54 protein-coding genes (2 of these 54 cut by a window edge) are annotated in these 57,671 nt (G+C 37.5%); 47 read left to right on the top strand and 7 right to left on the bottom strand.

What is annotated here, in order from left to right:
• From OSO01_RS15790 to OSO01_RS15680, 24 genes are all read left to right on the top strand, one after another.
• Positions 1-430 carry the 3' portion of a BtpA/SgcQ family protein gene (locus OSO01_RS15790; RefSeq protein ID WP_147211426.1) on the top strand. 425 nt of this gene lie to the left of the window's left edge, so only the last 430 of its 855 coding nucleotides appear in the window; the start codon falls outside the window, past its left edge; it ends in the stop codon at positions 428-430.
• Between the two features lie 2 nt (positions 431-432).
• The gene (locus tag OSO01_RS15785; RefSeq protein ID WP_186813683.1) at positions 433-1,380 is read left to right on the top strand and encodes a ribokinase; all 948 of its coding nucleotides are present in this window, start codon (positions 433-435) and stop codon (positions 1,378-1,380) included.
• A 2-nt stretch (positions 1,381-1,382) separates the two neighbouring features.
• Positions 1,383-2,333 carry a substrate-binding domain-containing protein gene (locus OSO01_RS15780; RefSeq protein WP_246145186.1) on the top strand — a complete coding sequence of 317 codons (951 nt, stop codon included), beginning with the start codon at positions 1,383-1,385 and terminating at the stop codon, positions 2,331-2,333.
• 24 nt (positions 2,334-2,357) lie between these two features.
• Positions 2,358-3,113 (top strand): ATP-binding cassette domain-containing protein, encoded by a 756-nt coding sequence (locus OSO01_RS15775; protein ID WP_222595743.1) that lies wholly within the window; start codon positions 2,358-2,360, stop codon positions 3,111-3,113.
• Entirely contained in the window at positions 3,110-4,102 is a 993-nt protein-coding gene (locus tag OSO01_RS15770; RefSeq protein ID WP_147211424.1) for an ABC transporter permease, read from the top strand. The genes OSO01_RS15775 and OSO01_RS15770 overlap by 4 nt, the downstream gene beginning before the upstream one ends.
• A gap of 22 nt (positions 4,103-4,124) precedes the next feature.
• Positions 4,125-5,147 carry a phosphotriesterase family protein gene (locus OSO01_RS15765; RefSeq protein WP_186813682.1) on the top strand — a complete coding sequence of 341 codons (1,023 nt, stop codon included), beginning with the start codon at positions 4,125-4,127 and terminating at the stop codon, positions 5,145-5,147.
• Positions 5,148-5,604: 457 nt separating this feature from the next.
• Positions 5,605-6,585: a fructose PTS transporter subunit IIB gene (locus tag OSO01_RS15760; protein WP_222595742.1), complete on the top strand. Its 981-nt coding sequence runs from the start codon at positions 5,605-5,607 to the stop codon at positions 6,583-6,585.
• Positions 6,586-6,708: 123 nt separating this feature from the next.
• Positions 6,709-7,071, top strand: a complete 363-nt coding sequence (locus OSO01_RS23575; protein WP_222595741.1) for a hypothetical protein — start codon at positions 6,709-6,711, stop codon at positions 7,069-7,071.
• 3 nt (positions 7,072-7,074) lie between these two features.
• Positions 7,075-7,539, top strand: a complete 465-nt coding sequence (locus OSO01_RS15755) for a PTS sugar transporter subunit IIA (protein ID WP_147211437.1) — start codon at positions 7,075-7,077, stop codon at positions 7,537-7,539.
• A gap of 24 nt (positions 7,540-7,563) precedes the next feature.
• The gene (locus OSO01_RS15750) at positions 7,564-10,206 is read left to right on the top strand and encodes a glycoside hydrolase family 38 N-terminal domain-containing protein (RefSeq protein WP_147211422.1); all 2,643 of its coding nucleotides are present in this window, start codon (positions 7,564-7,566) and stop codon (positions 10,204-10,206) included.
• Between the two features lie 51 nt (positions 10,207-10,257).
• Entirely contained in the window at positions 10,258-11,079 is an 822-nt protein-coding gene (locus tag OSO01_RS15745; protein WP_147211421.1) for a MurR/RpiR family transcriptional regulator, read from the top strand.
• A gap of 119 nt (positions 11,080-11,198) precedes the next feature.
• A complete protein-coding gene (gene gmuD / locus OSO01_RS15740) occupies positions 11,199-12,587 on the top strand; it encodes a 6-phospho-beta-glucosidase GmuD (RefSeq protein WP_371863306.1) in 1,389 nt (462 codons plus the stop codon).
• Positions 12,588-12,646: 59 nt separating this feature from the next.
• Positions 12,647-13,540, top strand: coding sequence for an ROK family protein (locus OSO01_RS15735; protein ID WP_147211419.1), 894 nt, complete (start codon positions 12,647-12,649; stop codon positions 13,538-13,540).
• A gap of 494 nt (positions 13,541-14,034) precedes the next feature.
• Positions 14,035-15,729 (top strand): methyl-accepting chemotaxis protein, encoded by a 1,695-nt coding sequence (locus tag OSO01_RS15730; protein WP_147211418.1) that lies wholly within the window; start codon positions 14,035-14,037, stop codon positions 15,727-15,729.
• Between the two features lie 679 nt (positions 15,730-16,408).
• Complete coding sequence (locus OSO01_RS15725; RefSeq protein ID WP_147211417.1) at positions 16,409-17,560, top strand: MFS transporter; 1,152 nt, start codon at positions 16,409-16,411, stop codon at positions 17,558-17,560.
• 174 nt (positions 17,561-17,734) lie between these two features.
• Positions 17,735-18,172, top strand: a complete 438-nt coding sequence (locus tag OSO01_RS15720) for a MarR family winged helix-turn-helix transcriptional regulator (RefSeq protein WP_147211416.1) — start codon at positions 17,735-17,737, stop codon at positions 18,170-18,172.
• A 1-nt stretch (position 18,173) separates the two neighbouring features.
• Positions 18,174-19,727, top strand: coding sequence for an ABC transporter substrate-binding protein (locus OSO01_RS15715; RefSeq protein WP_077602700.1), 1,554 nt, complete (start codon positions 18,174-18,176; stop codon positions 19,725-19,727).
• 89 nt (positions 19,728-19,816) lie between these two features.
• Positions 19,817-20,734 (top strand): ABC transporter permease, encoded by a 918-nt coding sequence (locus tag OSO01_RS15710; protein WP_077602699.1) that lies wholly within the window; start codon positions 19,817-19,819, stop codon positions 20,732-20,734.
• 12 nt (positions 20,735-20,746) lie between these two features.
• Entirely contained in the window at positions 20,747-21,655 is a 909-nt protein-coding gene (locus OSO01_RS15705; RefSeq protein WP_077602698.1) for an ABC transporter permease, read from the top strand.
• Between the two features lie 18 nt (positions 21,656-21,673).
• Positions 21,674-22,660, top strand: a complete 987-nt coding sequence (locus OSO01_RS15700; protein WP_147211415.1) for an ABC transporter ATP-binding protein — start codon at positions 21,674-21,676, stop codon at positions 22,658-22,660.
• Positions 22,661-23,668 (top strand): ABC transporter ATP-binding protein, encoded by a 1,008-nt coding sequence (locus OSO01_RS15695; protein WP_077602696.1) that lies wholly within the window; start codon positions 22,661-22,663, stop codon positions 23,666-23,668. It abuts the gene before it with no gap.
• On the top strand, positions 23,649-24,827 hold the full coding sequence (locus tag OSO01_RS15690; protein ID WP_147211414.1) for a M24 family metallopeptidase: 1,179 nt from the start codon (positions 23,649-23,651) through the stop codon (positions 24,825-24,827). Before OSO01_RS15695 ends, OSO01_RS15690 begins: the two co-directional genes overlap by 20 nt.
• Before the next feature lie 45 nt (positions 24,828-24,872).
• Positions 24,873-26,057 carry a M20 family metallopeptidase gene (locus tag OSO01_RS15685; RefSeq protein WP_147211413.1) on the top strand — a complete coding sequence of 395 codons (1,185 nt, stop codon included), beginning with the start codon at positions 24,873-24,875 and terminating at the stop codon, positions 26,055-26,057.
• A 224-nt stretch (positions 26,058-26,281) separates the two neighbouring features.
• Positions 26,282-27,061, top strand: coding sequence for a MurR/RpiR family transcriptional regulator (locus tag OSO01_RS15680; RefSeq protein WP_147211412.1), 780 nt, complete (start codon positions 26,282-26,284; stop codon positions 27,059-27,061).
• An 89-nt stretch (positions 27,062-27,150) separates the two neighbouring features.
• On the opposite strand, the gene OSO01_RS15675 is transcribed toward OSO01_RS15680, so the two are convergent.
• Positions 27,151-28,407: a Zn-dependent hydrolase gene (locus OSO01_RS15675; RefSeq protein WP_147211411.1), complete on the bottom strand. Its 1,257-nt coding sequence runs from the start codon at positions 28,405-28,407 to the stop codon at positions 27,151-27,153.
• A 601-nt stretch (positions 28,408-29,008) separates the two neighbouring features.
• Here OSO01_RS15675 and OSO01_RS15670 point away from each other — a divergent pair.
• The 16 genes from OSO01_RS15670 to OSO01_RS15600 all read left to right on the top strand — a co-directional run bounded on the left by OSO01_RS15670 (position 29,009) and on the right by OSO01_RS15600 (position 45,230).
• Positions 29,009-30,604: a PTS transporter subunit EIIC gene (locus OSO01_RS15670; protein WP_147211410.1), complete on the top strand. Its 1,596-nt coding sequence runs from the start codon at positions 29,009-29,011 to the stop codon at positions 30,602-30,604.
• Between the two features lie 70 nt (positions 30,605-30,674).
• Positions 30,675-31,412 carry a glucosamine-6-phosphate deaminase gene (locus OSO01_RS15665; protein ID WP_147211409.1) on the top strand — a complete coding sequence of 246 codons (738 nt, stop codon included), beginning with the start codon at positions 30,675-30,677 and terminating at the stop codon, positions 31,410-31,412.
• Between the two features lie 227 nt (positions 31,413-31,639).
• Complete coding sequence (locus tag OSO01_RS15660) at positions 31,640-31,957, top strand: PTS sugar transporter subunit IIB (RefSeq protein ID WP_147211408.1); 318 nt, start codon at positions 31,640-31,642, stop codon at positions 31,955-31,957.
• A 2-nt stretch (positions 31,958-31,959) separates the two neighbouring features.
• A complete protein-coding gene (locus OSO01_RS15655) occupies positions 31,960-32,286 on the top strand; it encodes a PTS lactose/cellobiose transporter subunit IIA (RefSeq protein ID WP_147211407.1) in 327 nt (108 codons plus the stop codon).
• A gap of 5 nt (positions 32,287-32,291) precedes the next feature.
• Positions 32,292-33,539: a PTS sugar transporter subunit IIC gene (locus OSO01_RS15650; protein ID WP_147211406.1), complete on the top strand. Its 1,248-nt coding sequence runs from the start codon at positions 32,292-32,294 to the stop codon at positions 33,537-33,539.
• Positions 33,536-34,996, top strand: a complete 1,461-nt coding sequence (locus OSO01_RS15645; RefSeq protein ID WP_147211405.1) for a glycoside hydrolase family 1 protein — start codon at positions 33,536-33,538, stop codon at positions 34,994-34,996. Before OSO01_RS15650 ends, OSO01_RS15645 begins: the two co-directional genes overlap by 4 nt.
• A 59-nt stretch (positions 34,997-35,055) precedes the next feature.
• Positions 35,056-36,987, top strand: a complete 1,932-nt coding sequence (locus OSO01_RS15640) for a BglG family transcription antiterminator (RefSeq protein ID WP_186813681.1) — start codon at positions 35,056-35,058, stop codon at positions 36,985-36,987.
• 34 nt (positions 36,988-37,021) lie between these two features.
• Positions 37,022-37,180, top strand: a complete 159-nt coding sequence (locus tag OSO01_RS23425) for a hypothetical protein (RefSeq protein WP_186813680.1) — start codon at positions 37,022-37,024, stop codon at positions 37,178-37,180.
• A 244-nt stretch (positions 37,181-37,424) separates the two neighbouring features.
• Positions 37,425-38,900, top strand: a complete 1,476-nt coding sequence (locus tag OSO01_RS15635) for a BglG family transcription antiterminator (protein WP_147211403.1) — start codon at positions 37,425-37,427, stop codon at positions 38,898-38,900.
• Positions 38,900-39,391 carry a PTS sugar transporter subunit IIA gene (locus OSO01_RS15630; RefSeq protein WP_147211402.1) on the top strand — a complete coding sequence of 164 codons (492 nt, stop codon included), beginning with the start codon at positions 38,900-38,902 and terminating at the stop codon, positions 39,389-39,391. The genes OSO01_RS15635 and OSO01_RS15630 overlap by 1 nt, the downstream gene beginning before the upstream one ends.
• A 2-nt stretch (positions 39,392-39,393) precedes the next feature.
• Complete coding sequence (locus OSO01_RS15625) at positions 39,394-40,293, top strand: ketose-bisphosphate aldolase (RefSeq protein WP_147211401.1); 900 nt, start codon at positions 39,394-39,396, stop codon at positions 40,291-40,293.
• Positions 40,290-40,604 (top strand): PTS fructose transporter subunit IIB, encoded by a 315-nt coding sequence (locus tag OSO01_RS15620; RefSeq protein ID WP_147211400.1) that lies wholly within the window; start codon positions 40,290-40,292, stop codon positions 40,602-40,604. The genes OSO01_RS15625 and OSO01_RS15620 overlap by 4 nt, the downstream gene beginning before the upstream one ends.
• 47 nt (positions 40,605-40,651) lie before the next feature.
• Positions 40,652-41,749 carry a PTS fructose transporter subunit IIC gene (locus OSO01_RS15615; protein WP_147211399.1) on the top strand — a complete coding sequence of 366 codons (1,098 nt, stop codon included), beginning with the start codon at positions 40,652-40,654 and terminating at the stop codon, positions 41,747-41,749.
• A gap of 20 nt (positions 41,750-41,769) precedes the next feature.
• Complete coding sequence (locus OSO01_RS15610) at positions 41,770-42,282, top strand: D-lyxose/D-mannose family sugar isomerase (protein WP_186813684.1); 513 nt, start codon at positions 41,770-41,772, stop codon at positions 42,280-42,282.
• Positions 42,283-42,510: 228 nt separating this feature from the next.
• On the top strand, positions 42,511-44,031 hold the full coding sequence (gene xylB, locus OSO01_RS15605) for a xylulokinase (protein WP_147211436.1): 1,521 nt from the start codon (positions 42,511-42,513) through the stop codon (positions 44,029-44,031).
• Between the two features lie 182 nt (positions 44,032-44,213).
• Complete coding sequence (locus OSO01_RS15600; RefSeq protein ID WP_147211397.1) at positions 44,214-45,230, top strand: oxidoreductase; 1,017 nt, start codon at positions 44,214-44,216, stop codon at positions 45,228-45,230.
• 236 nt (positions 45,231-45,466) lie between these two features.
• Here the strand turns inward: OSO01_RS15600 and OSO01_RS15595 are convergent, their stop codons facing one another.
• From OSO01_RS15595 to OSO01_RS15570, 6 genes are all read right to left on the bottom strand, one after another.
• The gene (locus tag OSO01_RS15595; protein ID WP_147211396.1) at positions 45,467-46,291 is read right to left on the bottom strand and encodes a PTS system mannose/fructose/sorbose family transporter subunit IID; all 825 of its coding nucleotides are present in this window, start codon (positions 46,289-46,291) and stop codon (positions 45,467-45,469) included.
• Positions 46,291-47,094 carry a PTS mannose/fructose/sorbose/N-acetylgalactosamine transporter subunit IIC gene (locus OSO01_RS15590; protein ID WP_222595740.1) on the bottom strand — a complete coding sequence of 268 codons (804 nt, stop codon included), beginning with the start codon at positions 47,092-47,094 and terminating at the stop codon, positions 46,291-46,293. The genes OSO01_RS15595 and OSO01_RS15590 overlap by 1 nt, the downstream gene beginning before the upstream one ends.
• Before the next feature lie 2 nt (positions 47,095-47,096).
• Positions 47,097-47,567 (bottom strand): PTS sugar transporter subunit IIB, encoded by a 471-nt coding sequence (locus OSO01_RS15585; protein WP_147211395.1) that lies wholly within the window; start codon positions 47,565-47,567, stop codon positions 47,097-47,099.
• A complete protein-coding gene (locus OSO01_RS15580; RefSeq protein WP_147211394.1) occupies positions 47,548-47,982 on the bottom strand; it encodes a PTS sugar transporter subunit IIA in 435 nt (144 codons plus the stop codon). The genes OSO01_RS15585 and OSO01_RS15580 overlap by 20 nt, the downstream gene beginning before the upstream one ends.
• A complete protein-coding gene (locus tag OSO01_RS15575) occupies positions 47,979-49,064 on the bottom strand; it encodes a tyrosine-protein phosphatase (RefSeq protein WP_147211393.1) in 1,086 nt (361 codons plus the stop codon). The genes OSO01_RS15580 and OSO01_RS15575 overlap by 4 nt, the downstream gene beginning before the upstream one ends.
• Before the next feature lie 444 nt (positions 49,065-49,508).
• Positions 49,509-50,309, bottom strand: a complete 801-nt coding sequence (locus OSO01_RS15570; protein ID WP_147211392.1) for a MurR/RpiR family transcriptional regulator — start codon at positions 50,307-50,309, stop codon at positions 49,509-49,511.
• 176 nt (positions 50,310-50,485) lie between these two features.
• Here OSO01_RS15570 and OSO01_RS15565 point away from each other — a divergent pair, with 176 nt between their 5' ends.
• From OSO01_RS15565 to OSO01_RS15535, 7 genes are all read left to right on the top strand, one after another.
• Positions 50,486-51,367 (top strand): LysR family transcriptional regulator, encoded by an 882-nt coding sequence (locus OSO01_RS15565; RefSeq protein WP_186813679.1) that lies wholly within the window; start codon positions 50,486-50,488, stop codon positions 51,365-51,367.
• Positions 51,368-51,472: 105 nt separating this feature from the next.
• Positions 51,473-51,841, top strand: a complete 369-nt coding sequence (locus tag OSO01_RS15560; RefSeq protein ID WP_147211390.1) for a CidA/LrgA family protein — start codon at positions 51,473-51,475, stop codon at positions 51,839-51,841.
• Between the two features lie 5 nt (positions 51,842-51,846).
• Complete coding sequence (locus OSO01_RS15555; RefSeq protein ID WP_307725849.1) at positions 51,847-52,512, top strand: LrgB family protein; 666 nt, start codon at positions 51,847-51,849, stop codon at positions 52,510-52,512.
• A 347-nt stretch (positions 52,513-52,859) separates the two neighbouring features.
• The gene (locus OSO01_RS15550; RefSeq protein WP_147211388.1) at positions 52,860-53,843 is read left to right on the top strand and encodes a LacI family DNA-binding transcriptional regulator; all 984 of its coding nucleotides are present in this window, start codon (positions 52,860-52,862) and stop codon (positions 53,841-53,843) included.
• A gap of 251 nt (positions 53,844-54,094) precedes the next feature.
• Complete coding sequence (locus tag OSO01_RS15545; protein WP_186813678.1) at positions 54,095-54,940, top strand: sugar phosphate isomerase/epimerase family protein; 846 nt, start codon at positions 54,095-54,097, stop codon at positions 54,938-54,940.
• Between the two features lie 27 nt (positions 54,941-54,967).
• On the top strand, positions 54,968-56,068 hold the full coding sequence (locus OSO01_RS15540) for a Gfo/Idh/MocA family protein (RefSeq protein ID WP_147211434.1): 1,101 nt from the start codon (positions 54,968-54,970) through the stop codon (positions 56,066-56,068).
• 347 nt (positions 56,069-56,415) lie between these two features.
• Positions 56,416-57,671, top strand: partial view of a glycoside-pentoside-hexuronide (GPH):cation symporter gene (locus tag OSO01_RS15535; RefSeq protein WP_147211386.1) — the 5' portion only. Its footprint extends 127 nt past the window's final position; the window shows 1,256 of its 1,383 coding nt (coding positions 1-1,256); its start codon is at positions 56,416-56,418; the stop codon falls past the right edge of the window.

Here is a 57,671-nt window from a genome sequence, read left to right as displayed (position 1 = left end):
CTTTGTTGAGGGGGCTTCAGCTGAAGCGATGAGATACCGCTCTCAAATAAAAGGAGAGAACATTAAAATATTTACCGATGTCCATGTAAAGCATGGAAGTCATTCCATCGTAGCCGATCGATCCATACAGGATCAGACGCATGACAATATATTCTTTGATGCTGATGTGTTGATTGCTACTGGTACGAGGACAGGCAATGCTGCAGATCTTAATGAACTTACCAGCATTAAAAATAATAGCACTTTACCTGTAATTGTAGGTTCTGGAATGAGTGAAGAAAATGCTGAAGAAATTTTACGTGTTGCAGATGGATGTATTATAGGTAGCTCCATTAAAGAAAATGGAGAATGGTGGAAAAATGTAAGTGAAGAAAGAACAAAAAAATTTATGAATATTGTTCATAGAGTAAGGGATAGAAAGGAAAATTAACTTTGAATATTTCCTCTGCTAATCAAGAATTACTAGTTTGCGGCACGATAAATATGGATTTGTTTGCGTATGTGGATAGGATGCCCAGCATAGGTGAGACATTAGCTTCACGTTTTACGATGAGTACTGCAGGTGGAAAAGCTTTAAATCAAGCAGTTGCTGCTTCAAGATTACATGCTAATACCAGATTTATAGGTAAGATAGGTAAGGATTTTTTTGGAACAAACATAAAAGAAACTCTGATGAGAGAAAATATTAACCTATGTGATTTAATCGTAGACCCCCGATTGGAAACGGGTACGTCATTTATTATTGTTAATGGTTCTGGTGACAATACAATCATTACAAATTTAAATGCAAACCAATCGATCTCAACGGATGAAATTGACAACGTTTTATCTGATTTGAAGTATGTGGAGATAGCATCATTACAATTAGAAATGCCTATTAAAACGCGAGAGGAGATCATTAAAAAGTTACACGATGCACGTATTAAAACAATATTGAACGCAGCTCCTGTAGTTGAAATGTCCAATCAGAGTCTGTCAATGATTGATGTCCTGATAGTAAACGAAGTAGAAGCTGGACAGATGCTGGGAAAAAATATGAAAACAATAGAGAACGTTACGAAGCACATCAGGGATTTAAAAAGAAGAGATAATCAAAAAATTATCGTAACGCTGGGCTCGCAAGGATGTATTTTTGCAGATGGTGAACAAGTAGATCATATTTCAGCACCACAAGTAGAAGTTATAAATACAACAGGTGCTGGTGACTGTTTTTGTGGGAGCTTTGCAGCAAGATGGATGGATCATTCTTTTTCCGAGGCTGTGGAATATGCTGTTTATGCATCAGCGTTGTCAGTAACCAAACATGGTGCGGTCGAATCTATGCCGTATTTAGAAGAAGTAAATACCTTTTTTAACAATAAAGAAGCTAAGGAGGGTTAATTATGTATAAAAAGTGGTTTATAACAATCTTTGTTGGCCTTATGTTGATTTTGGCAGCTTGTGCAGAAGAAGGACAAGGTGAAGCAGAAACAGCTGTAGAAGGAGATGGAGATTTTGTAGTCGGGATGTCCGTCATTAACCAGGAAGCATTATTCTTTACCGAAATGGTAAAAGGTGCAGAAGAGAAAGCGGAAGAATTAGGCATTACTCTAAATGTCCATAATGCAAACAATGATCAGGTAGAACAAAATAACACGGTAGAGAACTATATAGCCGAGGGAGTAGACGCCTTAGTTATCAATGCATATGATCCAGGCTCTTTAAATCCTGTTATTGAGAAGGCGAAAGAAGAAGGAATTATTATCATTTCCGTTGATACGATTATTGAAAGCGATGCGGTCGATGTGCAAATCGGTGTAGATAATGCGGAAGAGAGCGTAAATTTAGCAGCGTATTTTAATGATTATTGGGGAGATGAAGAAGTTAATTTGGGTGTGATAACTGCACTAAATGCACCTATTCAAGTCAACCGTCAGGATAGTTTTATAGATTCCATTGAAAATGCAGAGATAGTTGATATTTTGGACGGAGAAAATGTTCAGGAAAAGGCACTAACTGCAGCTGAAAACTTATTTATCTCTAATACAAATTTAGATGCTGTATATATTACAGGAGAACCTGGCTATATTGGAGCTGTTTCTGCGATAAAATCACAAGGTGTACAGGATGATGTTAAACTTTTTGGATGGGATTTAAGCCCGCAAGTGGTTCAGGGAATTGATGAAGGTTTTGTAGAAGCTGTCATTCAACAGCATCCGGATGAATATGGGTCAGAGGCTGTGAATGCTGCCTATGAAATTTTCCAGGGAAATGAAGTAAATTCACCGCTGGATGTGCCAGCTACCATTGTTACAGAAGATAATATTGATGAATTTCGTGATTTGTTTGAGTAAATGCATAAGAAGGTGGGGATTTCATTGTCATCAAATTACAGAATTGAAATGAAAAATATACAGAAATCATTCGGAGAAATAAAGTCATTACAAGGTGTTGATCTTAAATTAAAAGAAGGGGAAGTGCTTGGATTAGTTGGAGATAATGGTGCGGGTAAGTCTACATTAATGAAGACGTTGAGCGGGGTTGTTGTTCCAGACGCAGGGGAATTTTTATTTGAAGGCAAACAAGTTAAAATAGATAGTCCTAAAACAGCAAAAGAACTGAATATAGAGACTGTTTTTCAGGATTTATCTCTTTGCGATACTTTAGATGTTGCCAGTAATATGTTCCTTGGAAGGGAACCAGTAAAGTCAATGGGGATGCTGATTGATAAAGAGAAGCTACATGAAAAATCCAGAGAAGCATTGAACCGTTTGGGGATTAATATTTCTTCAACGAAATTAAATGTACAAAATATGTCTGGTGGTCAAAGGCAGGCTGTTGCAATTGCAAGAGCAATGCTATTTAATCCTAAAGTACTGATTATGGATGAACCTACGGCTGCGTTAGGCGTCAAAGAGGTTAATATGGTGTTAGAACTTATTAATACAGTTAAAAAACAGGGTGTGAGTGTTATTCTTATCACGCACAGATTACAGGATTTATTTGAAGTTTGTGATCGAATTACCGTACTTTATGAAGGAAAATGTATTGATGATCGTCCGATAGATGAGTTCACACTGGAAACACTAATCAAATCCATCATGGGTGTACCAGAAGGAGTTCATGCTTTATGAATTTAGAACAAATTTCACAGGATAGAATTGTAAAAGAAAGTAAATTAAGGGCCTTTATTAGACAGAATATGTCTACAGTAAGTATTTTTGGTATTTTACTAGCAATCAGTATATTTTTTTCCATTATGACTAACTCATTTTTAACTGTTAATAATAGTTTAAACATCATTGTTCAGGTGGCACCGAATATTATTGTGGCAGTAGTAATGACGTTCGTTATAACTACTGGCGGTATTGATTTATCAGTAGGATCTGTGCTGGCTTTAGCAAGTGCCTTGACGGCCGTTTTGCTGTCTAATGGATTTGGCAGTTTGGCAACGTTAATAGTAGTATTAATAGCTGGCATAGCAGTTGGGTTTATTAATGGGTTTGCTATAGCTCAATTTAAAATACCGCCGCTTATAGTGACGCTGGCCAGTATGATTTATATTAGAGGATTAGCCTTATTGATAACTGGCGGTTATTCCATTGCTATCTTAAGTGAGCATTCTATCTCCCAATTAGGTCAGGGACGAGTGTTAGGTGTTCCAATTGCAGTCGTCTTTGCAGCTATTTTTGTAGCTTTAGGGATTCTGTTATTAAGAAGTACTAAATATGGAAATTACGTAACAGGTATTGGAATTAATGAAGAAGCGATAAGAAGAACAGGCGTAAATACAGTCAAAGTTAAAATAATGACTTATATGCTGAGTGGTGGGGCTGCGGCATTAGCCGGTATGATTATTGCTACACGGTTAGGTTCAGGCTCATCAAATATTGGAAATATGTTTGAACTAGATATTATAGCAGCGGTTGTTTTAGGAGGAACTGCGCTATTTGGAGGTGCAGGAACAGTAGTCGGCAGTGTAATAGGCGTCGCTTTAATTGGTGTAATCAAAAACGGATTAACCTTAATGCATGTGTCTCCATACATTATTCAGATTACGGAAGGGCTGGTTCTATTAATAGCTGTCATATTAAATGTCAGAGTATTCGGCAAAAAGAAATAAAACATGTACAGGAGGGTTTTATTTGGGACTTGTAGAAACTGTGAATGGTTCAAAAAATATAAATGAATTAGGCATTACTTTAATGCATGAACATCTTTTTACAGATCGTTCACGCTTATGGAAAGATCCTATTGGACCAGAAAAGCAATTTGCCAACAAACCTGTAAGCATGGACATCCTGGGAGAATTAAGGCTAAGACCATATAGTAATTATGATAATTGTATTATGATTGATAAGGATTTAGCTGTTCGGGAGGTTCAGTATTTTTATAATGCTGGAGGATCTGCCATAGTTGATGTAACTCCTGTTGGCATTGGAAGAGATCCCATTGCTTTAAAGGAAGTTTCAAGAAGGACAAATGTCCATATCATTATGGGCTCCGGCTATTACTTACATGATACAATCCCGGAATATGTTGAACACTGCTCCATAGAAGAAATTAAAGAATCTATTGTTAAAGATTTGACGGTAGGTGTTGGGCATACAGACATAAAAGCAGGAATTATTGGTGAAATTGGTGTTGGACCGGATATGACGGATTTAGAAATAAAGAGTTTAAGGGGAGCTGCCCGAGCTCAAAAGGAAACAGGAAAGCCTCTGACTATTCATACACCGGGATGGGAAAGGCATTGTCATAGAATATTAGATATAGTGGAAGAAGAAGGCGGCAATCTTGAACAAACGATATTAGATCATATGAATCCCAGTATGAATGAATTGGATTATCAGTTTAGTTTAGCTGAGAGAGGCTGCTATCTGGAATATGACATGATAGGTATTGAAGTGATGTTTCCTGAAGGTCAATCTCCTTCCGATGAAGATAATGCAAATGCAATTGTAAGACTCTTAGATAAAGGGCTGTTAGATCAGCTTTTGGTTTCTCAGGATATTTTTCTTAAAATGTTTTTAAAAGAATATGGAGGATATGGTTACTCCCATATCATTGAAAACTTTGTACCGAGGTTGAAAAGTAAAGGAGTTTCTGAAGCAGAAATACAGACTCTTTTGATTTCAAATCCACAAAGGGCATTGCGTAGTATATAAAAGCAGGGCATCCAGTAAAGGTAATTCTTTGGCTGGGTGCTCTGTTTTTGCATTATAGAGGTAACCCTTTTTTTACGATATTCAAGTATAGAGGCAGCTGAAAGATAGGAAATTTAAAAATAAATTAATTTGAATTATTAGTACGTCGCTATTTGTTCAGGTTTAAATGGTGTTTTTATAGGTCTTTATAATCTTTTATATATATTTTAATGAAATTACTTTCACTAAAACATATAAAAAAGATACTTAACACAGTATTCCTTGTAAGTATATACATAGTTTTGATATAGGAATATAATAAAAAACAGATTCATAAATTGTTATTTTCTTTTTGTAACCGAAATCATTTTACTATAGAAGAAATAGGTGATGTAAGAATAAATAACTGTATGAAATTAGCTATTAATAGAAGCAACCTACTTAACAATAAAAGAAGGAAAGAAAGGCGGGTTTTCAAATGTCCCAAAAGAAGATTGTTGGAGTAACAGCTTGTTCAGCTGGTATAGCACATACGTATATGGCTGCAGAATCACTTGAAAAAGCTGGAACTGAAAAAGGGTACCAAATAAAGATAGAAACGCAAGGGTCAATAGGAGTGGAAAATGCTCTGACTGATCAAGAGATTGAAGAAGCGGATGTTGTTATATTAGCTGTAGAAATAAATATTGATATGTCCCGTTTTAATGGAAAAAGAGTCATGCGGGTCAGGGCATCTGAAGCGATCAAGAATCCTGAAGGACTAATTGAAAACGCTTTGAATGAAGCAACAATATATGGAGAAAAAGGAGCAAAGGCTGGCTCTGTGAAAATGGGTAAAACGGAAGAAGGCGGTTTTTTCCAGCATATTATGGCTGGGATCTCATATATGATTCCTATGGTTATAGCTTCAGGTCTAATTTTAGCTATAGCGAATGTTTATGCATTTCAGCGTGATGAAGCAGGAAGAATCATCGAATGGGGATTTGATACATCGACAGTTATGGGAGAATTGATGTCCAATTTATTTGATGTTGGACAAGTTGGTTTCTTATTAATGATACCGCTTTTTGCTGGTTTTGTTGCCAATTCCATAGCAGGTAAGCCTGCCATTGCAGCAGCAATGATTGGAACTTATATTGCTAATGATGCAGAAATGCTTGGAGCTGAGGCTGGCGGCGGCTTTTTAGGTGCCATACTTGTCGCTTTTGCTACGGGTTATCTGGTTAAATTGCTTAAAAAGATTCCATATCCTAAACTGATTCAGCCAATTGTTCCCATTATGCTGATTCCATTGGTAAGTACGCTTCTCATATCTTTATTTGTTTTGTACGTGGTCGGAAACCCTATGGCATCCATGATGAACTTCATGTATGACGGGCTGACAACCTTAAACGAAAATTATGCAGCAGCTCCTGTTATCGTGGGTGTTATTATAGGAGCAATGATTGGGATTGATTAAGGCGGTCCATTTAATAAAACAGCACTTGTATTTGGTACAGCAGTTTTTACGGATACTGTAGCGAAATACGGCATTGAAGGGGCGAATTTCGTTCCGCAGACAGCAACACAAGCAGCGATTTCTGTGGCACCGCTCGGAATATGGTTAGCATCTATCCTATTTAAGAAAAAGTTTTCGCCGACAGAAAAGGTCTCTGCACACAGTGCGTTTGGGATGGGGATTGTCGGCGTAACGGAAGGAGCAATTCCTTTTGCAGCACAAGACCCTGTTCGAATGATATCCGCTTTTGTTGCAGGCTCAGCAGTTGCTGGCGGACTTGCTGCTGGATTGGGTATCAAGTTTTATGGGGGGATTGGTTCTCCAATAGGGACGTTTATCGGTTATATCGAACAGCCCATTCCTTTTGTAACTTGGATATTTAGCGTTATGATGGGAGTACTTGTTACAGCGTTAATAATCGGTTTTACTAAAAAAAAGGTGGAATAAATGATGATGAATGATATTTTTGATGTGAATAATATTGAATTTAATTCTAATACAAAAACAAAAGATGAAGCACTGCAATTTATTGCTTCATTTGCAGAAAATGCAGGGATTGTTAAATCTGCTAAAGCATACTATAAGGGCTTGAAAAAGCGGGAAAAAGAAGTGACTACGGGATTTAAAGATGGAATAGCTATTCCGCATAGTAAGCATAAGACGGTCTTAAAACCAGCGTTGATGCTTGTGAAATATGATCATCCGATTGAATGGGAATCAATGGACGATAAACCGGTTCATATTACCTTTGCATTGGCAATTCCTGAAGGTAAAAATCAAGAGCATTTAAAAGTACTGAGTACGATTTCCAGGGCTTTAATTGATGAAGACTTTACTAACTCCATTTTAGCTGCTTCATCAAAAGAAGACATGTATCAATTGGTTCAGGGAAAATTAAGTGATTTAAACGATTAGGTATAGAGTAGGCAGGGTGTTAAAATGACAAACAAAATTCATGTAATAGCACATACACATTGGGATTATGAGTGGTACTTTACAAGTAACGAGTCATTCATACAACTATGTTATCATGTGGACGAAGTGATTAAGGCATTGGAAGAGAATATTTTAGATTATTATATGCTTGATGGACAGATGAGCATTGTAGAGGATTATTTAGAAGTAAACCCGGAAAAAAAAGACAGATTAATGTCTCTTATTCAAAAAGGAAAATTAAAGGTAGGGCCTTGGTATACACAATCAGATCAAATGATTATTCGCGGAGAATCTTTAGTCCGTAATCTTCAACTGGGCATCGAACTGGGTGATTCACTCGGAGGAGCAGATAGATTGGGATATATACCTGATGCATTCGGTCAATCTATTGATATGCCTAAGATTTTTTCTCAAATGGGAATAGATAAATCTGTTTTTTGGAGAGGATTATCATCAGATAAGATGGAGCAAAGAGAATTCTTTTGGGAGTCTGAGGACGGAAGCCGTGTTGTTGCTTATAACATAAAGGATGGCTATTTTGTCGGTGTTCAATTGATTGAATCCGATGATAGTGAATCTTTAATCAATCAAATTAAGAAGGATACAGCATCATCCCATATTGCTCTTCCTGTAGGGGGGGACCAGAGGTATGTTGATATTAATTTGAAAGAAAGAATAGCCGGCTATAACCAGAACTTGACGAAGGATCAATTAGTTGAAAGTAATTATGATAATTTATTTAGTGAAATAAAAAGTGAAGAACAGGAGTTACCCACCATTCAGGGAGAATTTTTAAATGCAGAAGTATCAAAAATTCATCGTTCTATCTATTCATCAAGGTTTGATCATAAATATTTAAATGATAAAGTTGAACGCCGGTTAATTTATCAAGTAGAGCCTCTAATGGCCATAGCTGATCGAATAGGAATCCCTTATAAAAAAGAACTGGTTGATAAGATTTGGAAGCTGAATTTAAGAAATCACGCCCATGATAGTGCTGGAAGCTGTAATAGTGATAAGACGAATCAAGCTATTTTACAACGACTTATTGATGCTGATCAATTATCCTATTCCGTTGTCGACTATCTGACACGTAAGATTAGTGAATCCAGGGATGAAATCAAAGAAAATCAGATTACTGTATTTAATACATTGCCGGTACGCAGGAATCAGATGATAAAGCTGAAGGTATCGTTGGCGCATGCTGATTTTGCCATTTATCATAAAGGGAAGAAAATAGCTTATGAAATAATCAGCGTTGAGAAGCATTCAAATGATCCGGTTCGTAAAAAGGAAAATCCGTCTCCTGAATCTTATTATTTTGAATCAGAGATAGTACTTCCTATAGAACTTAATGCAATGGGTTATGAAGTATTAGATATTGTAGAAGGTGAAAAAGGAGCCGACAGCACACAATCAGTGGATGAAAATCCTTTCAATCATATTGAAAATGAATATTACAGAATTAATTGTGTTGATGGGCAACTGAATTTATATAACAAAGTGTCTGATACATTGTACGAAAATTTCTTGTTCATAGAAGATTCTGGCGATGATGGAGATAACTACGATTATTCACCCCCAGAAAAGGACAGAATTATTTGCCTTGATTTTTCTGAGGGTCATGTTCAATATGTTAAGGGTGAGCTAGAAAGTTCGTTAAAAATATCAGGTCTCTTTACTATTCCTGTAAATCAGGATGAACGGAATCAGGAAGAATATAATGGAGAAGTTCCGTATGAATGCTGTATCACTTTAAGAAGGGGAGCAGAGGGTGTTGATTTTCAGCTGGACATGGAGAATAAAGCCTTTGATCACCGTATGCGGCTAGTTGTTAATGGAGATGTGAAAGCAGATCAAAGTATCGCGGACACCCCATTTGGAACTATTTCCCGTCCTGTTATCGATCCAAATTTAGAATCCTGGCAAGAAAGTGGATGGAAGGAAGAGCCGACTGGTATTTACCCGATGCTGAATTACGTTAATTTGCATGATGGTCAAAAAAGTATCAATGCTTTTTCCAAAGGTATCAAAGAGTATGAGATAATAGGGTCCAGTTCAAAAGGTATTGCTCTTACATTATTCAGGGCTGTCGGATATCTTGGGAAACCAGATTTGCTTAGACGTCCCGGGGTTGCTTCGGGCAATCAATTTAAATATATAGAAACGCCAGATAGTCAGCTGCAAAAAAAGCTCAAATTCAAATTCTCTTTTATGGTTGGAGATACTTTTTCAGAAGCTGCCGCATTCACATATTATCAAAATTACGCTGTTTCTGTGCCTTACTATCAACACCAATCATTAAATCAATTTACAACAACTTTAAAATATTTTGTGATGCAGCCACTACCAGAGACTGTTCCAAACAGTATATCTTTGTTTGATGCAGCTAAGGTGAAGGATGTTGTCTTCAGCTCATTCCATAAATCGAGAGATGGAAAAGGATTTGTTATTCGTTATTTCAATCCTGCTGACAAAAAGATTGATGATGGCGGAGAAGTGATGTGTCTTAAAGCAATTCAATTTTGGGGATTTACCAATATGGCAGAAACATTGAATGAGAATGAGACTTATCAAAGTGAAACGATACAGCTAGGTGCTTTTAAACCGAAAGAAATTAAAACAATTTATATCCAATTTTCATAAAGCAAGGTCTTCTTTATTTTATCAAATATTAAAAATGATAGGTGATGTCAATTGTTAAATAGTGATATATTCTTAATCATTGAAAGTTCTAAATTAAAATTTACCGAAGTTGATCAACAAATCGCTGATTATTTTTTGAATGGGAATCCGCCGCTCAAACAATCAGAATTAGCCAAAAAAATAAATGTATCAACGGCCTCCATTACAAGGTTTTGTAAAAAAACAGGATTTGGTAATTACAAGGAATTTATATATTGTTATCGAAAAACATTACAAGAGCATTCTAATGATAAAAATAATATCACAAGCAATTTATTAATTCGTTATAACGAATTAATTACCGAAATTGATAAAACAATTGATATAGAAGAAATAAAATCAGTATGCAGATTAATTCAACTCCATAAAATTATTCATATATATGGGTTGGGATTAAGTGCTATTGCAGGGGAAGACTTTAAATTTCGATTTACAAGAATCGGGAAATATGTAGAGGTTGTTCAAGACTATGATTCGATAGAAATGATTTCATCTCTATTAGATCAAGATAATCTAGTTATATATTTATCATTACGAGGGGAAAACCAGTATGTTATCCGTTCATTAAAGCGGCTAAAACAAAAAGGGGCAACCATTATTGTAATAACCTCAAACCGGTCGAGCGTCATGGATGAGCTTGCAGATGTTACATTATTAACATCTCAAATTAAAAATACAAATGAAGTTGGACAGGTTTCTGGCCAGCTTCCTCTATTAATTATTATTGATATGATTTATTCACAATATATTAGCATGTATAGAGAAAATGTAAGTAAATGGATTGGAACAGAATATGCTTATTTGCATGGTCATAAATCTAGTGAGCATAAATGAGGCATTTTATTAGTAGGGCAAAATACGGAGCTGGCTTTAGCAGCAGTGTCTCTGTTTTGTAATTATGTCTAATTTAGCCATTGGATATTAAATGCAATGAATTTATGAATAAAGAGGTGATGACAATGTCAACGTATTATACATTTCCAGATAATTTTAAGTGGGGCGCTGCAGCTTCTGCTACACAAACGGAAGGGGCTTCACAGCAAGATGGAAAAGCAAAAAACATTTGGGATTATTGGTTTGAAATAGAACCAGAACGTTTTCATGAAGGTGTCGGTCCTATGATAACGTCCGATTTTTATCGTCAGTTTAAGGATGATATTAAACGTATGAAAGCTGTTCATTTTAATTCATTCCGCACGTCTATTTCCTGGTCACGTTTGTTGCCAGACGGAATCAATGTTAATGAAAAAGCAGTTGATTTTTATAATAATGTTTTTGATGAGCTTCTGAAAAATGATATTGAACCAATAATTAATCTTTTTCATTTTGACATGCCCTTACATCTGCAGGAAAAAGGTGGGTGGGAAAGCTTAGAAGTCGTCGAGGCATTTAATCATTACGCAAAGACAGCTTTTGAGCTTTTCGGTGAAAAAATTAAACGATGGACCACCTTTAACGAGCCTATTGTCCCTGTCGAGATGGGATATTTAAATCATTACCATTATCCGTGTGTCGTAGATATGAAACGGGCTGCAGTAGTTGCTTATCATTCTATGCTGGCAAGTGCCAAGGCAATTAAAAGTTATCGGCAGTTGAACTTAGAAGGTGAGATTGGGATTATTTTAAATTTAACGCCATCTTATCCACGGAGTGACTCTGAAGAGGATGTGAAAGCGGCAAGGATTGCAGATTTATTCTTTAATAGAAGTTTCTTAGATCCGTCTGTTCTAGGTAAATATCCTGAAGAGTTAATAGAATTATTGAGAGACTACGATTTGCTTCCTGTAGTAAATGAAGGTGACTTAGATTTAATGGAAAATAATACAGTTGATTTTTTAGGTGTTAATTATTATCAGCCTAGGCGGATTAAAGAAAAAGGAGCGCCAATTGATTCTAACAATCTATTACCAGAAAGCTTTTTTGATTCATATATTTGGCCAGAGCGTCGTATGAATCCATATCGAGGCTGGGAAATTTATGAAAAAGGAATCTATGACATAGCTATTAATATCAAAGATAATTACGGCAACATACCATGGTATGTTGCGGAGAATGGCATGGGCGTTGAGCATGAAGAGCGTTTTCTGGATAAGGCAGGTATGATTCAGGATGATTATCGAATTGAATTTTATGAAGAGCATTTAAAATGGCTGCATAAAGGAATTACTGAGGGATCAAATTGTTTTGGCTACCATATTTGGACGTTTATGGATAACTGGTCATGGTTAAACGCTTATAAAAATAGATATGGTCTATATCGTGTTGATCTTGATACACAGGAGCGTTCTTTAAAAAAGAGCGGTCAATGGTTCAGTCAGGTTGCTGAGCACAACGGATTTTAAGTGTCATTCCGGTAAACGGAAGTTGATGAATCGATATTAATTACAGAGGTGTAGCTGGTATGACGAATATTCTTTCGTTTGATTTTGGAGGAACACATATAAAGTATGGTGTGGTTGATACAGATGGAAAGATACGAACTAAAGAAAAAAAACGGACTCCCAAAACGCTTGAAAGTTTAATATTGTTAATAAAAAATCAACTAAAGCAGTATTCACACGAAGGCATAAAGGGAATCGCCATCAGCTCTCCCGGTTCTGTTTCAGATGAAGGAATTATTTATGGCTTCAGTGCTATTCCGTATATACACGGGCCAAATATTAAAAAACATATTGAAGCTGAAACAGGATTGACGGTTCATATCGAAAATGATGCCAACTGTGCTGCTCTTGCTGAGGTATGGAAAGGCGCGGCAACGGGAAAGGAAGAAGTGGCTGTAGTCGTGATAGGCACAGGAATTGGGGGGGCACTCATTAAAAATGGCGTCATTCATAAAGGCGATCATTTACATGGCGGAGAATTCGGCTATATGATTCTTGATTCAAATAACCTAGGCAGCGGAATGAATACATTTAGCGAAACGGCTTCTACATTTTCTATTAGAAAGCGTGTTGCTCAACAAAAACAAATAGATATATCGTCCATAACTGGAGAACAAATCTTTTTAAAGGCAGAACAAGGTGATGAAGTATGTAAACAAGCCATTTCCGAATTCTTTCATATGCTTGCGATTGGTTTATATAATATTCAATATATCTATGATCCGGAATTGATTTTAATTGGTGGAGGAATTAGTACCAGGGAAGATTTAATCCAACAGTTAAATAAAGAATTAGAATGGATTGAGCGTAAAATTGATGCTGCTACATTGATTCCGGAAATTGACCGATGCTATTTTAATGCGGATGCAAACCTGATAGGTGCGGTGTATCATTACTTACAGAAAACAAGCTGAGAAATTTATTAAGCAAGTATGTACTTGATAAAAGGTCTATGTGAAGTATGGAAAAAATCTGAATCTGAATTGATTCAGATTTTTCTGTCTCTCATACTTAAAAAAGTCAGTGTTTATGAGGAGTTTTATGCTTATAAACAATTATTATTGTTTTATCAAAGTATGAAACTCCCGTAATTATCTTATTTCTTAAGAATTTCTACTTGTACTTTTATCCCAAATTTTATCAATATATTCCTTTAAAAATCCCCATAAAAAGCCGATATAAAGAAAAGGCACTATCACCTCTCTTGGTTAACGTACAATCATAGCCCCTACGCTATGAACGTATAAAAACCATCCATCTTCGTACGAGACATGTTATTAACTTCTGACTCAGCAATTTTAAAAATAAAATTGCCCTTACCCAATCAGAAAACAGATAGAATCTCCTGTGTACAGCTTGAAGATAACAGCGTAGTGTTCCATTTTTTATATAAAGAAGGAGAAAACAAATGAGGAATATATTCAATTTCAAAAGCATCAAGAGCAAGATTATAGCTGCATTTTCAGTGGTTATTTTATTAGTGTTTCTACTAGGTATATATAATTACACAGCAATTAAGCAGATCAATCAGGACACAACAAATATAATTGAAAACGATCTTCAGCAATTAATCGCAAATAAGGGCATGGAAACAACAATGGCCAACCGGATATCGACTGCCCGCGGATATATATTAAGCGGAGAAACAAATTTGAAGGAGCGTTTTAACGAATATACGGAACAGGGAATGCAATTTGAAGAATTGGCAAGAAGTGTTGGTGTTACGGAGGAATTCGACGATTTAGTTGACAAAACTGTTGCGTGGCGGACAGCAATTGCTGATGATGTATTTGAGGTATATGAGAACGGCAATCAGATGGAAGCCGTAGAAAACCTCAATGAATTGACCCCGATAGTCCGTGAAATTATGAATGGGTTTGAGGAACTGGCAGCGCATTCGGAGGAAGAAATTAACCAGCATGGCGAAAGGATTATTGATAATGGAGAACAAACATTGGCCATTGTTGTTATTGCTTCGACCTTGATTCTAATTCTTAGCATTGCATCAGCACTTATTACGGCAGGAGTCATTACAAAGCCAATCAAAACAGTGATGCAGCGCATGAAGCTTATTGCAGGCGGAGATTTGAGCCAAGAAAACTTACAAACTAATGCCAGAGATGAAATTGGACAGCTGGTTGATGCTGCCAATGAAATGGCAAACAATACTCGTGATTTGCTCACACAAATAAATAGTGTGTCTGAAACAGTTACGAATCAAAGTGAAGAATTAACACAGGCGGCAAATGAAGTAAAAGCTGGATCTGATCAGGTAGCTATCACCATGCAGGAATTGGCAACAGGTTCTGAAACGCAGGCAACCAGCGCCAGTGACTTAGCATCAATCATGGGGACATTCACGGCTAAGGTACAGGAAGTAAATGATAATGGCGAACGTGTTCAGGAGTACTCGAATGAAGTGCTGGATATGACAAATAAGGGCAGTGATGCAATGATAGCTACCACCGAGCAAATGTCTAAAATTGACCGGATTGTTCAAGGAACTGTTGCTAAGGTGGAAGGGCTGGATGAACAGTCTCAACAAATATCAAACCTCGTTTCTATGATTAAAGATATCGCAGACCAGACGAATCTGCTTGCATTAAATGCAGCAATTGAAGCGGCAAGAGCAGGTGAGCATGGGAAGGGCTTCGCTGTTGTAGCGGATGAAGTAAGAAAGCTAGCGGAACAAGTAGCTGTTTCAGTTAAGGACATTACAGGTATCGTCATGAATATTCAGAGCGAAACAAGTGCTGTCGTAGAATCATTAAAAGACGGTTATACAGAAGTGGAACTGGGAACAGATCAAATCAGGACTACAGGAAAAACCTTTCATGAGATTAATGAATCTATATCAAAAATGGCAGAAAATATTAATATGGTATCTGGTAATCTAGCTGATATTGCAGCAAATACCAAGGAAATGAATGAATCGATTGCAGAAATAGCTTCCATTTCAGAAGAAGCAGCTGCAGGGGTGGAGCAAACTTCTGCTTCGACCCAGCAGACAAGTGGTGCAATGGATGAGGTAGCAGGGAGTTCGGAGCAGTTATCGAAGCTTGCTGAAGAATTGAATGGATTGGTAAGGCGGTTCAAGCTTTAGGGAATGAGCTTGTAAGGAATGAAGTGATGCTTATAGAGCTGATAAGCATTGCTTCATAAAAAGAATTACGAGTGGAGATAGGAGAAGCTTTCACGGTTCCTTTATTTTTAAATATGGTTATCCAGTTAGGATATCAGTTCTGTTTTTGATAATAGGACAACAATGCCAATAATGAACTCTGAGGCGTTTGCTTTTTTTAGCGTTATGCACTAAAATAAACAATATTAATCTTTGAGAAAGGAGGCAAAAAGTAATGGGAAATGTTTTCAGAAGTATAGCAGAAGAAGTAAAGTTATTCTTACAATTAGGAGATTTACATGCGACGGGATTAGTCTGTCCTTTTTTAGTAAAATTCATATGGAAAACAGTTTCCGGGAACTTTTTGTCTCTTTATTACGTTTATAGAAGACAATATAATTGTTAGTGCGTTCTGATTAAAACTAAACAATTACTAGATGCCGGTTGTCGTCGGCATCTTTTTTATTTTAAAGGCGAAAAAAATTGAGTTAAGTATGTATACAAGGAAGCTTATTCGAAGAAAGACATGAAAAGTTAGATAGAAAGATGTCGTTAGAAAGGGTGAGGTCAGTGTTTAAAAAACTTAGGAAATATAGAAATGTTTCAGTGTTCCAGGCGCTTCTGAATTAAATTTAAAAAATTTAGAAGCGAGGAATTTTATATGGAAAATCAAAAAATTTTTAACAAATCATTTCTTTTTATATTTACTAGTAACTTTTTAATTTTTATTGGATTTGAAATGTTGCTTCCTATCTTACCGGCTTATATGATCAGCCTTGATGCATCTCCCATTCAAGTTGGTTTAGTAACCACATTATTCACAGTAGGAGCGGTATTAATCAGACCCTTCGCGGGCTACTTTTTAATTGATAACAAAAGAAAAGCTTTAGCCATCGTTGCAAGTGCAATGCTAATGTTAATTACGTTTGTTTATCCTTTTCTTAACATTATATGGATGCTGTTATTGTTACGGTTGTTTCATGGTGCTGCATGGGGCGTATCAACAACAGCCAATAGTACAATGGCAGTCGACTCGATTCCTAAGTCACGCTTAGGAGAAGGGTTAGGATATTTCTCTGTTTCAACAACAGTCGGGGCGATTATAGCGCAGAGTCTGGGTATCTTTATATATGATTTTTATTCTTTTGACATTGTAATTTGGTCATCAGTTATACTCAGCCTATTAGCGCTCACTGCACTTTTATTTGTTAAATCATCTGTGCCGGTAAAAAGAGAGAAAGCACCATTTCGTTTCTTTGATATGATTTTTGAAAGAAACGCATGGTTTCCGGCATTGCTGACAGTTATTTCAACACTTGGTTTTGGAGCAATTATAACGTTTTTAGTTGTTTTTGGAGAACAGCAGAATCTGGATAATATTTTTCTGTTTTTCCTTGTCAATGCGACAGTCTCAACTCTTTTACGTCCGTATACAGGGAAATGGTATGATAGAAACGGTCCTTGGTCTATCATCATTGTCTCAGCCATTTTAGGATTTTTATCTTTAGTTGTGCTGTCTTTTGCAACTAACGACTTTTATCTTATTATCTCGGCGATTTTATTTGGAGCAGGATATGGAACAGTAATGCCATGTCTTCAAACATGGGCTGTTCAAAATGTAAGTGAAGAAAAAAGTGGTGCTGCTAATGCAACTTTCTTTTCCAGCTTCGATGTCGGCGTTGGAGTCAGTGCATTCATATTAGGTATGCTGGCTGAGTGGGTTAGTATAGAGATGATTTTTCGGATTGTAAGCTTTAGTTTTCTAGTTGTTGCTGTTTTAGTTTATAAGGATTATTTAAATAAAAAGAAATAAATAGACTTAATAAGGAATCCACTTCTGTTTTACTATGAAGTGGATTTTTTAACTGAATTATTCTATAAAATAATAGTTGACAAATGCAACTAATATCCATATTATTAAAATAATTATTAGAAAATTTATTATTAAGAGAATCTTAAGTTATCAATAGGCGGTGTCAGAAAAGGTATGGAAGAACAGATTCAAGAAATAAAACGATTTAATAGGTTTTATATAAAAATAATGGGGATTTTATCACTATATGCTGATGGCAGTTCTTTTTCTGCCACAGAGGCAATGGTTCTGTATGAAACCAGCAACAAGAAAGATTGCACAGCCAAATATCTTTCCACTTATTTCGTGCTGGATAAGGGATATATTAGTAAGATTCTTCGAAAATTTGAGAAGAGAGAGCTCATAGAAAGAGTTACTTCCAGCAAGGATCGAAGAGTGCAATATATTTATTTGACGTCAAAGGGAAGGGAGGAATTAAAGAAGCTTCAGGACAGAGCAAATGAAAAAGTAGAAGAAATGATTAAAGATATTTCTGAACAGGATGTCGGGGTGTTGATTGAGTCTATGAATAAGATAGAAGCTTTACTAGAAACAAAGAATAGGAGAGATTGAAATGAAAAAAATGTTTTTCTTAGCATTACTTTCAATGATGTTTTTTGTTTTAGCAGCTTGTACAGAAGAAACTGCTGGTGGAGAGGATAGTGGAGGAGAGGGAAGCGGAGATGGAGGAGACTCAAAGGACTCAATTGTCATTGGATTTGAATCCGATGCAGCAACTCTGATGGCTAACACGGATGTAAATTACGTCACAGATGCACAGATAAGGAATATCTATGAACCTCTTATTGAGCGTGATATAGAAACAAAGGATTATGTCCCTAATTTAGCGGAATCATGGGAGAATATCGATGAATTAACATGGCGCTTTCAGTTGAAGGAAGGGGTAACCTTTCATAATGGCGCTGAATTTAATGCAGATGCTGTGAAGTTCAGTATTGATTATATTTTAGATGAATCCAATCAATCTTTTTATCGTTCACGCTGGGTAGACATTGAGGAAGTAACTGTTATATCTCCTTATGAAATAGAAATAACAACATCCAGACCCTTCCCGGATTTAATGGAGAGAATCACAGAGGATTTGCTGATTATGGAGCCGGGGTATGTTGAGGACGTTGGGAACGATACAGCTGCCAATGAGCCAGTGGGGACAGGTCCTTATCAATTCGTGGAATGGTCACGCGATAATCATCTGAAATTAGAAGCTTATGATGATTATTGGAAAGGAGAGCCGGAGATTAAGAATGTTGAATTTCGTTATATTCCGGAGTTCAGCTCCCGATTATCAGCCTTCTTAAGTGGAGAAGTTGATTTATTTAAAAATATCCCGGTAGACTCCGTAGCAGAAATTGAAAATGATGATAACTCTAAAATAGGAGAGGCTTCTTCATCAAGAATCAATTATGTTGCTTTGAATACATTCCATGATGGACCTCTTCAGGATCAAAAGGTACGTCAGGCGATTAACTATGCTGTCGATGTAGATTCTTTGCTGGAAAATGTTTTAAACGGGTACGGCACAAAGATTACCGGCCCATTATCACCTGTTAACTCCGGCTATGTAGAAACAGAGGATTATGGTTATGACCCGGATAAAGCTGTTGAACTGATTGAAGAAGCAGGGTACACACCCGAAGAGATTAGTTTGACTTTAGAAACACCAAGTGGACGTTATCCTATGGATAATCAGGTAGCACAAGCGATTGCTGCACAGCTTGGAGAGATTGGTATTCAAGTAGATGTTTCTGTAAATGAATGGGGAAATCATTTAGAGAGAATTCAAAACAGAGAAATGGGAGATATGTTTATTCTTGGATGGGGACCTGCTTTTGAACAGCAGGGAACAATCGGAAACTTATTTACGGAAGATGCTCCTTATAGCAGTTTTCATGATGAAGAGATTGATCAGGAAATCTATGATGCTAACGGCACTTTCGATCCGGACGATCGCTTCGATGCCTATGCAGAGCTTCAGCGTAAGTTAGTTGAGCAGGCGGTTTGGGTTCCATTATGGCAGCAGGCTGATTTATATGCAGTCAGATCAGATTTGGACTTTGAGCCAAGAGTGGATGAAAGAATTGTGATATACGATATGTCCTGGGAGTAGGAATGATGCGAGGGTGGAAGGAAATACAGGTTTCTTTCCGCCTTTTTAATACAAAGATATTGCATAGAAACCAGTAAAGGGGGACAACCATGCTAGATTTCATTGTGAAGCGTTTTTTTCAAGGAATACTAGTTGTATTTTTAGTCCTTACGGCAGTTTTCTTTTTAATGCGTTTGTCTGGAGATCCAACAACACTTTTCCTGCCTCAGGATGCTTCCAGAGAACAGATTGAGGCATTTCAGCACCAAATGGGGTTAGACAGGCCGCTCTATGTGCAGTATGGGGAATTTATGGGTAATGCCGTTCAGGGAGATTTTGGTGAATCATTAAGAACGCAACAGGATGCATTGCAAAGTGTGCTGGATCGTTTGCCGGCTACCTTTCAATTAGCAGCGGCAGCACTAATTCTTGCTTTAGTTATAGCTATTCCATTAGGAGTTTTGTCTGCTTATTACCGCAATTCTATTTTTGACCGGGTTGCAGTTGGATTAACGGTTATCGGTCAGGCTATTCCAACATTCTGGATGGGACTGCTTCTGATATTTTTATTTGCTGCGCAGTTGAAAATATTACCGTCTGGCGGAGCAGGAACACCAATACATATGATTCTGCCCATGCTTACCTTAGCTTTCTATAGTACGGCCAGATTCACCAGGTTTACAAGGTCAGCGATGCTCGATGTTCTTCAGCAGGATTTTATTCGTACTGCAAAAGCTTCCGGTACGCCGACGTTTCCGCTGATAATGAAATATGCTTTAAAAAATTCATTGATTCCAATTATTACACTGGTGGCTCTAGATCTTGGCGAGCTGCTTGGCGGAGCGGTCATTACAGAAATTGTCTTTTCGTGGCCGGGAGTTGGCCGATTGATTGAACAAGCACTGATGACAAGGGATTTTCCGGTAGTGTTAGCTGGTGTATTTATTATTGCATTAATTTATACAGTGATTAATTTCCTGGCAGATGTAATCTATGCGTATGTTAATCCGCAAATTCGAGTAAAGTAGGTGAGCGTTTCTATGGCTTCTAGTATACCAAATGAACCACTGATTCCAGAAGACGATTCGCTGGCATTTTCCCAAAAGACAAAGGCAGCAGAATTCTTTACCAGCCTGTTGCACAGCTGGACGGGACTGCTGGGAGTTGCGATTATTTTCATCTTACTCTTTCTAAGTATTTTTGGACATTGGATTGCGCCATATGATCCTGTCAAAACGGAATTGACTGCAAAGCTTCTACCTCCTTTAACAGATGGACATTTGTTAGGGACAGATCATTTAGGCCGGGATTTGCTTTCCAGAATTATTTTAGGAGCACGAATATCTGTGATTATTGGTTTATCTACGGTTTTAATTGCAGGGTTGATTGGTACAGTTATCGGAATTATATCCGGCTTTTTCCGGGGCTGGATTGATATTGTGTTGATGCGTCTGGTCGATGTACAGCTGAGCTTTCCGTTTATTTTACTGGTGCTTATTATTAATGCTGTTCTGGGAGCGGGTCTAAAGAATATCATTATCTCGCTTGCTATTGGAGGCTGGGTCATTTTTGCACGGGTAATTAGAAGTGAAGTTCTTGCTTTGCGTGAGAAGGATTTTATCCAGGCTGCTGTAGCGACCGGCGTTTCCCGATTTGAAATCCTGATAAAGCATATTGTTCCGAATCTATTTACACCAATGATTATCCTGGCTTCTTTGCAGATAAGTTCGTTTATTATTGCGGAAGCTTCTGTCAGCTTTCTAGGATTCGGCGTGCAGCCTCCGACGCCTGCTTGGGGGAATATGTTAAGCGAGGGGAAAGATTTTATATTTAGTGCCTGGTGGTTAATTACATTTCCCGGGTTAGCTATTATTATCACTGCACTTGGCATTAATTTGTTCGGGGATTGGCTGAGAGATACGTTAGATCCGAAGATCAAAGGGAAATAGCAGGGAGGTGTTTTACCAGTGGCAGAATCCATTTTAGAAATTAAGGACTTAAAGATTCAGTTTCAAAATGGGAAGCACATTGTGCAGCCGATTCGAGAAGTGAGCTTTCAAATCAAGGCAGGGCAAACAGTTGGGATTGTAGGTGAGTCTGGAAGTGGAAAAAGTGTTACCTCTCTGGCCGTGATGGGGTTACTTCCGGACAGAATAAGCAGTATTCCTTCAGGAGAAATATTATTTGATGGAAAAGAATTAACAAAGTTGAAGGAAAAAGAATGGCGTAAAATACGCGGGAATGAAATTTCAATGATTTTTCAAGAACCGATGACATCATTGAATCCTGTATTTACAATTGGACAGCAATTAAGTGAACCGCTAAAAAGGCATCGCCAATTATCAAATAAAGAACAAAAAGCAGCGATTATAAAAGTACTGAAACAGGTCGGCATTCCTCGTCCGGAACAAATTATTCATGAATATCCGCATCAGCTGTCTGGAGGAATGAGACAGCGTGTAATGATATCTATGGCATTATTATGCGAACCGAAGCTTATGATTGCTGATGAGCCGACAACGGCACTGGATGTAACGATACAGGCACAAATCTTATCGCTGTTGAAAAAGATAACGAGTAAGAAGGATAGGAGCCTAATGTTAATTACGCATGACTTAGGTGTTGTTGCGGAAATGTGTGACTGGGTGGTTGTCATGTATGCAGGAGTAATCGTAGAATCGGCAGAAGTCAATGAATTATTTGATCGTCCTTTGCATCCTTACACTAGAGGACTGATTCAATCACTGCCTTCAAATAATGAGCGGAAAAGTAAGCTATACGCTATTCAAGGGCAGGTTCCCAAGCCGGAGCAGGTAAAACAGGGATGCATTTTCGCTAACCGTTGTCCGTTAGCAATGGAAAAGTGTTTTCAAGAATCGCCGCCTGCATTTCAGGAAGATGGACATCTTAGTAAGTGCTGGTTACAAAGCTCTGATGAAGGTGTGGTGAGGTAAATGGCAGAGGATTATCTAGTAAAAGTCCAAAACCTGAAGAAATATTATGAGGTTTCTAAGGGAATGTTTAAACAAAAAACAATCATTCGAGCTGTTGATGATGTGAGTTTTTCGATTAAGCGTGGAGAAACATACGCTTTAGTTGGTGAATCGGGATGCGGAAAGTCAACGACAGGGAAGACAATTTTAGGTTTAACGGATGCAACTGCCGGGGAAATTTATTTCCAGGGAAAAGACATTACAAAGATCAGCTACAGCGATATGAGGAAGCTCAGAAAAGATTTTCAAATGATTTTTCAGGATCCGTATGCTTCCTTGAATCCTAAGAAGACTGTGCGGGAAATCTTAATGGAGCCTCTGCGAATCCACAAAAAGTTTGAAGGAAAGGAGCGTGAAAAGAAAATACATGAGATTTTAGAAATTGTGGGACTATCTAAATCTCATTTGCATAGATATCCTCATGAATTTTCTGGAGGACAGCGGCAGAGAATCGGCATAGCCAGAGCTGTCATTTTACAGCCGGACTTTATTATTGCCGATGAGCCAGTTTCTGCATTGGATGTCTCTGTACAATCTCAGGTCATCAATCTAATGCTTGATTTACAGAAGGAATTCGGATTAACGTATCTATTTATTTCTCATGATTTAAGTGTTATTGAGCACATGACAGATAGAGTAGCAGTCATGTATTTAGGGAAAATTGTGGAGGTAGCGGAGACTGAGGAGCTATTTGAAAATCCCAAGCACCCTTATACCCAGGCGTTAATTTCTGCAGTTCCAGTTGCTCATCCACGAGAAGAGAGGAAAAGAATTATTTTAAAAGGTGATGTCCCAAGTCCCGCCAATCCGCCCAAAGGTTGTCCGTTCCATACAAGGTGTCCTTTTGCTATGGACATTTGCAGTGAAAAAGCTCCTGAGGAAGTTTTCTTTACGGATGGACATAAGGCGACTTGTCATCTATATACAAATTCAAAGGAGGAAATAAAAGATGTTATTAGAAATTCCTAAGTCTGAATTTAAAGAACGCCAGCAGAAATTCATTGAAAAGGTGGAAGGGAGAAGCTGTGATGTGGCTGTTATATTTGCAGTTGCCGATATTTTTTATTTAACAGGTTTCCATTTTCATCCCACGGAAAGACCGATTGGGCTAGCCGTTGATTCCAACCATCAATTCCATTTGTTTGTACCTCAATTGGAGCATGAGCATGCAGAAGAGTATTCTGTTGTCGACCATGTTCATTCATATCCTGAATACCCAGGTATCAAGCATTCTATGGAATATTTTAAAGAAGTCCTTATTGATAATGGATTTGAAGGGAAAACAGTTGGGTATGATTCTATCGGCTACGGGTCTTCCATGGGATATGAAGGACCGAGTATTGATCAGCTTATTACAGCAAAATCGTTTCAATCTCTGCGAGGAGTTATAGAAGAATTGCGATTTGTAAAATCACGAAATGAAATAGAGCTTATTAAAGAGTCTTGCCGCTGGGGGAATTTAGCGCATCGTTTATTGCAAAAGTACACGAAAGCCGGAGTAAGTGAAATCGAAATTACAACAAAAGCATCTAACGAAGCCACTTTGGCTATGATTGAAACCTTAGGTCCAGAATATAAGCCGCACGGCGGAACAGCACATGCCATTTTTAGAGGCCAGATTGGACCTGAATCTGCTTTCCCGCATGCTGTGACACAAAATATTATTCTATCAAAAGGGGATACCTTAGTAACAGGAGCGGGAGCAAGTGTTTTTGGCTATAACAGTGAGCTGGAAAGAGTTATGTTTGTGGAAGAATTTTCTCCAGAGCAGGAAAAGCATTTTGATTATATGTATAGAGCACAAGAGGTTGCTTTTAAAGCTATTCAGCCAGGAAAACCTTTCTCCTTTGTAGAGGAGCAGGTACAGGAATTCTTTAAACAGGAAGGTATTACGGAACTGACCAGACACCATACAGGGCATAATATTGGTATACTTGGACATGAAGCTCCTTTCTTTGATTTAGGAGATCATCGGGAAATGAAACCGGGAATGGTTGTTACAGTTGAACCGGGAGTTTATGTACCGGGGTTAGGCGGATTCAGACATTCGGATACTGTTTTGATAACGAAAAATGGCATAGAAATGCTCACCTACTACCCAAGAGACTTAAATTCATTAATTTGTTAGAATAGTATTTATGTTATAAAATTTAAAACGCGGAGGTAAGGGAGCATGAAGGAAAAGGACTTATTGTATGGGAATTTAGATGATACTTATGAAGAAATTGCAGCTATTAGAAGGCATCTGCATCGGCATCCAGAATTGTCGTTTCAAGAGAAGGAGACACCGGAATATATCGCAGCATTTCATGAAAAGCTGGGCCATCGCGTACGAACCAATGTAGGAGGAAACGGAGTTGTAGCCTATTTAGAGGGAGCAAATCCAGGACCTACTATAGCGCTGCGTGCTGATTTTGATGCCTTACCTATTCAGGAAGAAACGGATCTTCCTTTTCAATCTGAAAATCCAGGGGTGATGCATGCTTGTGGACATGATGGGCATACAGCAACACTGCTTGGTTTAGCGAAAGTATTAAATGGAATGAAAGAAGATTTAGCAGGAACTGTTGTGTTTATTCATCAGCATGCAGAAGAGATGATTCCAGGCGGTGCAAAACCAATGATTGAGGATGGCTGCTTAGATGGAGTCGACGTGATTTTTGGTACACATCTGCAAGCTCAGGTTCCTCTTGGTGAAATTCGTTACCGGGTAGGTCCTCTCCAGGCTGCAGCAGATTTCTTTGATATTCATATTCAGGGAAAAGGCGGTCATGGAGCATCACCTCATCAGACAAAGGATAGTATTTTAATAGGGAGCCAGCTTGTAACAAATTTACAGCAAATAGTCAGCAGAAAGGTAGACCCATTAGATCTGGCGGTTGTTTCTGTAGGATCCTTTGAAGCAAAAAATGCGAATAATGTGATTGCTGATACAGCACTCTTAAAAGGAACTGTCCGTACTTTTGATAAAAAAGTACAAGATTTGATTGAAAACGAGATGGAGACAATTGTTGCTTCTACCTGTGCATTATCTGGTGCAGAAGGTGTTTTAAATTATCAGAGAGGCTATCCGGCTCTTGTCAATCATGCAGAGGAAACAGCCTTTGTTGCTGAACTGGCAAAAGAAGTGCCTGGAGTTAAAGAGGTAACAGAATCACCGAAAATCATGGGTGGAGAGGACTTTTCTTATTATCTCCAACATGTGAAGGGTACATTTTTCTTTACAGGTGCTGAGGTTATCGGCAAGCCGACGTATCCGCATCATCATCCGAAATTTGATATTGATGAAAGAGGATTGCTTATTGCAGCTAAGGTATTGGGTACCGCGGTGTTAGATTATATGGCTGAGAATAAATAGATGAGTAAAGCACTTAGACGGGTGAATAACCTTTCTAAGTGCTTTTCTTATTACTAAGAATTTACTAGGAAATCCTCGTCCTTAGCTGTAGGAGACATGGTATTTATTAGCCGCTTTTTACACAAAAAGATTGTGTTATACTATTCAAAAGAAACAGGATGCAATTCCATAGGATAGATAGTGCTGAGATTTTAATAAAAACATACTTTAAGGAGAGACAGCAAATGAATCTGGAGGCACTGATTAATAAGCATTATGAAGAATTAAATGATAATGATTTACATGTTGTCAGCTTTATCAGTCAGAATATTGACGTGTGCAAGGATAAAACTGTCACGGAAGTCGCGAAGTACTGCAATGTTTCCTCTTCGACGGTTATACGTACAACTAAAAAGCTTGGATTTCATGGCTACAGCGAATTTCGTTACTTCTTAAAAGAAGAGGCTGAACGAATGAGCAAGGCAAATCTGCAAAGTAACAGCCACTATTTTAACAGCTCTAATTTGCTGAAGGATGTGACAGAAACAATTAAGCTTTTTGAGGAAGATAAGAGCTTAGAGGAGATTTATCATCGTTTATTAAATGCAAAACGCATTTTTGCTTATGGAACAGGTTATGGACAGGATTTAATGTTAAAAGAATTCTCGAGATGTCTGTGGAATCACAACATTTATCTTAATATAATTCCAAGTAAAACGGAGCTTGAATTACTTTCTCATACAATCAATTCAGATGACTTAATCCTGGTTGTATCCCTTTCCGGAAATATGAAGTCAATTGATTCCATGATTAAAAATATAGCAGTAAAAAATGTGCCGATGATTTCTGTTACCGTATTTTCACGGAATGAATTAGCCTATATTGCTGACTATAATTTGTATTATCAGGTCTCGAATATCAATAAAGTCAATCAATTGAATGATTCATCCTTCTGTACATTAAATCTAATTCTCAGTCTGCTGTACGAAGGATTTACAAATTATAAGAAAACGCATGTATCATAATTTCAATCTTCTTCCATATAAAAAAGAGATGCTTATGCAGGAAAAGTATTCACCCCTGTATAAGCATCATTCACCCTGTTTTGACAGGGCTATTTACATATTTCCATTACTAAATGGAGCATTACATTAATGCCTTTTTCTAAATCCTCATAATCTGTCCATTCATCTGGATGATGAGAGACTCCATCCTTGCTTGGAACATAAATCATATTTGTTGGAATAAAATCGGCCGTAATCATAGCATCATGCCCGGTGCCGTTATTAATAATCGCATATTTGTAATTCAGTTTTTCAAATATTTCCTTCATGATATCTACATTTTCTTTTAACATAACACTTGGCGGTGTAGGATTACTATAGCCAATCCTGGCCATTTCAATTAATTCAGTTTTTACGTTTGTCCGTTTAGTAATTTCGTTTAATACTTCTGTCAATTGATCATATAAGTTAATCCCCTGAAGCATTTCCGCATCAAAGGTTCTAACCTCCACCTTTGCCTGTACAAAATCCGGAACAAATTGATGCGAATTAGGTGAAATATCCAATTCCCCGACCATTCCAGTAATGCCTTCTCCCAGTCCGTCGATAATCTGATTTACAGCTGAAACAAACTGTGATGCTGCAAGCAGGGCATCCTTCCGATTGGCCATTGGTGCAGTGGAATCAGCCAGCTCTCCATGAAAATTGACTTTGTATCTTCCTATCCCTGGAATATATTCAATAAGTCCGACAGGTGTATCCGTACTGTCGAGAATAGGTCCTTGTTCAATATGCAGTTCAATAAAATTTCTGATGGATTCTTTGTCCCTCTTTGCGCTTTTTAAATCTGGAATCAAGCCGTATTCCTTCATGGCTTCTCTTTTCGTTAGACCATGCCTGTTTTTTACTTTATCCAGTTCCTCTTCCGTTAGCGTGCCGACAAGTGCTCTTGAGTTGGATACACCGGTGCTCGGTCCGAATGTTTCTCCTTCTTCAGCATTCATGGCAATCATTTCAATCGGAAATTCATTTTCAATATTGTTTTCATGGAAAACACGTAAAACCTCTAATGCAGCGATGGTGCCTGCTGTTCCATCGAATGCTCCTCCGTTAACAACAGAATCGTAGTGGGAACCGATCATAATGACAGGAGCGTCTGGATTTTTTCCTTCCCTGCGTCCGAAAAGTGTGGAAAATCCATCCTCCCATACGTTTAAGCCAATCTTCTCCATTTCGTTTTTTATATACGCTTTTGCCAGCTTATCTTCCTTTGAATAGGAGGAGCGGGTAACCCCTTGCCCCGGTGTAGATGTAAAAGCAGCTAATGTCTCAATATCTCTAATGATTCTATCTAGGTTTACTTTCATTGTATCTTCTCCCTTAAAATTATTGAGCTATATTCGCGCTAATCGTATCACTTGAAAATAGGCAGTACAATATTTGGAAGCGAAGAAGATGGAATAATCACATTTTGAATAATCATTTAGGTCTGGAAAAATAATACGGAGAGCTTAAGCATTGATATAACAGTATTTTTTAAGATTAATTCCTGCTCGATAAAGCTGATTTACAGATTTATTTCAAGTTCTGATCTCGCAGAAATTTATCAGGGTTACATATTGTTGATCGGATGAAATTTTTCACTATATCCTTCTCAATCTGTATTCAGCCGGACTTTTTAACATCATAAATCCAATTTTTAAGGCTGCCTGAATATTTAATCCGAATTTGAATGAAAAATCAGAAACAGGTTATGAATTTAAAAAAGGGAAAGGATATTGTTCAGGTCATTCGACGGTGATACAATCCTCTTAAATCGCGATGAAAAGGCTTTCTGTAAGCGCAGTTTCTCTAGAGAAGATATTATACAAATTAATTACTTATTTGGAGGCGGTTAATTACGTTAAATCAATTAAAATAGATAATATGATTTTGCAAGTGCCAGCCAGATAAACGGAGGTGTGTAATGTGAGAACAAAAATTCAAAAGTTTGGTAAGACATTAATGGGTCCATTATCCATTATTATTGCTTCAGGATTATTACTAGGTATTGTTTCCATTTTGCAAAATCCATCACTTGTTGGTGAAACGTTTGCTAATGCTGTCATCATTCAAAATATTATTGGCGGGGTACAGGCGATTGTTTCCATGATGTTTGCACTGCTGCCAATTCTATTTGCTATTTCGGTAGCTACCGGAATGGCAAGAGAAGATAAAGAGATAGCCGGTTTTTCTGTAGTCATTGCATTTGTTATCTTTCATGTAGTTATCGGTTATTTCCTGAAGCTGAATGGTATAACCGCAGAAACAACATCTGTGGAGTATCTGTTACAAGAAGGCATGAATCAGGTCCGGGCAGTGGAAATATCCAATGCCTATGAATTAATGCTTGGTGTATTTACCTATCGGATGGGTGTTTTTGGAGGTATTCTTGTAGGATTATGGACTGCCTTTATTCATAATCGATACCATACGAAACAATTGCCTACTGCTTTCAGCTTTTTTAGCGGGAACCGTTTTGTTCCGATTATGATTATTGTAACGATCCCATTTGTTTCATTTGCTGCTTATTTAATCTGGCCATACTTTAATACAGCTATCAATGGTTTAGGCGGATTAATCGGGCGGTCGGGTGCAATTGGGACATTTTTATACGGCTTTTCCGAGAGATTGCTTATTCCTACGGGGCTGCATCATGTATTAAACCAATTAATCCGTTTCACTCCAATAGGTGGTACGGCGGTTGTAGACGGACAGACTGTATCCGGAGCATTATCTATATTTAACGCATCGCTTGCTTCTGCACAGCCGGACATGGAAACATTAAGAGCAGCAACGCGCTTCTTAACACAAGGGACACATGCTTTTATGGTATTTGGTCTCCCAGCTGCATGTTATGCGATGTATAAAACGGCTTATTTAAAAAATCGTCCAAAAGTAAAAGGAATGCTTCTTGCTGCAGCATTAACAGCTTTTCTGACAGGTATTACAGAGCCGATTGAGTTTGCTTTTATCTTTATTTCACCAATTTTATGGGTGTTTCATGCATTTATGGCCGGCCTCTCATTCTTCTTGATGACAGTAATGGGTGTAGCAGTTGGGAATGCTGGCGGCGGCTTGATTGATTTAACGATTTTCGGTATTTTACAAGGTACCTATACGAGATGGTATTTAATTGTACTTGTCGGTATTTTCTACGCTGTTGCTTATTACTTTGTATTCAAATTCGTTATTGAAAAGATGGATGTCAAGACTCCAGGCAGAACATCAGATTCTGAGGAAACAATTGAAGATACAAAGCTGGGGGCTTCAACAAAGGAAGGAGATAATTTAGGTGCACAAATTATGACTGCACTTGGAGGAAAAGAAAATATTGTTGAGATCGATAATTGTATTTCCAGGTTACGATTGATACTAAATGATACCTCTGTAGTTAATGAAGCCTTATTAAAAGAAACAGGATCTATGGGAATTGTAAAAATTGATCAAAAAAATATTCAGGTTGTTTATGGCGGCAAAGTTGAACAGGCTGCTCGAGCCTTGAAGCAGGAAGTAAAGAAATAATCGATGTAAAAAAGGATTGTAATAAAGGAGGGACATTCATTAAAACAGAATTGTTTTAATGATAAAAAAGATGAAAACTATTTTTGTGAAAAACTATGAGGAAATGTCGGAAAAAGGGTATGAAATTATTAAAGATGTGATTGAAACAAAGGAACAGCCGGTAATATCAATGACAACTGGCGGTTCACCAAGAGGGCTATTTACTTTGCTTGTAGAAGGAGTAAATAACGGGCTGGATATAAGTAATACGGTGATGATGAATCTGGATGAATATATTGGTCCGAAGAATGCCGTTTATACAGTAAACACCTTTATGTATGAAAATTTTTATAACAAAATTAATACGCAGCCGAAAGAAATCTTTTTAATCAATGGAGAAGCCGATAATAAAGAGGAAGAAATCAACAGATATAAAGAAGTGTTAAATGCTTATCCGAGAGATGTTCAGGTGCTTGGATTAGGAACCAATGGGCATATTGGAGCCAATGAACCCGGGACGCCTTTTGATTCGACTATTTTCCTGGCAGAACATGATGATTCTACCATTGAAAGTACCATGAGAGAATACAATATTGAAAGAGATGAAGCCCCGACAGAAATGATAACATTGGGATTTACTGAGATTCTGGAAGCAGAGAAAGTTATCCTGCTTGTATCTGGAAAACGTAAAAGTGAAGCAGTGAAAAACCTTCTGGAAGGGGAAGTTTCTACAGACTGCCCTGCAACTGCACTTAGAGATAAGGATAATGTAATTGTTATTATTGATGAGGAAGCAGCTTCCTTGCTGGATGAAGAGACGATAAAATAAGGTAGATTGAAAAGATAATTATTTATAAAAAAATACAATGAGGCACATTCTGCTTATTAACGAAGCAGAATGTGCCTTATTTGGTTTTTTGAAGGTGATGCAAACATGTTTGTATATGTACCTGCTTTTCGGTTTAACCACTCTTCCTAATACGAGGAAATAGATTTAAATGTAATCGCTTCCTCTCGTTGATAAACTTGAATTATAAAAGAAAGGGGAAGTTGATTATGACTAAAAAAGTATTATTAATCTGCGGTGCAGGAGCATCTTCAGGATTTATGGCTGCGGCAGCAAGAAAAGCTGCGAAGAAAGAGAAAGCAGATATTGAATTTAAAGCAAAAAGTGAATCTGAGGTGCATAACCACTTAAATGAAATTGACTTATTATTAGTGGCACCACATTTAAAATATATGATTGAAGAAGTGCAGGGAGCCTGTGAGGAAGCAGGAGTTAAAGCAGGAATTATTCCACAGCGGGTTTACGGTGCCCTGGATGGCAAGGGATTGGTTAAAGTAGCAAAAGATTATCTTGAAGGCGGCGAGTAATTATGGAAGAAGTAAGCAAAGATGAATTAGTATCCATTTCTATGCAGGTGATTCTGCATGCAGGAAATGCGCGCGAATTGGTGTTTCAGGCGGTGAATAAAGCTTCAGAAGCTAAATTTGAAGAAGCAGATCGATTAATAAAAGAGGCAAATGACGAAGTAGGAACTGCTCATCAGGCACAGACAAATATGCTGCAAAAAGAGGCGGAAGGTATTGATATTCCTTACTCCCCATTATTTGGACATGCGCAGGATACGTTAATGACGGTGAAAACAGAAATAAATATGATGCAGGAAATAATTAAGCTTTATAAAGAACTGAAGGGGTGAAACAAATGGAACGTTTTACAGCTTGGATGACGGACAGTTTTTCACCAAAGGTTAATAAAATTGCAAAGAATCCGTGGGTCGCAGCAATTCAGGATTCTATTCTAGCTGCCATGCCAATGGTATTTATCGGGTCCTTTGCAACGATTCTATCGATTGTAAAAGACTTTTGGGAAGGGTTTCCAGATTTCTCGATGATCAGCTCTTTTTCTTTCGGATTGTTTTCTCTATTTTTAGCTTATCTTATTCCGGAAGCTATCATGAAGCGTAAAGGTCATGCAGAGGTTTCGAAGCAGGCTGGACTCGCTGGTATCGCTTTTTTCCTATTACTCGTATTTCCGCAGTTTACAGCGGAGGGTATGATTCAATTTGATTTTAATACGTTGGGAACTGGTGGAATGATTGCAGCGCTGGTTTCGGGGATATTCGTAGGGTTTATTATGAATCTGTTTTCCAAATGGAAATTCATCGGTGAGGATTCAGCTATTCCGGATTTTGTTGCTGTCTGGTTCAATACGTTAATCCCGATTATCGTGATTCTATTAATTGGATGGCTATTTACTTTCCAATTAGAAATCAGCTTATACAGTGTGGTTAATTCCATCTTTTTACCATTAGTTAATCTGGGACAAAGCTTTTGGGGATTTGTGATTATTTTCTTTATCGGTTTTGCCTTTTTGTACACTTTTGGGATTTCAACATGGGTTATTTATCCTGTTCAATCGGCTATTGCTTTACCGGCTATTGCAGAGAACCAGGCTAATTTTGCAGCTGGCCAAGAAGTAACGAATATTTTCACAGCTGAGGCTGGTCAATTATTTTTGATCGGCGGGGGCGGAGCTACTTTAGCGCTATGTATTATGCTTGCCTTTATGGCTAAGTCACAGCGGTTAAAAATGATTGGGAAGGCATCGCTTATTCCATCTATTTTCAATATTAATGAACCAATTGTATTTGGTGCACCAATTGCATTTAACCCGGTTTTAATGATACCTATGTGGATTAATGGACTGGTAGGTCCAATATTAACCTGGATTGTTTTGAAGGTTGGTCTGGTTCCAATTCCGCATGAACCGTTCCAGCTCTGGTATTTACCTGGACCGATTTTAAACTGGCTTGTGACAGCATCGATTACTGGGTTGATTTACTTCTTTGTGATTTTTGCAGCTTCATGGGTTATTTACTATCCATTTTTCAAAATTTACGATAAACAAGCTATAGAGCAAGATAAAGAATTATTAGAGGAAGGGGAATGATTAAATTGAGAAAAAATAACTACGCAAGCTTTCCAGAAGATTTTCTTTGGGGAGGTGCAATTGCTGCAAGTCAGGCAGATGGTGCCTGGCAAGCTGATGGCAAAAAGCTAAACAGCTCAGATGTGCAGCCTTATTTAAAAGGAAAATCAAATGATGAAATTCAACAATTAGAAAAACTTGGGATGACGTTGGAAGAAGTAAAGAAAAATGTAGCAGATACCGGGCAGTATTTTCCGAAACGTTTTGGAATTGATTTCTATCATACGTATGAATCAGATCTGGAACTCTTAGCAGAGATGGGCTTTAAAACCTTCCGTACGTCAATAGATTGGGCAAGAGTATTTCCAAACGGAGATGAGAAGGAGCCAAACGAAGTAGCACTAGCTCATTATGGAAAAATGATTGATAAGATGAAGTCTTTAGGTATCGAGCCAATTATCACCATGCTTCATTATGAAACGCCGATTCATATCACATTGGAGTATGGAGGCTGGACGAATAAAGCTGTTATTGAGATGTTTGAACGATATGGAAAAGTGTTATTAGAACGTTTCGGCGATCGGGTGAAATATTGGATTGTCATTAATCAGGTCAATATGGTGCAGATTGAGCCATTTCTTTCGCTTGGCGTATGCAGTGATCAATATAAACGCAAGGAAGAAGCGGAATACCAGGGTGTCTACAATCAATTGGTAGCTTCAGCGAAGATTCGGAAATACGCAAAAACCTTGCCGTATGATTTGCAAATTGGCACGATGGTAGCTGATTGTACAGTTTATCCATATTCCTGCAAGCCTAGTGATATTATTCTTGCTATGGAGCATAACCGTATGCAGTATTTCTTTACTGATGTACAGTTCCGAGGCGATATTCCAGTTTACGCAGAAAGGTATTTTACAGAAAATAATATTCATTTGGATATCACAGATGAAGAGCGGGCATTACTAAAAGAAAACACAATGGATTATCTTGGTATTTCCTATTATTTTTCACAAATGGTGGATGCAGAAAAGAATGTGAACAAAGCAGATTCTATTACGCCAAATCCACATTTAGATGCGAACCCATGGGGCTGGAATGTCGATCCACAAGGCTTATACAATTCGCTTTCCCAATATTGGGACCGTTATGAAAAACCTATTGTTATCGCTGAAAATGGTTTTGGCATGTATGATGAGTTAGTAGATGGCAAAGTTCATGATGACTATCGTATTGCCTATTTAGGAGATCATATTGAACAGATTGGACGTGCCATTCAAAATGGGGCAAATGTTATCGGCTATTGTGCATGGGGACCAATTGATATCGTCAGCTGCTCTTCCCAGCAAATGTCCAAGCGCTACGGTTTTATCTATGTCGATTTGGATGATGAAGGAAATGGAACTGGAAAACGAATTAAAAAGGACAGCTTTGATTGGTACAAACAGGTTATCGCAACAAATGGTTCTGAAATATAAGCAGTAATAGAAAAAAGGGGTGGCAGGCACCCCTTTTTTCTCTATAAGGAATGATTATTATGAACAACACAGAAATGCTCTTAGATTATTTAAGAAAACAGGCAGGAGAACATTATGTATCTTCCAAAACGTTGGCAGAGGCTTTAAGTGTAAGTGATCGTACGGTTCGGAATTATGTGAAAGCAATCAATGAAAAGCATCCCAACCTGATTGAATCCAGCAGAGCAGGCTATCGCATCGGAGAAGAAAACAAGCAGGTTCATAAAGGTACAAACACTACAAGTCATGCAGAGAGCAGACGTTTTTATATATTGAGGCGCCTGATTAAAAGGTCTGAACGCGGTTTGGATTTATTTGATTTAGCAGATACGTTATATGTTTCTGATGCAACGATACGTTCGGATATGGCTCAGCTTAATCAGTTAGTAAATAAGCATGGGTTGCAGATTACTCAACAGCATCATCGGTATTTGTTGAAAGGAAATGAAAAGAGCCGGAGAAAGCTGATGATTGATTTAATTGATTATTCGAAGCCGACCAGTACCTCTTTAGAACAGGAAATCCAGATGTTTTTAGGAGATATATCCCTGCAAATGTTAATGAAATTGAGTAAAGAAAGCTTTGAAAAATATGATGTGCATCCAAATACGTATTTTTTCAAAAATTTTATTCTGCATTTAGCGATAGCTGTAGACCGTGCTTCGGACGATGAGCAATTAGAGAGGAGCTCTTATCAAGTTGAAAACCGGACTGCTGTCAGCTTTCAGGTAGTGGAAGAAATAGCGGAGCGGTTGTATAAAAATCATCAGATTCGCCTTTCTCAAGCAGATAAAGACGAACTCTCTATCTTATTTGACGGACAATCTAACCCGGATAAGACACTGGTAAATAACTATACCAGTAATGATATCGCTAAAGCTTTAGATCATGCTATTCAGGAAATAAGCGGTGTTTATATGGTTGATTTTGATAATGATTCATTTAGAAATCGGCTGCTGATTCATATTCAAAATCTCTATAATCGTTTATTACAAAATAAATATACGAGAAACTTAAGTGTTCTGAATATACGTATCAAGTATCCGATTATCTTTGATATTGCAGTCTATCTGGCATCCGTCTTGTCCAATGATCTGGATGTTGAAATCAATGATGATGAGATTGCTTTTCTCGCGCTGCATATCGGCTCTTACCTGAATAGCCAGCCGGAGGAAGAACAAAAAATTAAAACGATTATTATTACTCCTTCCTATCTGTCGCAGCAGTCAGATATTAAACAGGTTATTGAAAGAAATTTTGATGAGGATTTAGAAGTGGCGGGAGTCTATGAAGATGTCAGTGAGATAAATGCACTCCTTTCGCCAGAATTCATTATTACAACACTGGATGCTAACCAAGTAGAGAACGCTTTTGCCACGATTCATGCAGAAATTGTAAGCATACATGAATTTATCACAAAGCATGATATCACATTAATCCGAAGAAAAATCGAAGAAATCAAGCATTACAAATATGTCCGCTTTATAAAAAAGAAAATTCCGGAGCTTATTAAAGAGGAATTTTTAATCCATTTACATGAAAAGTTATCAAAGAAACAAATCATGCAGACAATCTCAGATGTATTTCAGCAAAATAGCTATGTGCCGGCAGATTATCTTGAGAAATTAAATCAGAGAGAAAAAATTTCTGCTACTTCTTATCCAAGTGGGGTGGCTATTCCACATACAATGAAGTATGAAGCGGATAAGACAGGTTTAATTATATTGATACCAGATGCACCAGTTGATTGGGACAGCAATGAAGTAAAATTAATTATTGGGATGGCTGTGAATAAACAGGACACACATATGTTTAATCAAATCTTTCCGCGCATTATTGAGCTGGTTGCCGAATCTTATCATGTGAATTACCTGGCCGGGGCTAAAAATCGAGAAGTATTTATTGACCGTTTGATTGAGCTGATGGGGTCTGGAGGATATTTTTTGGAATAAGAAAGTAAAAACAATATAATCTAGAGGAAAGAAATTGAACTGTGTGCATAAAGAGATGCCAATTAAGTCATTGAATAGAATAATGGAGGATACAATTAAGCCGCTTCATGAGATTGTGAAAAAATATGATGGTCTCTGGTCGAAAGAAGCGGAAGATTATGTATTGGAGAATGAGAAAGAGATCCAGGTTTAAGTTAAAGATAATTATATGTGTAATATAGGGCTATGAAAATGCTGTTCGATTCGAGCTGAGAATTGAATGGCATTTTTTATTTTTATAAGTGAAAGATAGAATACATTTCAAAGAGGATTTCTGTACTTCATTGGTTTAAAGCTATATTTTGCAAGCGTTTTAAAAATGTCTGTCATAATGGACACCTAATGAAATGCATGCTCTTTAATTTAAGATATAGTATTAATCAAGGAGGTTAACAAATATGCAGCTAAGCAAAAGAGAGCGCCAATTAATAGAAGTTTTTATTAAGCAAGGAACAACGCTGACAGCTCAAGAAATAGCTGGATTTTGTGATATCTCAACGAAGACTGTTTACCGGACGATTCGAAAGATTAATGAAGCATCTTTAGAAGGAGATATTATTATATCCAGCTCCGGAAAAGGTTTCGACTTAATTTATGATAGATATTTAGAGCAGGTTGTAGAGAATAATGGAATAAGAACAGCTGCTAGTGAACCTTTGAGCCGAAGAAATAATATTATTGTATCTTTACTGTTTAGATCACCGAAGCGAATCAGGATAGATGAAGCTTTTGGTGCTTATTTTGTAAGCGATTCCGTAATTAGTAATGATTTATCCAGAATAGAAAGCTTTTTAAAGCAAAACGATCTGAATCTGATTAGAAACGGTAAATATATTTCTATTGAAGGCCATGAAAAAACAATACGCAAAGTAGTGAATATGCTTATCAGCAGTAATGATTTGATAGATGATCAATTTACTACTGTCGAACACCAAATCAGTCCAGTAGATATCAACTTTATTACGTCACTGTTAGAAAAGCTGGAGGCGTGCTTTGAAGGAGGAATCCCTTATCCATATAAAATGAACATACTGTCACATATTTATATTCTTGTGAAACGCTTTCGAGATGGAGGGAGGCCGCGGGAAAGTGAGGATGGATTCCTGGATGAGGAAGAGCAGAAATTAACGGAGGATTATAAAGAGTTCTATCATATTTCTAAAAAGTTCATTCAAAAAATAGAAAACTATCTGTGTACGAGTCTGCCAGATATAGAGATATTTTATTTATTTCAATATCTGATTTCATCCCGTATAGCTGGACAATCTATCCGTACACCAATCAGTGGAGATCTTATAAAAGAAGTGACAGGTTTTTTTTCGCTGGAAGCCGGAAGAAATATAGGTATTCAGCAGCTTGGAGAAATTAATAAGAAGGATTTATACAAGCATATGGGACCGTTATTATATCGTTTGAAGAATGAAATCATGATTCAGAATGATTTGTTAGAGGATATCAAAGTAGAGTATACAGATACATTTCAGAAGGTTAAGGAGGCTGCGCAAAAAGCTTGCAGAAAGTTTCACCTAAACAAAATTTCGGAAGATGAAATAGGATTTCTAACTGTTTACTTTGTGAAATATAAAGAGTTATTAGAAGTGAAACGTAGAGTACTGATTATGTGCAGCAGCGGGGTCGGAACCTCAGAATTACTGAAGGTCAAAGTAAATAAAGCCTTCCCGGACCTGGAAATTGTAGCGGTGCTATCACAGCGGCAATTCGTAAAAAATATCGATAAGTATAAAAATATTGATCTGATTCTGACGACCATTCATTTAAATGAGGAGTTGCCAACGCCGTCCATTTTAGTTAATGCTGTATTTACCAAACAGGATGAGGGAAGAGTCAAACAAATGTTAGGAGAGATGTCGTAATGGAACAATTAGAAACCATCGACTTGCAAAAAGTAATAAAGAAAGAGCTTATTACAGTAGATTTAGAGGCAACGACAAAGGAAGGTGTAATTTATGAGCTAACAGATCTTTTATATGAAGGGGGGTGTTTAACGGATCAAGAGGCATTTATAAAGGATGTATTTCTAAGAGAAAAAGAGGGAGCAACTGGGCTGGGAAATGGCATTGCGATTCCGCATGGCAAATCTGGCAGTGTTCTCAAAACACGAATTGCAGTTGGAATTAGTAAAAATAATATCTCGTGGGAATCACTTGATGATAAACCGGTGAACGCGATAATTTTATTCGCCGTTCAAGACAGCGATGCAAACACAACACATATTTTGCTGTTGCAGCAAGTAGCTATTTTCTTGGCAGATGAAGACTTTTTAGAACGCTTAAAAAATGCAAGGTCTGAAGAAGAAGTTATTGAACTGTTTACAAAAAATAAAAAAAGAAATGGGGAGTATTGAATATGTTAATCAATGGAAAAGAACTATTAGAGGTAGCGCAAAAACATCATTTCGCAGTACCAGCTTTTAACGCAGGATCAGGTCAACTTTTTAATGCAACTCTGGAAAGCTGTGAAAAACTGAATGCACCACTAATGATGGCAATACATCCAGATGAATTAGCCTTTTTAACAGACAGTTTTATTGGTCAGGTGAAAGCGGCTGCCAATAAGACAACTATTCCAGTTTGTATCCATCTGGATCATGGGGCTTCTTTTGAACAAGTCATGAAAGCGATTCGATTAGGTTTTACCTCTGTCATGATTGACGCTTCCCACCTGCCTTTTGAAGAAAATATCGAAATCACACAAAAGGTAGTAGAGGCAGCGCATGCAGCTGGTGTGGCAGTAGAGGCAGAATTAGGAACGATTGGTGACACTGGAAATACAGTAGAAGGTGGAGTCTCAGAAGTTGTTTATACAGATCCTGAAACTGCCAAAGAATTTGTTGAACGTACAGGGGTGGATTCCTTGGCCATTGCAATAGGTACTGCCCATGGAATCTATCCGAAAAATGTGGACCCTAAGCTTCGTTTAGATATTTTAGAAGAGACAGCCAAACGTGTAGATATTCCTCTCGTGTTGCATGGTGGCTCCAGTAATCCAGACCAGGAGCTTGTTCGTTCAGTTGAAATGGGGATTTGCAAGATAAATATCTCCAGTGATATAAAAATTGTATTTGCAAATAAGCTGCGGGAAATTTTGAATAGTGGTAACAATGAGATTCGTGAACCTAATGTATTATTCCCGCCTTGCATGGAAGAAACAAAGAAAGTGGCAGAACAAAAAATTAAATTATTTAAGGCAGAAAATACCGTTCCGTTTTATCAGTCTGAAGCTGCCATAAAGGGGGTACTTGTATGAATATTGTAGGTGTAGCAGCTTGTACAGCTGGAATTGCTCATACGTATATTGCGAAAGAAAAGTTAATGAAAGCAGCACAAGAAGCCGGACATTCTATTTTTGTAGAAACACAGGGGACGATTGGAACACAGGATAATTTGACAGAAGAGCAAATTAAAGAGGCTGACGTAGTGGTTATCGCTGCAGATGTCAAAATTAACGGTAAAAATCGTTTTAAAGGAAAGAAAACCATTGAAGTACCGACAGACTTAGTTATTAAATCTCCAAATAAATTTATCAAAAAAGTAGAAGAAGTTGTGGCTCCTGCTTAAGGTGCCACACAACTTCACTAGCTTCAAAAAGAAGAGAGGTTAGCTTTATGTCGATGTTAAAAAAAATGGAATTGAAAAAACATATGATGACAGCGATTTCTTTTTTCTTACCTGTCGTTGTGGGAGCAGGTTTCCTGTTGGCAATAGGAAATATATTAGGCGGACAAAATATAGAAGACTTTAGTGCGGGATTTACTTTTGCTGATACATTAACTACTATGGGGAATTTGGGCTTAGGTCTGCTGCCGATGGTTGCAGCTACGGCGATATCCTTCTCTATCGCGGATAAACCGGGGATTGCTCCTGGGATTATTGTAGGAATGGTATCCAGCAGTATTGGAGCTGGATTTTTAGGAGGATTGCTGGGTGGTTATATTGCAGGGTATCTTGTTCAATTTATCAAGAAATATGTGAAAGTACCGAAATGGATGGAAGGCTTGATGCCTACATTGATCATACCGTTTCTGGGAGCAGCGCTTGCGGGACTGATAATGTTTTATATCATAGGTACACCTATTTCTGTTTTTACAGAGTATTTAACTGCTTATCTTGGTAACTTGAACACATCTTCTCTATTTCTTTATGGAGTGATTATAGGTGTCTTGTCATCGATTGATTATGGTGGACCTATTAATAAAATTGTCTTTTCATTCGTGTTTACCTTATTCAGTGAAGGAATCTATGAACCTATTACCGTTTTAATTCTGGCATCTATGGTAACACCATTTGGAATGACGATGGCATATTTTATTTCTAAGCTATTTCGGAAAAAAATATATACAAAACTGGAAGTGGAAACACTTAAAACGGCTTTTCCAATGGGGATTTGTCAAATTACAGAGGGATGTTTCCCGATTGTTATGAATGATATTATCCGCTGTGTGGTCGCTACAGGAATTGGTGGCGGCATCGGTGGTGGTCTGAGTATGCTTTGGGCAGCAGATTCACGCATTCCTGCAGGAGGAATGTTTGCATTGCCGACAATGGAAAATCCAATTGGTTTTATTGCTGCATTACTCATTGGATCATTGGCAACTGCGATTGCACTAATCATTCTGAAAAAGCCGGTTACAGATGCTCAGGAAAATAAAGTGAAAGAACATGAAGAAGCAGATATAGATATATCCGATTTGAGAATTTCTTAAGAGTGGGTGTAATAATGGAAATGAAAGATTATCAAAGACAGGTCTTGGAATATTTTCAAAAAGCGGGTATCGTTCTGACCCCGCTGGAAGTAAAAAATTTAGAGATAGCGGATTTTGGGTTGAGAAATTTGCGAGAAGAAGCGCTGAATCTTGTTGTATATGAAAACAATGCACATTATTGCGCAAAAGAAATGGTCCTGTTGCCAAATCAGACATGTCCTGAGCATCGTCATCCACCTGTTAAAGGTAGGAAAGGGAAATTGGAGACATTTCGATGCCGTTATGGAAAAGTCTATCTCTATGTAGAAGGAGATAAATCTTCTGCTATTCAGGCAACTGTACCTGAAGGAAAAGAAGATTTTTATACAGCGCGGGAAGAACATATCCTCTATCCAGGCGATCAGTTCACGATTTCTCCTAATGTTTTGCATTGGTTTCAGGCAGGGCCAAAGGGAGCGGTAATCAGTGAGTTTTCGACAACCAGTGATGATGCCAGTGATATCTTTTCTGACCCTTCTGTTCAAAGAGTATAGTTAAAAACGGTAGTCATAGCAGCTAAGATAGAAGGAGATTCCCCTTTTTGTGAAAGATAGGATTAGACATGAGCAGCAATTTCGGTCAAGAGAGAGATGCTAAGGTTAGGAAACGTGTATGCATATAGAATGGAAATCAATGCAAACGGCATATGTGCAATACGGTTCTATCTTAGCTTCTTTACTGTTATCAAATAATTATCAGGATCGGCAGGGAGCGTGGAAAAAGTGAAATATGCCATTGGAGTGGATTTGGGAACAAGTGCTGTAAAGCTTCTTTTAGTGAACCAGCAAGGGGAGATAGAACAGGTAGTATCTAAAGAATATCCGTTATTACAGGAAAAACCCGGCTATAGTGAACAGAATCCGGAAGATTGGGTTGAACAAACAATAGCTGGTTTATCAGAGCTTGTTGCTGATTTCTCCGGTGACGTAGAGGATATTGAAGGGATAAGTTTCTCAGGACAGATGCACGGGCTTATCTTACTTAACTCAAATCATGAGGTAGTCCGCCCAGCTATTCTATGGAATGATACGCGGACAACGGCAGAATGTCAGGAAATAACGGAGAAACTAGGTAAAAGCAGACTTCTCAAGGCAACGAAAAACATAGCACTGGAAGGATTTACTTTGCCGAAATTGTTATGGGTAAAAAAGAATGAGCCTGAAAATTATCAGAACTCCAGCTTGTTTTTACTTCCAAAGGATTATTTGCGCTTTCGGTTAACGGGGAAGTTACATACAGACTATTCAGATGCTGCGGGAACCCTTTTATTAGACGTAGAGAACAGATCTTGGAGCAGAGAAATCTGTGAACTATTGAATGTAAATATAAATTTATGTCCATCTCTTGTATCCTCGCATGAGATGGTGGGGATGATCCATGAAACAGTTTCGGAACGAACAGGCTTGCGTGTAGAAACAAAGGTTTTTGCAGGAGGAGCAGATAATGCCTGCGGTGCAGTAGGATCTGGTATTCTATCCGGGAACAGGACAATGGTGAGTATCGGGACATCTGGCGTTGTTTTATCGTATGAAGGGTCTGGAGACAAAAATTTTAATGGAGCTGTACATTATTTTAATCATGCTGCAGACAATGCATATTACACAATGGGCGTGACATTGGGAGCAGGTGATAGCTTATCTTGGTTTAGAAATGAATTTGCAGCAGAAACGGCTTTTGAAAAACTGTTACAAGAAGCGGAAGATGTGCCGATAGGAGCAAATGGACTACTTTTTACACCATATATAGTAGGGGAGCGCACTCCGCATGTAGATTCAACGATACGCGGCAGTTTTATTGGCATAGACCGGTCACATGAACGCAGTAATTTTACCAGAGCAGTCATAGAAGGAATTACATTCTCTTTGAATGAATCTCTGGAGCTGTTTAGACAGGAAGGTAAGAAAATAGATACTGTTGTATCTGTTGGTGGTGGAGCGAAAAGCAATCTATGGCTGCAAATTCAAGCAGATATTTTTGGTGTAGATGTAATTAAGTTAAACAGTGAACAAGGTCCTGGATTAGGAGCAGCAATGCTGGCAGCTTATGGGCTAGGATGGTTTCCTTCATTGGCGAGCTGTGCAAATGAATTTTTAGAAGAAAAACAAATAGTAAAGCCAATCAGAGATAATGTAACAATGTACAGCAAATTATTTACACTCTACCAATCTATCTATGCAAATACCAAGCAGATCAATCATGAGCTGATGGTATATCGAAGCGGAACAGTTAATAAACATGATTGAGAAAAGATATTTATCCAGGCTTTTTTAACAAATTGATATGCAATAAAAGAAGTGCCTGCTTTCAAGATAATCTATCAATTGAAGGAGGTACTTTTTGTCATGCTGTATGAAGTCTTTGACCCAAACCCGGTTATAAGTAATAATAGAAGAAAATGCATATAAATCTATTTTAGGAGGCCACTATGCTTACAATCGGTTATATAGGAAATGGAAAAAGCACAAACAGATACCATTTGCCATTCGTACTGCAAAGAGAGAATATAAAGGTGAAAACAATTTATCGGAGAAACCCTGACCATGATAACTGGGATAAGATTAAAGGGGTTCATTATACTTCTGATTTAAATGAACTATTACAGGATGAGGAAATTCAACTCATTGTGATTTGCACAAAACACGACAGCCACTATGAATACGCAAAACTTGTGTTAGAACATAATAAGCACTGTCTGGTCGAAAAGCCTTTTATGGAAACCTCCGGACAGGCAAAAGAAATATTTGCGTTGGCAAAAGAGAAAGGGTTAATTGTACAGGCATATCAAAACAGACGTTTTGATAGTGATTTTTTAACTGTTCAAAAAGTGATAGAAGAAGGGAAAATCGGGGACTTGCTGGAGGTGGAAATGCACTATGACTATTACCGCCCTGAAGTGCCGGAGTCTGCCGATTCCTTTGACCCCAATTCATCATTTCTATATGGACATGGCTGTCATACGCTGGATCAGGTTATCAGCTATTTCGGCAAGCCGGATGATATCCGTTATGATGTGAAACAATTGCTGGGGCAGGGAAGAATGAATGACTATTTCGATCTCGATCTATATTACGGCAGGTTAAAAGTATCTGTGAAATCCAGTTATTTCAGGCTGAAGGAAAGACCGAGCTTTGTTGTCCATGGTAACAAAGGGTGCTTTATCAAAGAAACAAAGGATCGTCAGGAAGAGCACTTAAAGCTATTTTATATGCCTGATAATAAGGATTTTGGTATAGATACCATCCATCATTACGGTGTACTGACTTATATTGATGAAGAAGGGACCATTCATGAAGAAAAGGTGCCATCCGTCAATGGAGATTACGGAAGAGTATACGATGATGTGTACGAAGCTGTGATAAATGGGAAGGATAAAACTATTACGGATGAGCAGACGCTGCTGCAAATGGAAATGTTAGAAACAGGGGTAAAAAATTTAAAGTAAAAAAGAAGAATGATGGGGTAATGCAGACTGATAGAACCTGGGTGAACAAACTAAATTGTTTATCCAGGTTTTTGGATGTGTAAAACATATAACCGTGCGATTCTTAGCAAGGAACCGCGATGACAGTAAAAAAAGCCTGAAACGAAGATTTTCCAACGTTTCAGACTTTGAGCTTCACTAATATTTTTAAAATGTTAATGACGCCATATTTTATCCAATTATCTGTAAGCCATCCTCTATAAGATTCCAAAATAAGTTAAGGCTATTGTCAGAAGCATCATAATGACAATAATCATGGCCGCGTGAGAGCCTTTTGTTTTCTTGAGAACATGGTAAACAGTAATCGTAACTGCCAGACTTAAAACAGATGGCATAATTTGATCAAGCATTTCCTGGATAGCAATGACGTTCTCTCCAACTTCACCGGTGACACTGGATCCCGTTGATATTTCTAAGGGGGTCTGCACCTTGATTATCGTTGAAATAAGTGCGCCGACGACCATCAGTCCAACGACATTAGCCATCGTGGAAATTCTTTGAATTAAATTGCTTTCCTGGTTGTCATTCAGGAAGCCAATACCCTTTTTGTATCCATATACAATAGCATAATATCTAAGGCCAATGTTCACGATATTATAAAGAATAAACATCAGAATAGGTCCAATAATACTTCCGCTGAAAGCTAAGGATGCTCCGATACTGCCGATGATTGGTACCCATGTGAATTTAATCAGACTGTCACCCAGTCCAGCCAATGGACCCATGAGACCAGTTTTCAATGAATTAATTCCTTCTTTTTCATCTGGTCCTGTTGATTCCTCCATAGCAGCCGTAACTGCTAAGATTACTGCATCACCGTTAACATGAGAATTATAAAATTGAGTGTGTCGTCTCATTGCATCGGATAATTCTTCTTTATCGGTATATGTTTTTTCTAATACAGGAGCAATGGCACGCATAAATCCGACACCCTGTAATGTTTCATAGTTCAATGTGATTCGCATGGTGTTTAATCGCATGAACAACTTCCATAAATCTCTTTTAGTCAGTTTTTGTTCCATTACAGATCATACTCCTCTTCTCCTGTATTTTTGGATGATTCATTCGCTCCATTTGCGCCTGCTGCCGTTTTGCGTGTAATCATTTCATAGAAATATGCAAACACAATCGCGATTAAAGTCATTGGAAGAATATCTAATCCTAAGTAGGAAGAAAAAACAAATCCGAGAATTAAGAACATCCAAAGCTCAAACTTTTTAAGCATGGCAAGCATTAATAAGGCAATACCTACAGCCGGAATGATGCTGCCGGCGGTTTCCAATCCGTTAATGACAAAGGTTGGCAAAGCATCTACAGCCGATTGAATTGCCCCAGCCCCAAAATAAAGAGCTATAAATGTAGGAACAGCACGAGCTGCACCAGTTAACAATGCTGGCGGATAGATTAACCAGAAGGTCCCTTTCACATCGGCGTTGTCGGCCAGCCGTTTTGCCCAGCTATTTAATGAAACGTTGATTGTCTGTATTAATACCAGTAATTGCTGAGCTAAAATAGAAGTCGGGATAGCTAGAGTAATCGCAGTTGCAACCGCTGTTTCGATACTTCCATTTGTACTCATAATAGCTAATGAAGTACTGATAATTGTCCCTGTAATCAGGTCAGGTGCCATATATGCGCCTACATTTCCAATACCCATCCACATTATTTCAAGAGTCGCGCCGATTGCCAGCCCAGCTTGAACATCTCCTAAAATAAACCCGATAATTGGTGCAATTAATAATGGTCTTCGAAACATTTTTGTACTTACATCATCAATTCCGAGAATAAAAGCTATTAAGGTAATTACAATAATAGTCATGGTCATGACTAAATCACCTCATTCATTTTTACACGTGCTTCACTAGGTACCATTTGAATCGTAATATCTATATCCTTCGCAAGTAATCTTTCAAAGGAAGCTTTTTCTTCCGGAGTCAGTGATACTGCTTTTGTATATTGGGTACGTTCTGCGTTTCCACGCATTCCGCCAACATTCAGGCTTGGAATCTCATAGTCTGCATTAACCAGCTTCTCTACATCAAATGGTGAAGAAAACAGCAGCATGGTGTTCCGGGAAAGCGGGTTTTTTTGAATAACCTCCAGGAATTTTTCAGGTGAAAAAATATGCAGTTTAATATTGCTCGGTGCACTCATTTTCAACACATTTGATTGAATTTTATCCTGTGCAACGGTTTCGTTTAAAATAATTACCTGTTCAATACTGTGAACATTCACCCATGTGGTTACGACTTGGCCATGAATTAACCGGTCATCAATTCTACAAAATTTCACACTCATCTTCATCTTCTCCTTTGTTTAATTGTTCTGTTATATTTGTAAAACCATCCTGATAGGTGCTTTTCAAGGATTCTGCAATTTCATCCAGGCTTCTGTCCCTGTTACTAAATAAATCAAGCAGCATTGGTAGATTTAAACCGCTGACAGCTAAGACATTCTCTTCAGAAAGCACGATTCTCCCGCTCATATTAGAGGGAGTCCCTCCAAAAATATCTACTAAAATAACGGTTCCTGCGCTGCGGTCTAATTTATTCAATTCTTCCGCAAGCTCCTTTTCAGCATCTGCCAATGTTAAGTCCATACTTACTATGACAACACCACAATTATCTTGCTCTCCAACAATCATTTCTGCGCTTTTCAATGCATGCTTGGCAAACTCTCCGTGACTCGCAACAAGTACTGCTACTTGACTCATTTTGCAACACTCTCCTCCAGATATATCTCTCTCATTCTTTCTATTTGTTCCTCTGTCAGTCCAAAATGTTGAATCATATAGGCATCTACTGATTCATAAAGCTCTTTCAATCTATCAATACTGGCCTTCACATATTCTTCTCTAGTTTCAATCATCGCCATGAGATAATCTAAATAGTTTTGATTCGATGTTAGTGCACTGTAGTGCTGATATTTCAGTTGATTTCTTTCTCTTCTGATAATTCCTGTAAGAACATAATCTCGTATGATTTCTTCTTCTTTCACATTTAACAGCAGTAGTAAGAACATAGAGCCTAAGCCTGTCCGGTCTTTTCCTCCTCTGCAATGATGAACCAGCGGGATATTTTCATTGTCTGCACAGATACGAAGAAATTTTCCGTAAGCATTTTTGGCTTCGTCGGAATCAATTAATTTACGGTAATCTTCGATGACATTTTCACCTTTGCCATTAATATATTTAGGATCAATTTCTCCTTTTTCTAAAGCGCTTACAAGTTTAACGTTTTCGCTATGCAAATCGATCGCATTGGCTGCTGCTTCCGAGAAGCTTGAATGTGGATCGCAATGATAAGTGTTTGCTACACTTGGTATTTCTACATTTGGATTTATGTTGCGTTCATGATCCGAACGATAATCGACAATGGTTTTCAAATTCATTCGTTCCAGCAGCTTTACATCATCTGTATCTAATTTTGATAATTGATCGCCCCGAAATAGCAGTCCCCATTTTGTAACTCTGCCATCATTCGTTTCATAGCCTCCCATATCCCGGATGTTAATCGCTCCATGTAATTGGATGACACGCTCTGAAAAGATATTGGTCTTAAAATCACCGGATTTAATTAAAAAATAATACGGTCCTTCCGCTACCGGTGACGAAACGGTAAACTCACCTGTTGAACTGGTAACGAGTAATTTATTGATTTTTTCTGCTTCCGGTTCTCTGCCGACATATAATTGATACTCTGATTTTGATGCGTTTGCTAATCGTATTGTTAGCTGGTTATCGTTCCTCTGTATTTCTATATTTGATATTGTGTATGGTTGTTTGTATTCCCCCACAAAATACCTCCTTTAGTGCTGCTCTTGAATTTATACATATCATAAACGATGATAATTATTATTTCAATATGTAATTTTTGATAATAATTACCAAAAATGTGCGTGGAATTAGCGTTTTTACAATTCTTTTTGCAAAAGAGGCTCCTATTTATTTAAGAAATATAAAGTGAAGCTTCATTCAGTGGAGGTTTTCTTTTCATCCTCCACTTGACATAAGGAACAAAGGCTAAATTCGCGACGTCGTGTCGCAACGCCTTTATGACCTACGTCCTATAGGCTCGAACCAATCGGGCCGTTACTGGCTGTTGACCTCCTATATAGAGTATTTAATTTTACTCTATTCATGAAGTGGGAGTCTTACAGCCAGTTACACTGCGATAAAAAAAGAACTTGAAAATAATTTTCCTTTTCTCAAGTTCCCGCGCAAAATTTTTTAATATTTTTTTATAAATCTCCAACAATTTCTCTTGTTTTGAGTGTTTTATCTTTAAATTCTTCATCCTCCAGAAGAAAGGTGGTAATAACATCCATTAAATAAACCATGGAAAATTGCGAGTTAGAAAATTTTTCATCATGGACAAAACGGGTGTTATATACATAAAATACCAGATCACTTAATTTAGAAACGGGGTTTTCGAAATAACCGGTGATAGAGACAATGGTTGCTCCATTTTTTTTGGCTTCCGTAAGAGTTTCTACAATGGAATGGGTAGTACCGCTGTTTGAAATAGCTATATATAAGTCTCCCGGCTTGGCTATACTTGCCTGCATAAGCATCCATAAAGGGTCTGAATAACTTTTGGCCGTTAACCCCATCCGCATTAATCGGATGCTGAAAAGGTCTGCGGTAACACCAGAGCTGCTAATGCCGATGATATTAATATTGGCTGCCTTTTTTATTAAGCTCAGGAACTCTTTAATCTTATTTATGTCAATTAACCGCTGTGTATTTTTTATGACATTTTGGTAGTATACAAGCACTTCGTCAGCGATTCCTTGTGTTTCCTGATTCTCTTCAGGATCTGCTTTAGCATTGATAAGAAATTTCATATCCGAATAATTATTACAGCCAATTCTTTTTACAAATCTTGTAATGGATGCATTAGAAGTACCTGTTCTGTTTGCCAGTTCTCCAATTTTCATATTGTTAATCTCATGGCTGCAGCGCAGTATATAATCAGCAATTTTCTTTTCTTGTTTGGAAAAGTTCAGATAGTCTTCTTGAATCTTCATTAAAATATCCATGGTTGTCTCCTTTCAACAGATGCGTAAAATGCTTTAGTTATCATTATAACGTGAGTGGATATTTGCAGGAAGGATTAATGAAATATTTCATTTAATTGAGGACAGGATAAGTATGGCATTAATCGTTTTTTGAAAAATGATATATTGGTTATAGTAAAAAAACGGAGGTGACAATTTTGGAATTAAAACAATTACTTTATTTCAAGGAAGTAGCGAAGCATAAAAGCATTACAAAAGCTGCACAGCAAATACATATTTCTCAACCGGCACTAAGCAAGTCTATCAAGGCTTTGGAGGAGGAGCTTGAGGCGATTCTGATTATCCGGACTAACAAGACGATAGACTTAACAGATGCGGGAAATATGGTGTTAGAATACACAAAGGAAATAACAGGATTAGTAGATGAAATGAAATTGACGTTAAACGATTTAACTAATTTTTCGGTGGGTCAGCTCAATATTGGACTGCCTCCGTTTATCGGGAGTCTGTTTTTCCCGAAGGTTATGAAGAATTTTCATCGCAGTTATCCCAACATCAAATTAGATATTACCGAATATGGGGGAGCGAGGGTTGTAAAAAGTGTAGAAGAGGGAGAGTTTGAGCTTGGTGTGGCAGTACTTCCTATAGATGAGCAGATTTTCGATGTTTATCCCATCGTGGAGGAAGAAATGAAGCTGATTGTTCATAAGAACCATCCGCTGGCTTCTTTTAAAGAAGTGGATGTAAAGGATCTAAGGGATGAAGAATTTATTTTTTACCATGAGGACTTTGCCTTAAACCAAATTGTACGAAATCATTTCTTTATTACGGCAGGTTTTGAACCTAAAATTTTATTTAAGAGTATGCAGTGGGATCTAATGTCTGAGATGGTAGCAGCTAATTTGGGAATAGCCATTTTACCGCAATCAATCTGTAACCGTCTGTTTACGAAGGATATTAATATTATCAGTCTTAAACCGACTATCCTGTGGAAACTGGCTGTCATTACAAAAAAAGGGAAATACATTTCCAATGCAGGAAGGAAATTCATTGATTTTATTTTAACCGATTCATTATAACTTTAAGTTATGAAAAGTATGATTAATATGTATTTTACGAATAGAGTAAAGCAGCGTAATATGGTTATTAGTTAATTTGAAATGAAGGAAAAGAAGGGGAAGCGGATGAAAATAATAGGGGTTATTTTACAAATAGGCTTTTTACATGTTTTTCTCTTCTTAGGAATAGCATTAAAATACTTTATTCCTTTGCCAATCCCGTCTTCTATGCTTGGATTGTTTCTATTGTTTGTGGCGTTGTGCTGCAATATAATCAAGCTGGAATGGGTAGAGCAGGGTGCTAAATGGCTAATGGCCGAGCTGCTGCTCTTCTTCATCCCTTCGGCAGTAGGAATTGTGAATTACCAACAGATTTTCAGTTTGCAGGGGATAGGAATTGTATTTTTGATTCTTATCAGTACGATGATTGTCATGGGTGTCACGGCCTTAACTGCAGAAAAAGTATCTGCTAAAAGAAAGGAGGAAGGGCATTGATCATTGTGGTATTTACTATTGTAACGTATTTGATTTATTTACTTTCCAAAAAGATTTATAAAAAAATAATCATAGCTGCCTTTCATCCATTGCTGCTGGCGCCAATCCTATTGATTGTGTTAATTACTATCACACATGTGTCTGCCAATCAATATTTGCAGGGCTCGAAATTATTGTCGCATATGCTGGCACCAGCTACAGTTGCATTTGCCGTTCCAATTTATAAGAATTTAGCTATTATAAAAAAATATATCGGAACAATTGCTGTCAGCATTACGGTTGGTACGCTTGTGGCTATGATTTCGACTTTTTTGTTATCAAAGTTAATTCATTTGAGTGATGATTTTATTGTATCTATTCTTCCGAGATCAATTACAACCCCTATTGCAATGGAGGTATCTAAAGAAATTGGAGGGCTGCCGGCATTGACAACAGTTTTTGTTATTATAACTGGGATAGCAGGAGGGATTATTGGACCTAAAGTGCTGAAGTGGCTATCCATCAAGACACCGATTGCGAAGGGGCTGGCTTTAGGAATGGGGGCACATGGTGTTGGTACGAGTAAAGCATTGGAATATGGAAAACAGGAATCTGTTTTTTCTTCATTAGCCATGATTTTTGCAGCCCTGATTACACTGGTTTGGGGGACATTGTTAACTACCTTTATTTAGAGTAAAAAATATTGTCATTTTCATACATTTAAAGCTATTATGTTCTGAGATTTTTCAACGAATCAATATACAAATGAAGAAGTACCTCTGCCGACAGGATAAATCTATCTATGGAAGGAGGTACTTTTTTCATACTTGAGGGATTATCCAAGTTCTTTATATGTACAACAAAAAACTAAAATGAAAAATGTTTAATGTCTCAGGCTATATTGAACAGATGCTCTTTCAATTATATAAAATTGATTGTATGATAATAAAGATAAGAAAAATCAACTATATTCAAAAATTTCAATGGCAGATGAAAAATATTATGTAATCGATTACTTTTAAGAATGGAGGAGATACTAATGGCTACTATACAGGAGGTTGCCAAATATGCAGGTGTTTCTGTTGCTACAGTTTCACGTGTGATTAATACCCCGGATAAAGTTAGAAAACATACGCAGTTTAAAGTTCAAAATGCAATCAGAGAGTTAAATTATGAACCCAGTGTTTTGGGAAGAAGCTTAAGAACATCTCAAACCAGGCTTTTCTTGGTGCTTTTACCCAGTATTTCCAACCCGTTTTACGCGCAAATAATAAATGGTATTCAAAATAAAGCAATCGAATCTGGATATAATATTCTTTTGTGTGAAACAGACTCAGATCCTGCTAGAGAAGTTATATTCTTTAATATGATTAAAAATAAACTGGCTGACGGCATAATTTCAATGGATCCTACAGTGAATAAGGAGAGATTAATTGAGCTTTCCACTAAATATCCAATTGTGCAGTGTAGTGAATATGCTAAAGATAATACCCTGTCTTATGTAACGATTGACAGTGAGCGGGCAGCATATCAAGCTGTTAAGCATTTAATCAAGCTGGGACATAAAAAAATAGGGCTTATCAATTTTGATAAAAAATTTCTTTATGCATCAGAACGATACAGAGGATATGAAAAAGCGCTAAAGGAATTTGACTTGGAAATTAAAGATGATTGGATTTATAATACAAAGCATCTAAATTTTGAGTCGGGACAGCAGGCAATGAGAGTCCTGTTGAACCAGGCCGATCGGCCAACTGCTGTTTTTGCTGTTTCAGACGTATTAGCAGTAGGAGCGTTGAAAGAGTTACATATTAATCAGTTAAGGGTACCGGAAGAAATGGCTTTGTTTGGCTTTGATAATATTGAATTTTCGAATGTAGTATATCCTCCCTTAACTACGGTAGCACAACCAATGTATGATATGGGCAGTATTTCAGTTCAGATGCTTATGAGTAAGATTAGAGGAGAAGAAGTAGAAAGCCTAGTTTTGGACCACCATTTAATAATTCGTGAGACCACCTGAAGGGATTTATTAATAATAAATATTGGTAAATAATGAAAAAACTGATAAATTTGAATTTTCGCTTGACATTATTTTTGAGGAGCTATAGACTTTTAAGTAATCGATTACATTTGCTGAAATTTGAGTGTAAACTATCTTCAATATTTAAGAATACTAATATCAATCTTTGAAAAAAGACAGTATATCCTGGATGGTTGCGATTAATTAAAAATAAAAATGTAATCGATTACAAAAAGGAAAAGGGGATGCATATGACATTATCTATGGGATTGCAGTTGTTTTCAGTACGTGATGAGTTGGCAAAGGATTATTTCTCTACATTAAAAAAGATTGCTGATATTGGCTATCGGAATTTAGAATTTTTTATCCATGATGCTGATAAAGAGATGAAGATAGAAGGCCTGGAAGCGAAAGATTTAAAAAATAGATTAGAAGAGCTGGGACTTAAGGCGATTTCTATGCATGTATCACCTCTTACTGATGAAATTATAGAAGAGGCAATAACTTATAATTTAGAGCTGGGAAGTGGAGGCATAGGCTGTTCAATTGCATTTTTCAGTAATAAACAAGAGGTTTTAGAGTTCAGTAAAACACTAAACAAATATGGACAAAAGTGTAAGGAGAAGGGTCTTGACTTTTATTACCATAACCATTTTCAAGAGTTTCAAAAATTCGATGGAGAATACGTTCTTGATATTATACTGAAAAACACCGATCCTGAGCTGGTTAAACTGGAATTTGATACTTATTGGACATTAAGGGGCGGCGTAGACCCTGTAGACTATCTTAAAAAAGTAAAAGAGAGATGTAAAATTATTCATCAGAAGGATATGCCGTCATCAACGAATCCGGTGAACGCTTTTGAAAGCATAGATGAGAATGCGGTCATTGATTTTGAGGCTTTCATTCCATTCTCCCAGCCAGAGTATTTCACAGAAATTGGAGATGGAATGATGGAAATTCCAGAAATTATTAAAACGGCGGAGGATATTGGAAGTGCAGAATATATCTTAGTAGAACAGGATTTAACAACTAGAAATCAACTAGAGAGTATTGAAATCAGTTACAAAAATTTAAAAAACATGCTAAATGAATAGTTATTTTGGAGGCTGATACATTTGAATATAGATAATAAGTTGAAAATAGCCATTATTGGATGTGGAGGTATCGCTCTGCAGAAGCATCTTCCTGCTCTTGTAAAGCTTACGGATAAAACAGAACTGGTTGGTTTTTGTGATGTCATAAAAGAAAGAGCTGAACAAGCATTAAAGGAATATGGAAGTAGTGAAGCAGAAGCATACACAGATTACAAGAACATGCTGGAAGAAATAGATATTGATGTAGTTCATGTGTGTACACCTAATATATCTCATGCAGAAATTACAATTTATTCATTGGAAGCCGGAAAGCATGTTATGTGCGAAAAACCCATGGCTATTAATTCTAAAGAAGCGGAACAAATGCTGGAAACGGCACGGCGGACAGGTAAAAAACTAACCATAGGTTATCAAAATCGTTTCCGTCAGGACTCCATTATGCTGCATGAGGCGTGTAAGAATGATGAACTGGGTGATATATATTTAACAAAAGCACATGCGGTAAGAAGAAGAGGTGTACCGACATGGGGCGTTTTCCCTGATAAGGAAAAACAGGGAGGAGGGCCGCTGATCGATATTGGAACACATGCATTAGATCTAGCACTATGGTGTATGAACAATTATAAGCCTAAAAGTGTATTTGGTTCGACTTATCAGAAACTAAAAGATAGACCTGAAGGAAACATGTTTGGTCATTGGGACCCAGAGTCATTTGAGACTGAAGATTCGGCTTTTGGTTTTATAAAAATGGAAAATGGTGCAACAATCTTTCTGGAATCTGCATGGGCTCTCAATATGGTAAATACAAAAGAAGCGCAAGTAACCCTTTGTGGTACAAAAGGCGGTGCAGAAATGTTTGGTGAAGCATTTTTAGATAAAGGTTACGTTGTATTTAATCATGTTGCTCATAATCAATTAGTGGAGACAACGCCGTCGGGAGCTGGAGGAATATACGGTTTTTCAGGGGAGACTCTTGAGCAGAGAGATGCAGAAGCAACCCAATGGATTGATAGTATTTTAAATGATACGGAGCCTTTGGTAAAACCAGAAGAAGCTTTCGTTGTTACACAAATTTTAGAAGCAATTTATAAGTCTGCAGAGACTGGACAAGTTGTTGAATTAAATTAAACATTATTTATTGTACCCAAGAATGTATTGTGATAACTGTATGTAGAAAAAGAAGAAACGAAGCAGAGGGCAGCCCGAGAAAAGGTTCATTTAATCGTTACTCGGGCTATCTTTATGAGGATGTTCAAAAAGTTCCCAAATGATAAGCGGCGAATCTCTGCGTTGACGTGACTTTTCCGTTACTCACGTATTTAAAAGCATACGCTCCGTTCGGAAAAGTCACGTCGCCTGGATCTTCTTGCTTCTAATTTGACTACTTTTTAAACACGCATTTTATATGAAAAACTTGTTCTTAAGCAGATAAATTTCAGATGGAAAAATAATTTTAGGAGAGGTGGAGAGACGTATTGGCAGAATTAAATGTTAGTCCTGCAGTGCCGGAAATAAAAAAAGGAAAACCGGAAAAATTAGGAATGCTGGAAAAAGTCAGTTATGGTTTTGGCGATTTAGCTTCAAATTTTGTTTGGGGAATGACAACAAGTTATCTGCTCTTCTTTTATACAGACGTTTTTGGGATATCAGCTGCAGTGGTTGGGACGCTTTTTCTAATTACAAGAATTTGGGATGCTGTGAATGACCCTATTATGGGTATTATTGTAGATAAAACAAATTCAAAACATGGAAAAGCCAGGCCCTATATATTATACTTAGCAGTTCCGTTCGCGATTTTGAGTGTTCTGACATTTATAACTCCTGATTTTTCAAATACAGGAAAAATAATTTATGCGTATGTTACTTATTTTCTATTAGGTATGATTTATACAGGGATCAATTTGCCTTATGGAGCATTATTGCCTCTTATGACCAGGGATTCCATTGAGAAGTCCAAATTAGGCAGTTTTCGAATGATGGGACTCGCTGCCGGATCAATTGCGGTCTCTGCTCTTACACTTCCGCTGGTTGATTTATTGGGAAATGGTAACCAGCAGCTGGGGTTCCCTATTACGATGGCTCTTTATTCAGTAGTTGGCGTTGTTTTATTTATGTTTACTTTTAAGTTTTGCAAGGAACGTTTTACGGAACCTGTTGATAAAAATAATCCGATAGTGTTTAGAAAAGCTGCGGTCAACATGTTTAAAAATCAACCCTGGTTGATGGTGGCAGTCAATTCTTTGATTTATTTTCTGCGTATCGGTCTATTCTTTGGGGTGTTAATATACTATGTAACTTATGTATTAGAACAGCCGCAAATGGTTCCGCTATATTTAACTCTGGCAAATGTCGCGAATTTTGTAGGAGGAGCCATTGCCCCTTTTATTCTTAAACGATTGGGCAATAGAAATGGGAGTATTATTTTACTGACACTTTGTGTTCCGTTATTTATTGCCATGCTCTTATTGGAAAATGGATCATTTACTGTTTTTACAACAGTCTTTTTCATCGCATTTACTTTTATTGGTGTTAATGGTGCTGCAAACTTTGCTTTATTAGCAGATTCTATCGACTATCAGGAGTGGAAATATGGGCAAAGAACAGATGGATTACTGTACTCTGCTTATAGTTTTGCCACTAAATTTGGTATTGCCATTGGATCGGCTGCAGTGGCATATGCTCTGGCGTGGGCAGGATATAACCCTGACGCTATTACTGCTTCTGCTCAGGA

This window comes from Oceanobacillus sojae (assembly GCF_007991515.1).
Classification (GTDB): domain Bacteria; phylum Bacillota; class Bacilli; order Bacillales; family Amphibacillaceae; genus Oceanobacillus; species Oceanobacillus sojae.
The sequence above is the reverse complement of the archived record's forward strand: the minus strand, read 5'-3'. Positions and strand labels throughout refer to the sequence as shown.

What these genes read in the sequence shown, in the direction of transcription:
- OSO01_RS15780 (WP_246145186.1), top strand. Translation starts at nt 1,383, where the DNA reads ATGTATAAAAAGTGGTTTATAACAATCTTTGTTGGCCTTATGTTGATT.
- OSO01_RS15770 (WP_147211424.1), top strand. Translation starts at nt 3,110, where the DNA reads ATGAATTTAGAACAAATTTCACAGGATAGAATTGTAAAAGAAAGTAAA.
- OSO01_RS15760 (WP_222595742.1), top strand. Translation starts at nt 5,605, where the DNA reads ATGTCCCAAAAGAAGATTGTTGGAGTAACAGCTTGTTCAGCTGGTATA.
- OSO01_RS15755 (WP_147211437.1), top strand. Translation starts at nt 7,075, where the DNA reads ATGATGAATGATATTTTTGATGTGAATAATATTGAATTTAATTCTAAT.
- OSO01_RS15750 (WP_147211422.1), top strand. Translation starts at nt 7,564, where the DNA reads ATGACAAACAAAATTCATGTAATAGCACATACACATTGGGATTATGAG.
- gmuD (WP_371863306.1), top strand. Translation starts at nt 11,199, where the DNA reads ATGACAATGTCAACGTATTATACATTTCCAGATAATTTTAAGTGGGGC.
- OSO01_RS15735 (WP_147211419.1), top strand. Translation starts at nt 12,647, where the DNA reads ATGACGAATATTCTTTCGTTTGATTTTGGAGGAACACATATAAAGTAT.
- OSO01_RS15730 (WP_147211418.1), top strand. Translation starts at nt 14,035, where the DNA reads ATGAGGAATATATTCAATTTCAAAAGCATCAAGAGCAAGATTATAGCT.
- OSO01_RS15725 (WP_147211417.1), top strand. Translation starts at nt 16,409, where the DNA reads ATGGAAAATCAAAAAATTTTTAACAAATCATTTCTTTTTATATTTACT.
- OSO01_RS15720 (WP_147211416.1), top strand. Translation starts at nt 17,735, where the DNA reads ATGGAAGAACAGATTCAAGAAATAAAACGATTTAATAGGTTTTATATA.
- OSO01_RS15715 (WP_077602700.1), top strand. Translation starts at nt 18,174, where the DNA reads ATGAAAAAAATGTTTTTCTTAGCATTACTTTCAATGATGTTTTTTGTT.
- OSO01_RS15710 (WP_077602699.1), top strand. Translation starts at nt 19,817, where the DNA reads ATGCTAGATTTCATTGTGAAGCGTTTTTTTCAAGGAATACTAGTTGTA.
- OSO01_RS15705 (WP_077602698.1), top strand. Translation starts at nt 20,747, where the DNA reads ATGGCTTCTAGTATACCAAATGAACCACTGATTCCAGAAGACGATTCG.
- OSO01_RS15695 (WP_077602696.1), top strand. Translation starts at nt 22,661, where the DNA reads ATGGCAGAGGATTATCTAGTAAAAGTCCAAAACCTGAAGAAATATTAT.
- OSO01_RS15690 (WP_147211414.1), top strand. Translation starts at nt 23,649, where the DNA reads ATGTTATTAGAAATTCCTAAGTCTGAATTTAAAGAACGCCAGCAGAAA.
- OSO01_RS15685 (WP_147211413.1), top strand. Translation starts at nt 24,873, where the DNA reads ATGAAGGAAAAGGACTTATTGTATGGGAATTTAGATGATACTTATGAA.
- OSO01_RS15680 (WP_147211412.1), top strand. Translation starts at nt 26,282, where the DNA reads ATGAATCTGGAGGCACTGATTAATAAGCATTATGAAGAATTAAATGAT.
- OSO01_RS15675 (WP_147211411.1), bottom strand. Translation starts at nt 28,407, where the DNA reads ATGAAAGTAAACCTAGATAGAATCATTAGAGATATTGAGACATTAGCT.
- OSO01_RS15665 (WP_147211409.1), top strand. Translation starts at nt 30,675, where the DNA reads ATGAAAACTATTTTTGTGAAAAACTATGAGGAAATGTCGGAAAAAGGG.
- OSO01_RS15660 (WP_147211408.1), top strand. Translation starts at nt 31,640, where the DNA reads ATGACTAAAAAAGTATTATTAATCTGCGGTGCAGGAGCATCTTCAGGA.
- OSO01_RS15655 (WP_147211407.1), top strand. Translation starts at nt 31,960, where the DNA reads ATGGAAGAAGTAAGCAAAGATGAATTAGTATCCATTTCTATGCAGGTG.
- OSO01_RS15650 (WP_147211406.1), top strand. Translation starts at nt 32,292, where the DNA reads ATGGAACGTTTTACAGCTTGGATGACGGACAGTTTTTCACCAAAGGTT.
- OSO01_RS15645 (WP_147211405.1), top strand. Translation starts at nt 33,536, where the DNA reads ATGATTAAATTGAGAAAAAATAACTACGCAAGCTTTCCAGAAGATTTT.
- OSO01_RS15640 (WP_186813681.1), top strand. Translation starts at nt 35,056, where the DNA reads ATGAACAACACAGAAATGCTCTTAGATTATTTAAGAAAACAGGCAGGA.
- OSO01_RS15635 (WP_147211403.1), top strand. Translation starts at nt 37,425, where the DNA reads ATGCAGCTAAGCAAAAGAGAGCGCCAATTAATAGAAGTTTTTATTAAG.
- OSO01_RS15630 (WP_147211402.1), top strand. Translation starts at nt 38,900, where the DNA reads ATGGAACAATTAGAAACCATCGACTTGCAAAAAGTAATAAAGAAAGAG.
- OSO01_RS15625 (WP_147211401.1), top strand. Translation starts at nt 39,394, where the DNA reads ATGTTAATCAATGGAAAAGAACTATTAGAGGTAGCGCAAAAACATCAT.
- OSO01_RS15620 (WP_147211400.1), top strand. Translation starts at nt 40,290, where the DNA reads ATGAATATTGTAGGTGTAGCAGCTTGTACAGCTGGAATTGCTCATACG.
- OSO01_RS15615 (WP_147211399.1), top strand. Translation starts at nt 40,652, where the DNA reads ATGTCGATGTTAAAAAAAATGGAATTGAAAAAACATATGATGACAGCG.
- OSO01_RS15610 (WP_186813684.1), top strand. Translation starts at nt 41,770, where the DNA reads ATGAAAGATTATCAAAGACAGGTCTTGGAATATTTTCAAAAAGCGGGT.
- OSO01_RS15600 (WP_147211397.1), top strand. Translation starts at nt 44,214, where the DNA reads ATGCTTACAATCGGTTATATAGGAAATGGAAAAAGCACAAACAGATAC.
- OSO01_RS15595 (WP_147211396.1), bottom strand. Translation starts at nt 46,291, where the DNA reads ATGGAACAAAAACTGACTAAAAGAGATTTATGGAAGTTGTTCATGCGA.
- OSO01_RS15590 (WP_222595740.1), bottom strand. Translation starts at nt 47,094, where the DNA reads ATGACCATGACTATTATTGTAATTACCTTAATAGCTTTTATTCTCGGA.
- OSO01_RS15585 (WP_147211395.1), bottom strand. Translation starts at nt 47,567, where the DNA reads ATGAGTGTGAAATTTTGTAGAATTGATGACCGGTTAATTCATGGCCAA.
- OSO01_RS15580 (WP_147211394.1), bottom strand. Translation starts at nt 47,982, where the DNA reads ATGAGTCAAGTAGCAGTACTTGTTGCGAGTCACGGAGAGTTTGCCAAG.
- OSO01_RS15570 (WP_147211392.1), bottom strand. Translation starts at nt 50,309, where the DNA reads ATGGATATTTTAATGAAGATTCAAGAAGACTATCTGAACTTTTCCAAA.
- OSO01_RS15560 (WP_147211390.1), top strand. Translation starts at nt 51,473, where the DNA reads ATGAAAATAATAGGGGTTATTTTACAAATAGGCTTTTTACATGTTTTT.
- OSO01_RS15550 (WP_147211388.1), top strand. Translation starts at nt 52,860, where the DNA reads ATGGCTACTATACAGGAGGTTGCCAAATATGCAGGTGTTTCTGTTGCT.
- OSO01_RS15545 (WP_186813678.1), top strand. Translation starts at nt 54,095, where the DNA reads ATGACATTATCTATGGGATTGCAGTTGTTTTCAGTACGTGATGAGTTG.